Source organism: Pseudarthrobacter sp. BRE9, from assembly GCF_031844305.1.
Classification (GTDB): Bacteria; Actinomycetota; Actinomycetes; order Actinomycetales; family Micrococcaceae; genus Arthrobacter.
Genome location: NZ_JAUZUY010000002.1, coordinates 458,483 through 514,148 on the forward strand (window position 1 = coordinate 458,483; position 55,666 = coordinate 514,148).

Consider the following 55,666-nt stretch of genomic DNA (forward strand, 5'->3'; position numbering starts at 1 on the left):
TGCGTCCGTGCCTTGCCAGACGAACATCCAGCCTACCACGGCGGCTACTTGCCCCGCACAATCTTCCGCAGCCGCTCGAGGCGCTGGGCGATGTCACGTTCCGCGCCGTTGCCGGTGGGCTGGTAATAATCCCGGCCCACGAGGTCGTCCGGCGGGTACTGCTGGGTGGCCACTGCATGCGGGGCATCATGGGCGTACTTGTAGCCCACGCCGTGCCCCAGCTGCTTGGACCCCGGGTAGTGCGCATCCCGTAAATGCGCGGGAATCCCGACGCCGAGTCCTGCGCGCACGTCCGCGACGGCTTTGTTGATGCCCATGTAGGCGGCATTCGATTTCGGCGCCGTGGCCAGGTGGACCACAGCCTCAGCGAGGATGATGCGCCCTTCCGGCATCCCGATCAGCTGCACTGCCTGCGCCGCGGCCACGGCTGTCTGCAGTGCGGTGGGGTCCGCCATTCCAACGTCTTCTGCCGCCGAGATGACGATCCGGCGGGCCACGAAGCGCGGGTCCTCCCCCGCTTCGAGCATCCTGGCCAGATAGTGCAGCGCAGCGTCCACGTCAGAGCCGCGGATGGACTTGATGAAGGCACTGATGACGTCATAGTGCTGGTCACCGGCGCGGTCGTAGCGCACCGCGGCCACGTCCAGGGCGCGCTCGGTGTGGCGGAGTTCGACGGTGACCGGCCCGGCAGCTGCACCGTCCTCTCCCACGGAACGGTCGACGTCGTCCGCGTCACCAAAAGCGACGCCGGCGGCGGCCTCCAGGGCAGTGAGGGCACGGCGTGCGTCCCCGCCGGACAGCCGGACCAGGTGTTCGAGTGCTTCGTCGCTGAGTCGGATCTTGCCGCCCAGCCCCCGCGGGTCCTCCACGGCCCGTACCAGGAGGCCTTCGATGTCCGCGTCGGTGAGCGGCCTGAGCGTCAGGAGCAGGGAGCGGGACAGCAGCGGCGAGACGACCGAGAAGGACGGGTTCTCCGTGGTTGCCGCCACGAGCACCACCCAGCGGTTCTCGACGCCGGGCAGCAGTGCGTCCTGCTGGGCTTTGTTGAAACGGTGGATCTCGTCCAGGAACAGCACGGTGGTGGTCTTGTACAGGTCCCGGGCCGTGAGTGCGTCGTCCATGACACGCCGCACGTCCTTGACGCCGGCGGTGATGGCGGAGAGTTCCACGAACTTCCTGCCAGGGCCGCGGGCGATGACGTGCGCCAGGGTGGTCTTGCCCGTGCCGGGCGGCCCCCAGAGGATGAGGGAGGTGGGACCCGCCGGCCCGGTGGTGTCCGCTCCGGCCCCGGCAGCCAGCTGGCGCAAGGGGGACCCCTGGCCGAGGAGATGCTGCTGGCCAACTACTTCGTCGAGGGTGCGCGGACGCATCCGGACGGCGAGCGGGCCCCGGGGGGAGGCGTTGCCCGCTCCCGATGCAGCCCGGCCGGCGGCAGGTGCCGCCTCATCGGCGTCGTCGTCATTGCCGGGCCCCTGCCCGAAGAGATCATCCACATAGATAGGCTACTTCCAGTCCACCGCTGCATTTCGCCTCCGCCTTCCCGCCGTTCCCTGACACGAAGGACATTCCATGCCTGCCCCAGTCCCAGCCGGCGGCAACCCCTCCGTCCGGAGCGCGTTCGTGTCCGGTGCCCGGCTGACTGGCTGGGCAGAACGCTTCGGCGCGTCGCACGGCGGCTACCGGCTGCAGGATGACGACGACGGGCTCCGCCTTGTGGCGGCTGACGGTACCGTTGCACTCCTGCAGGCGCCGTGGCCGGCCGACGGCCGCCCTGGACGCGGCAGCGGGCCTCTGGCGCGGCTGGCCGCCCTTGCATCCCAGCCACGCCGGCTGGGCCTGCTGCTGGTGCGGCGGGGCGGTTACGGTATCGGGATAGTAAGCGAAGGAACGCTGCTGGCCTCCAAGGCAGGCACCAGGTACGTCCAGTCGCGCACCGCTGCCGGCGGCCAGTCCCAGCAGCGGTTTGCCCGCCGCCGTTCCAACCAGGCGGAGGCGTTGGTGGCAGCCGTGGCAGGGCAGGCTGCAGACGTGTTCGGCAGGGAAGCCTTCGAGTACCTCGTGCCGGGAGGCGACCGGGCCTTGGCCGACCTTGTCCTCCAGGAAGTGGCCCTGCGCGACTATTCGCGCCTGCCACGCCTTGCCTGGCTCGACGTCGCCGAGCCCCGGGCCGCCGTCCTGAAGAAAGCCGCGGCGGACGCGTGTTCGATCCGGGTCACGGTGACGGACGCATCCGTCCAGCGCACCGCTCAGGCCTGATCAGCAGCCGGTCAGCGCCCGGCGGGGACGTTCCTGCCGGTACAGGTAGCGGCCGGCTTCACGGAATCCGGCTTTTGCGTACAACCCCTGCGCTTCATGGTTGGCGGCGGTGACCAGGAGCCAGAAGTCCATCACGCCCCGCTCCGCACCGGCCTGCAGCAGGGACCGCACAATGGCTGTTCCGTAACCACTGCGGCGCACGTCCGGCCGGGTGGCCATGCAGTAGAGCCCGCCACGCGCGCTGCCGGCGGGAAGGGCCAGTCGGCCGACGGCGGCGGGCCTGCCGTCAGCGTCCCTCGCCAGTGCATACACCGACGGGCACCCTTCGAGGATTGCCCGTGCAGTGGCCAGGGCGTCCTCCCCTCCGCGGCCGTCCACGTCCCACCAGACCCGCAGCCAGTCCGGGGATGGCAACGGTGACAATTCGATCAAAGACAGGTCGATTGCCGCGGTTACCGGGGCGGCGGCAGGGAGCGGGACTGCTGCGGCGCTGCGTGTCATGACCAGGGTCTCGGACTGCCGGGTGAAGCGTTCCGTGTCGAGCAGGTCGTGGAGGGCGGCCGTTGCCGGGCTGGTGAACAGCTGAAAGATGACAGGCAGCCGGCGCCGGCGGTACCAGGACCTGGCATCCGCGAGCAGCACCGGGAGTTGGTCACCGGACTGCCCGGCGTCCAGGATGCGGGGCCAGATGGAGTTGGCCCGCTGGGTCACTCCGCCGGCCGCGCGCAGGACCCAACCGCCGGCGTCGTACCGTTCCAGCGCCGGCCAGGCGGCGTCCATGGCGGCTTCGAGGTCCAGGGGTGCCGGTTCGGTGGTTCCCAAGGCGGACAACGGACGGCTCCTTCGTTAAATGCGGGAGGTTCCCCGGCGATGCGGGGAACCTCCATTGGCCGCTGCCTAACGGCAGCATCCGCTGATGCTATTGCTTCTCTTCGGGCTTCTTTTCTTCCGGCTTTTTGGCCTCGGGCTTGAAGTCCACGCCTGCCTCCTTGCGCTGCTGCGGCGTGATGGGGGCCGGGGCATCCGTGAGGGGATCGTGGCCGCCGCCGGACTTCGGGAAGGCGATGACGTCGCGGATGGACTCGACGCCCGCCAGCAACGACACCACGCGGTCCCAGCCGAAGGCAATGCCGCCGTGCGGCGGGGCGCCGTACTTGAAGCCTTCCAGCAGGAAACCGAACTTGGTCTGCGCGTCTTCCTTGTCCAGGCCCATCAGCTCGAAGACGCGCTCCTGCACGTCGCGCTGGTGGATACGGATGGAACCGCCGCCGATTTCGTTGCCGTTGCACACGATGTCGTAGGCGTAGGAGAGCGCCGACTCGGGATCCTTGTCAAAGGTGTCAAGGAACTCCGGCTTGGGCGAGGTGAAGGCGTGGTGGACGGCCGTCCACTGCCCTCCGCCGACGGCGACGTCACCTGAGGCAACAGCGGCTGCGGCGGGCTCGAACATCGGCGCATCCACAACCCAGCAGAAAGCCCAGTCGGTGGGATCGATCAGGCCGGTGCGGTGGCCGATCTCGACGCGCGCAGCACCCAGCAGGGCACGCGACGGCGTCTTCTCACCGGCGGCGAAGAAGATGCAGTCGCCGGGCTTTGCGCCAACGGCGTCAGCCAGGCCGGCGCGCTCGATGTCGGTGAGGTTCTTCGCGACCGGTCCGGCGAGCTCGCCGTCTTCCTTGTAGAGAACGTAGGCCAGGCCCTTCGCTCCGCGCTGCTTGGCCCATTCCTGCCAGGCATCAAGGGCACGGCGTGCCTGCGAGGCGCCGCCCGGCATGACGACGGCCCCAACGTAGGGCGCCTTGAAGACCCCGAAGTTGGTGTCCTTGAAGAAATCGGTGAGCTCGGTCAGTTCCTGGCCGAAGCGCAGGTCGGGCTTGTCCGAGCCGTAGCGCGCCATCGCGTCGGCGTACGTGATCCGCTGGATGGGTGTGGGGATGTCGACGCCGATGAGCCGCCACACCGCTTTGACGATGTTTTCGCCGATCCGGATGATGTCGTCCTGGTCCACGAAGCTGGCCTCGATGTCCAGCTGGGTGAATTCCGGCTGCCGGTCCGCGCGGAAGTCCTCGTCCCGGTAGCAGCGGGCAATCTGGTAGTACTTTTCGAAGCCGCCCACCTGGAGCAGCTGCTTGAACAGCTGCGGGGACTGCGGCAGCGCATACCAGGAACCCGGCGCCAGGCGTGCCGGAACCAGGAAGTCACGGGCGCCCTCCGGCGTCGAACGTGTCAGGGTGGGCGTCTCGATCTCGACGAATCCCTCATCGTGAAGCAGCTCGCGCGCCACCCTGTTCGCTTCGGAACGGAGGCGCAGGTTGCGGCTGGGGCCGGGGCGGCGCAGGTCCAGGTAGCGGTGCTTGAGGCGGGCTTCCTCGCCGACTTCCACGTGCTCGTCGATCTGGAAGGGCAGCGGGTCCGAGGTGTTGAGGACGGTGACATCCTCGGCGATGACCTCGATTTCGCCCGTGGCCAGCGCGGGGTTCTCGTTGCCTTCCGGACGCTTGGACACGGTGCCCTTGATCTGCAGGACGTACTCATTGCGCAGTCCGTGGAACACTTCTTCCTCACGGACCACCACCTGGGCCACGCCTGAAGCGTCGCGCAGGTCCACGAATGCCACACCACCGTGATCACGGCGGCGGCCCACCCAGCCGGCCAGGGTTACGGTTTGTCCAATGTGCTCGGAACGAAGGGATCCGAGGTCATGTGTGCGCAGCACAGCACGCCTTTCTGCGGGAAAACAGTGGGAAGTCAATATGATCGTTGCGGGAACGATCCCGTCCGAGTTTACCCGCTGGAAAGGGGCTGCCGCCGCATGAGCGAACCGCAGCAGCTGCAACGCAGGCTGGGAACCTTCGATGCCACCGCCATCGGCCTTGGTTCCATGCTCGGGGCCGGGGTGTTTGTGGTGTTCGCCCCGGCTGCGGCCCTGGCCGGGAATCTGCTGGTCCTGTCGGTCGCGGTTGCCGGGGCTGTGGCGTACTGCAACGCCGTGGCCTCCGCAGCCCTCGCCGCCAGGTACCCCACCAGCGGCGGGACGTACGTGTACGGCCGGAAGCAGCTCGGCGAATGGCCGGGCTTCCTGGCCGGCTGGGGTTTCGTGACAGGGAAGTCGGCGTCCTGCGCAGCCATGGCGTTGACGTTCGGCAGCTATGTGGCGCGGGACTATGCGGTGCCGGTGGCCGTGGCTGCCGTCGTGGCCCTCACCGGCGTTAACCTGCTGGGCATCACGCGGACGGCTTTGCTGACCCGGATCCTGCTGTGCATAGTGCTGGCGACGCTGGTGTTCGTTGGTGCCGCTGCCGTGCTCGGTCCGCATCCGGCGGCGGAGCCGGCAGGCGTGTACTCCGGGGGCGCGGAGGGTGTCCTCCCCGCTGCCGGGCTGATGTTCTTCGCGTTTGCCGGTTATGCCAGGATCGCCACGCTGGGTGAAGAAGTCAGGGACCCGGCACGGGCCATCCCCCGGGCCATCCTCGCGGCCCTGGCGGCCGCCTTCGCCATCTACCTGCTGCTGGCCCTGCTCCTGCAGGCCCACCTCGGAGAGCGGCTTGGGTCCACCACCACTCCCCTGCTCGACGCGGTGCTGGCCAGCAGGCTGGCGGCGGCAGCACCGCTGGTGCAGGCAGGGGCCGCCGCCGCATGCCTGGGCGCCCTCCTCGCCCTGATCACGGGCGTGGGAAGGACAACGCTTGCCATGGCGAGGGAGCGTGATCTTCCGGGACCGCTGGCGAGGGTGGGCGGTGCGCACACCGTACCGTTCGTGGCCGAACTCGCCGTGGCCGCCGTCGTCATCCTGTTGCTGCTGACCACCAATGTGATGACCGTGGTGGGCTTTTCAAGCTTCGGCGTGCTGGTCTACTACGCCATAGCCAACGCGTCCGCCTTTACCCTTGCCGCCCATCCCGGTTACGCTCCCCGCTGGCTCAACGCGGCGGGTTTCCTGGGGTGCGTGGTACTTGCCTTCACCTTGCCTCCTGCGTCGGTGCTGACCATGTCGGCGGTCCTTGCCGCGGGCGTGGCGGGGCGCTGGCTGGTGCTGCGGTTCCGGCAGCACCAGCCCCGGCAGTAAGGTCCGGCTAGACCGAAGCCGCGGCGGCTGTCGTCTCGACCTGCACTGCGAGGTCCTCCAGCGGCGGCATCCAGGTTTCCGGGGCCGCCAGCACCTGCTCGCCGGTGCGGATGTCCTTGACCTGGTGGGTGCCGTCCCCGTCCGTGAACCACACGAACGGGATTCCCCTGCGGTCGGCGAACTTGATCTGCTTGCCGAACTTCTCGGCCTTGGCCGCCACTTCGGTGGGAATGCCCCGGCTGCGCAGCAGTGCTGCAACGTCCTGGGCATTACCCCAGCTGTCGTCATGGTTCAGGGCCACCAGCACGGCGGTGGGAACAGAGCGGGATGCTTTGGCGAGGTCCTGGCTCAGGATCCGGGACACCAGGCGGGTGACGCCGATGGAGAGTCCAACACCCGGGAACTTACGGTTGCCCTTTGACGCCAGGGCGTCATACCGGCCGCCGGAACAGATGGATCCCAGCTGTTCGTGGCCCACCAGCACGGTTTCCACCACGGTGCCGGTGTAGTAGTCCAGGCCGCGGGCGATGCTCAGGTCTGCCAGCACCTTGCCCGGAGCCCGCTGCACCGCCGCGTCGATGACCTGCTCCAGTTCGTCCAGGCCTTCGTCAAGGAGTTCATTGGTGACGCCCAAGGCACGGACCTGGGCCACAAAAGACGTATCTTCGGTGCGGATCGCTGCAAGCTGCAGGGCTTTGGCAGCCTGGTCTTCGGTTGCGCCAAGCTCGGCCTTGAGCAGCTCGGCCACCTTTGCGGGACCGATCTTTTCAAGCTTGTCGATACTGCGCAGCACGCCTGCGGTGTCATCGAGTCCGATGCCCCGGTAGAAGCCTTCGGCGAGTTTGCGGTTGTTGATCCGGAGACGGAAATCGGGGATGGGAAGGGCAGTAAGTGCTTCGGCGATCACCAACGCGATCTCGACGTCGTAGCGGAACGGCAGCTCGCCGTCGCCCACCACGTCGATGTCCGCCTGGGTGAACTCCCGTGCCCGGCCTTCCTGGGGCCGCTCGCCCCGCCACACCTTCTGGATCTGGTAGCGGCGGAAGGGAAAGGCCAGGTAGCCGGCGTTTTCCACTACATAGCGGGCGAAGGGCACCGTCAGGTCAAAATGCAGGGCAAGCGCATGGGGATCGGCTTTGCTGCCCTTGACGGGATTGTCGCTCTCGTCTTCCTGGAGCCGGCTGAGTCCGTACACTTCCTTGTCGATCTCACCCTTGCGCAGCAGCTGCCCGACCGTTTCCACGGCGCGGGTTTCGATTGAGCCAAACCCATGCAGTTCAAAGACACGGCGCAGGGTATCGAGCACATGCAGCTCCACCAGCCGCTCCTCGGGAAGCCACTCGGGGAATCCGGACAGGGAGGCGGTGCGTGCCATGGGGAAGGTTCTCCTTAGGAATGGAAGGTGCGCCGGACCTGCCGGCCCCGCCCTTATCGGCGGCTTACGGCGGCAGCACAGCGAGCCATGCATAAACTATGTGCGGCAGCCAGTTTATGCGTCATCCGTGTGCTTCTCTAATGCGGGGGATCAGCAAAGCCTGGCCCGTTAACACCTGCGCCCTGCGGCCACCCGCCGGGCACCAGCAGCCCGACGACGAGGAGGACCTTTGGCGGCCAGTTCACGCAGTGCACGCGAAACAAAACGGCGCATCCAGCAGATGGAAGCCAAGCGTGAGCTCCGGCGCGCCCAGGAGAAGCGGCGGAAGCGCGACAACCTCGTGGCTGCCGGCGCCGGAACCGCCGCGGTGCTGCTCGCCGTCGTCCTTCAACTCACTGCATTTGCCGGGAACCCCACCGAGGACGAATATGCCGCCGCGCAGGCGGGCCCGACGGAACCATCAGCCTCCGCAAGCGCCTCCGCAACACCCCCGGCGCCGGCAACCAACGGACCAAACATCCCGTCCGCCGACACGGCAGCGGGCAAGACCTTCACCGGAGAACTGCTGCTGAACGGCAGCCCGCTCGGCGTGGAAGTGGACGGGACCAAGGCTCCGCAGGCGGCCGCCGTTTTCAAGTCCCTCAGCGACGAAGGCTACTTCAACGGCAAGTCATGCCACCGGCTCACCACCGCCGACCAGTTCGGCGTGCTGCAATGCGGCTCCCCGAACGGAGACGGGCAGGGCGACCCGGACTACACCTGGGGTCCGCTGGAGAACACCCCCGCCGACAACACCTACCCTGCCGGCACCATCGCCGTGGCCCGCACGGGGAACAATGCCTACGGGAATGGAACGCAGTTCTTCATTGTGTACAAGGACACCGTCATTCCGGCAGACGCAGCCGGCGGCTATACCGTAGTGGGGATGGTGACGTCCGGGCTGGATATCGTGTCCAACATCGCCGCCGCAGGCATCACGCCAGGCGCCGGCGACACGGACGGCGCGCCAAAACAACCAGTCACGATAGACTCATTCTCTCTGAAGTAGGAAGCCGGGCCGGACAGGCAACGGTGCAGTACGTGAGTATTTCCCTCCAAGCGAAAGACTTTTAGCGGTGACAGACAGTCAGAAATCCGACGAAACAGCAACAGACGTGACCGAAACAGCGGCTCCGGCCGAGGTTGGCGGTCCTGATGCCAATGAGGGGCAGTCCCCCGTAAGCCCTGAAGGCAGCGCGTCCGACGAGGGTGCCGGGCAGGCTGCCGCAGACCAGGGTGCCGAAGGCCAGAGTGCCCGGAACCAGGACGGCGGAACCGCCACTGAAGCGTCCGCGCCTGCCGAGGCACCTGCCCCGGCTCCCGGGCCGCGGCCCTCTGCTCCGTCTCCTGCAGCATTCGCGTCGCGTCCCAAGCCTGCTGCCGCCGCTCCCGCCGCAGCCTCCGTTCCTGCCGCGCCCGGGACGTCTGTTGCCGAAGCCTCGAAATGGGGCCGGGTGGAGGGGGACGGCCACGTCTACCTGACCATCGATGGCGAAGAACACCCCGTGGGCCAGTACCCGGGTGTCAGCGACGACGAAGCGCTGCTCTACTTCGCGCGGAAGTACGACGACGTGGTGGCCCAGATCGTCCTGCTGGAGCAGCGGGTCAGCTCCAAGGCCCCCAGCACCGACATGCAGAAGACCGTAACGCACCTGCGTGAACAGCTTGCCGAGCGCAACATGGTGGGCGACCTCCGTGCAGCAGAGGCCCGCCTGGACAAGCTGTCAAACCAGATCGCCGAACTGGAAAAGGCAGAAAAGGCCGAGCACGACGCGGTGCGCGCTTCCGAGCTGGCAGCCCGTGAAGCCATCGTCACTGAAGCAGAAGAGATCTCCGGCCAGGACCCCGCGCAGACACAGTGGAAGACGTCCAGCGCCCGGATGAACGAGCTTTTCGAGAACTGGAAGACGGCCCAGAAGAGCGGAGTCCGCCTGGGCCGCAGCAATGAAGACGCCCTGTGGAAGCGCTTCCGCGCCGCGCGCACCGTCTTCGACCGGCACCGCCGCGCCTACTTCTCCCAGCTGGACAGCAACAACTCCGCCGCAAAGGCCGCCAAGGAAAAACTGATTGCTGAGGCCGAGGCGCTCTCCACGTCAACCGACTGGGGCTACGCTGCCGGTGAATACCGCCGGCTGATGGACCAGTGGAAGGCCTCGCCGCGGGCAAGCCGCAAGGACGACGACGCGCTCTGGGCGAGGTTCCGCGCCGCGCAGGACGTCTTCTTCACGTCACGGCAGGCCGCCAACGAGGAGATTGACCAGGAATACGCCGCAAACCTCACGGTGAAGGAGGCGCTGCTGGCCGAGGCCAACACCATCCTGCCTGTGAAGGACCTCGCCGCTGCCAAGAAGGCGCTCCAGTCCATCCGTGACCGCTGGGAGGAAGCCGGCAAGGTTCCCCGCGCTGACATGGGCCGGGTCGAGGCGGGGCTGCGAAAGGTTGAAGACGCCGTGCGCCATGCGGAGGAAGAGCAGTGGCAGCGGTCCAACCCCGAGCGCAAGGCACGCACCAACAGCGCGCTCTCGCAGCTGGAATCCGCTATTGCCGGGCTCCAGGAGGACCTTGCCAAGGCTGAAAAGAGCGGCGACCAGCGCAAGATCAAGGCTGCCCAGGAAGCCCTCGACGCACGCCAGGCCTGGCTCGACCAGATCCAGCGTTCCGCCAGCGAGCTTGCCTGACGTTCCTGTCCTGAACTGATGGGCACAGGCCCGGTCCCGGTTATCCACATAACCCGAACCGGGCCTGTGCGCGTTAACGGCATCCGGGCAGGATGGGGGTATGGCCACACCTCCAGCTTCCTCCGCCGCCGGTCAGGGCAGGGAAGCCTCCGCTGCCGCTGTCCGGGCGGGCTGCCAGGCAAACGGTGCGGAGCCGGCGTCGCCGCCGCGCTTTCCCGACCTGTACGCACCCGGCGTGCCTTTCGCCGGTCCTGAACTGCAGTCCCTGGCAGCCGACGGGCTGTTGGCCCGCTTCCATCAGCATGGCTACACCCTCCCAGGGGTACCGGCATCACCCCAGCTGCGGGCCAGGGCGGCAGCCGGAGTCGTCCCGCCGGCCATACGGCAGCGTGTTGTCGCGGGGCGCCTGACGGCAGCATGGATCTACGGCTGCGCCGGGGAACCGGACAGGTTGGCGCTGCTGGTGGACGCAAAGCGGAGGGTGTCCGGCCTCCGCAATACCCGCGGCTGCACCCTGCACGAAGTGAAGCTCGGACCGTTCGACGTGATCAGCCTGGGCGGACTGATGGTGTCCAGCCCGTTGCGGACCGCCCTCGATATCGCCCTGCACGTGGACGCCGAACGCGCCGTCCCCGCCCTGGCGGGCTTACTGGCCCGGCCGCAGCAGGACGTCGGGCTGCGCCTCCTGGTGCGCGCGATCGAGGCGACCCCACGGGTCCCGCACAAGCGGGCTGCTCTGGAAAAGCTTGCCCTGCTAGCTCCGGCGCTTGTTCCCGGTGGTCCGGTACACGTCGAAAACCCCGTCGATCCGCCGGACCGCGCTCAGGACGTGGCTGAGGTACTTGGGGTCGCCCATCTCGAAAGCGAACTTTGAGATGGCCACCCGGTCCGTCGACGTGTGCACACTGGCAGCGAGGATGTTGACGTGGTTGTCCGACAGTACCCGCGTGACATCCGAGAGCAGGGATTTCCGGTCCAGGGCTTCAACCTGGATTTCCACCAGGAAGACGCTCGACTGGGTGGGGGCCCAGTCCACGTCCACGATCCGGTCCGGCTGGTCCTTCAGGTCCGAGATGTTGGTGCAGTCGGTGCGGTGCACGGACACGCCGGACCCGCGGGTCACGAAGCCGAGGATCGGGTCCGGGGGAACGGGCGTGCAGCAGCGCGCCAGCTTCACCCAGACATCGCCAACGCCGCGGACCACAACGCCGGAGTCGGAGAAGCGCGCCTTGGTGACCTGGGTGGGGATGCTGACCTCTTCGACGTCATCATCGGCACTCTCGTTGCCGCCCAGGCTTTCAATGAGCTTCTCCATGACGGACTGGGCGGAAGTGTGCCCGTCGCCCACACCGGCATAGAGCCCGGAGATGTCCGCGTACTTGAATTCCTCGGCCACCGCTGCCAAGGCCTCATGCGTCATCAGCCGCTGCAGCGGAAGGTTCTGTTTCCGCATGGCGCGGGTCAGCAGCTCCTTGCCGCGGTCAATCGCCTCTTCGCGCCGTTCCTTGCTGAACCACTGGCGGATCTTGTTGCGCGCCCTGGCGCTCTTGACGAAGTGCTGCCAATCCTGGCTGGGCCCGGCCCCCTCGGCTTTGGAGGTGAAGATCTCCACCCAGTCACCGTGGTTCAACTCGCTGTTGAGCGGGACCAGCTTGCCGTTGACCCTGGCGCCGATGGTGCGGTGGCCCACCTCGGTGTGCACGGCGTACGCAAAGTCCACCGGCGTCGATCCCGCCGGCAGCGCCATGACTTCGCCCTTGGGCGTAAACACGAACACTTCACGGGCGTTGATTTCAAAGCGCAGCGAGTCCAGGAACTCCCCGGGGTCGGACGTTTCCTGCTGCCAGTCCACCAGGGACCGCAGCCATCCCATGTCCCCGTCGCGTGGGCTGCCGGGACCCACGGCGGTCCGGTTGGGCTGGTCCTTGTACTTCCAGTGCGCCGCAACGCCGTACTCGGCCCGGCGGTGCATTTCATGTGTCCGGATCTGGATTTCCACCGGCTTGCCGCCAGGGCCAATCACGGTGGTGTGCAGCGACTGGTACATGTTGAACTTCGGCATCGCGATGTAGTCCTTGAACCTGCCGGGCAGGGGGTTCCAGCGCGAGTGCATGGTGCCCAGGGCGGCGTAGCAGTCCCGGACGGAGTCCACCAGGACGCGGACGCCCATGAGGTCGTTGATGTCGTCGAAGTCCTTGTCGCGGACGATCATCTTTTGGTAGATGGAGTAGTAGTGCTTGGGCCGGCCGGTGATGGTGGCCTTGATCCGGGCGGCGCGCAGGTCTTCGGTGATCTGGTCCCGAATGACACCCAGGCTCTTTTCCCGCTCCGGCGTCCTGTCCCCCACCATCCGGACGATCTCTTCGTACACCTTGGGGTAAAGCGCAGCGAAGGAGAGGTCCTCAAGTTCCCACTTGATGGTGTTCATGCCCAGGCGGTGGGCCAGCGGCGCGAAGATCTCCAGGGTTTCCCGGGCCTTGCGGGCAGACGATTCGGCCGACACGAAGCGCCAGGTGCGGGCGTTGTGCAGCCGGTCCGCCAGCTTGATCATCAGCACGCGGATGTCCTTGGCCATGGCCACGACCATTTTGCGGACCGTCTCGGACTGTGCGGCCTCGCCGAAGCTGACCTTGTCCAGTTTGGTGACGCCGTCCACCAGCATGGCCACTTCCGGCCCGAAGTCCCGCTTCAGGTCAGCGAGAGTGTAGGAGGTGTCCTCGACTGTGTCGTGCAGCAGGGCGGCAGCCAGCGTGGTGCCGCTGAGGCCCAGTTCCGCGAGGATGGTGGCCACTGCCACCGGGTGCGTGATGTACGGATCCCCGCTCTTGCGCTTTTGCCCGCGGTGGCAGCGCTCAGCGACGTCGAACGCACGCTGGATGAGGTCGAAGTCCTCTTTGGGATTGTTGGCGCGGACGGTCCGCAGCAGCGGCTCAAGGATGGGTGAGTATGTGGCGGTTCCGCGCCCGGTCAGGCGTGCAAGCCGGGAGCGGGTGCGCTCGCGGCGGCCGGGAAACGTGGCGCGTGATCCTGAATTATCGACAGGAACCAAAGAGCCCTGGCGCGCAGAGGATGCCGCACCGGCTTGCATGCCGGCAGGATTTTTTTCCTCCTGTGCCGTTGGCGCTGACGCCGAACGTTCTTCCAATGAAGTACCCCTCACCACCGTCTTAATTACCTCAGTCTATTCCTCCGGGCAGCGACTTTTATAACCGGGGCTGCACAGGAAAAGGCCGGGCGGCGCAAAGTGTGCTCCGCCCGGCCTTTAGGGTGAATCAGGACCGGATGTGGTTGCTGCTCAGGCCTGCGCCGGCGATGCCGGGACGGCCCGTTCCGCTGCTCCGGCGCGGCGCTGCTCAACACGCCGTGCCTGCTTCACGAGGTCCGGTTCACTTTGGCGGAGCCAGGCGTACATTGGCGCGGCCACGAAGATGGTTGCCGCCGTGCCGATGAGGATTCCTACGAACAGGGCCAGGGACAGGTCGCGCAGGGTTCCTGCCCCCAGGAGGCCGGCACCAATGAACAGAATGGCCCCCACGGGAAGGATGGCCACCATCATGGTGTTGATGGAACGCACCAGCGTCTGGTTGACGGCGAGGTTGACTTCCTCGCCGAAGGTCCGGCGCGTGGACGCATCGATTCCGCTCGTGTTTTCGCGGATCTTGTCGAAGACCACCACGGTGTCGTACAGCGAGTAGCTCAGGACGGTGAGGAACCCGATGATGGCCGACGGGGTGACCTCGAAATCACTCAGGGCGTACACCCCGGCAGTGATGAACATGGTCACGGCCATGCCGGCAAGCGCCGAGAGGGACATCTTCCAGGTGCGGAAGTACAGGGCCATCAGCAGGGCCGCGAGCAGGACGAACACCACCAGGCCGATCAGCGCCTGCTTGGTCACGTCTGCGCCCCAGGTGGGACCGACGAACGTGGAGGTCACCTCGTTGTCGGTAACCCCGTAGGCGCTGGTCAGGCCCTGCTTGATCCGGAGGGTCTCGTCATCGGTCAGCTTGTCGGTCTGGATCCGCATGGTGTTGCCGGCCACATTGGCCACGCGCGGAACACTGCCGGACACTACATCGGTCACGGCCTTCTCGCCGATGGTGGCATCGGTGGTCCTGACGTTGGAGACCGTGAATTCAGAGCCGCCACGGAACTCAATGCCGAGGTTGAAGCCGCCCTTCGCCGCCGGGATGATGATGGACAGGGCCACCCCCACCGCGGCGATGATGAACCAGATCTTCTTGGCACCGACGAAGTCGTAGGAGCGCTTTCCGGTATAGAGCTCGTTGCCGAAAGTGGCGAAGCCTGACATTACTTGTTCTCCTTCGCGGAGGTCTTGGACGAGCCGGCCAGCTGTTCCTGCTTCTCTGCCAGGCGCCGTTCGGCGATGGTCATGCGGCGTTCGGCCTCGGCCGCGGCCCCTGAGTTCTTGCTGCGGACCGCGACGGGCCGGTCTTCAGGGGTGCGGATGCGGCCGGCACCGCGGTACAGCGGCACGGCGCCCAGCCGTTCAGGGTCAAGTCCGGAGAACTTGTGGCCTTCACCAAAGAACCGGGTGCGGGCCAGGAGCTGGAGTGTGGGGTGGGTGAACATGAACACCACGATCAGGTCGGCGATGGCTGTCAGGCCCAGGGTGAAGGCGAAGCCGCGGACGTTGCCCACTGCCACGAAGTACAGGACCAGTGCGGCCAGGAGGTTGACCGCTTTGGAGGCAAGGACGGTGCGCTTGGCACGCTTCCAGCCGTTTTCGACGGCGGATACCAGGCCGCGGCCTTCCCGCAGTTCGTCCCTGATGCGCTCGAAGTAGACGATGAAGGAGTCGGCGGTCTGGCCGATGGCCACGATGATGCCGGCCACGCCGGCCAGGGACAGCCGGTAATTCTCCGTCCAGCCGAGGATCGCGATGGCCAGGTACGTCAAGGCTCCAGCCACCACCAGCGATGCGATGGTAACGAAGCCCAGCGCCCGGTACTGGAACAGCGAATAGACCACCACGAGCAGGAGACCGATCAGGCCGGCCAGCAGGCCCATGCGCAGCTGTTCGCCACCAAGCGTGGCGGAAATCTGCTGCTCGCTCTGGATATCGAAGCTGATGGGAAGGGCGCCGAACTTCAGCTGGTCCGACAGTGCCTTTGCGGTCTTCTCGGTGAAACCGCCGGTGATCTGCGGACGTCCGTCGGTGATGACGGCCAGCGAACGCGGGGCGGAGATGACCTGGTCGTCGAGCACAATGGCGAACTGGGACTTGGGGTCGGTGCCCGACTGGCCGCCGGCGGCCACGTAGAACTGGTTCAGCCGTTCGGTGACCTCTTTGAACTTGGCCGTGCCTTCGGCGTCGAACTGGATGTTGACGGCCCACTCATTGGTGACGGCTCCCTGTGCGCCCTGCTGCAGCTGGAAGGACGAGGTGACGATGTTGCTGCCCTTGACCTCCACGGGACCAAGGATGTACTTGATGGCCGGGGACTTGTCCGTGGCCGGCTCGCAGGTCACCAGGGGCTTGGCGGGATCCGACCGCTCGGATTTCTCGGCTGCGGCGCTGTTGCAGTCCAGTGCCTCGAACTGCTTGTAGATCTCCGGCGTGATCCAGTTGGTGTCACTGCTGTTCGCCGGCTCAGCGGTCGGCTTGGGCAGCTGGTCCTCCGGGGCCCGGGACTCGGGAGGAACTGCTGCGCCGTCACCATTGAGCAGGACAGGGCGGAAGTTCATGTCCGCCGAGGCCTGGATCAGGTTGCGGGTTTCGGCAGAGGGTGTGCCGGGAAGGCTGACCACCACGTTCCGACCTGACTGGGTGCTGATTTCGGCTTCGGAGACGCCGGAGCCGTCAACGCGCTGGCGGATGATCGCCACGGCCTGGTTGAGCTGCTGTTCGTTGATGTCCGAACCGCCCTCCACCTTCGGGGCCAGGATCATCTGGGTGCCGCCCTCGAGGTCCAGCGCCAGTTTGGGTGCCCAGCTGGCCTGTCCGGCGATGGTGCCGCCGGCCAGGACGGCGGTCAGCGCTGCCAGGATTACACCAAGCCAGACCAGGACGCGGAGCCCTGGTTTCTTGCGGCCAGTTCGTGCCATTGTCGATCTTTCTCTTATTCGCGGAGAAACCGCCGGAGCGGGCTGTTGCCTGCGCCGGCGGTGATCCGCAGCGGTAGAGGGAGGAAGGGGCCAGCGGGCCTAGCTGTCCTTTTTGCCCTCATCGTTGAGGCGCTTCAGGGTTTCCTCGGGAGTCTCGGTGCCAACTGCGGTGCTCCCGGCTTCCGTGGTGGTGAGGGATGACGCATCGTCGGGGACCACCGGGGAGGCAGCATCGGACGGCTGCCCGGCGGGATCTGCGGCGGGATCTGCGGCAGGTTCGACGACCTTGGTGACGGCCTGGCGGTGCACAGTGGCCAGGTTGCCGGGGGAAAGTTCAAGGGTGACCTTGTTTTCGGCCTCGTCGATGTCCACGATCCGGCCGAAAAGTCCAAAGCTGGTCATGACTTCCACGCCCGGGGCAAACTTCGACTGGAGCTCTGCCTGCTGCTGCTGCGTCTTCTTGTTCCGGCGGAACATCATGAAGATGAATACGCCGAGCATGACGAACAGGAGAATTGACATTGGATCCAAGGGGGGAATTCCGTTCTTTAGCGTGGTGTAGCTGGGTTCTCCAGCGACGTCGGCTTCGCTTCGGCCGGGGTGGGTTTCTGGTGCAGGCAGGACGCCTGACATTTCCCTTCCCCAAGCGACGGGGGCGTCAGGGCCACCCGCGAAACAAAGACCCGAACGTGCCGGGCGTCATACCAGTCTAAAGGGAAAAGCTGAAGGGAGCCTGCTATTGGTTCTCCGGGGCCCAGTCCCCCGCGGTGGAAGCGCCCTCTTCGGGCTCGAAAAGGTCCAGCTGCTCCTGCGCGAAGACGCCGGACGGGATGGCGTAGCCCAGGTGCGTCCACGCCGGTGCCATGGCGATCCTGCCGCGGGGCGTGCGGCCCAGCAGGCCCTCGCGGACCAGGAAGGGCTCGGCAACAGTCTCAACCGTTTCGGTTTCTTCCCCGACGGCGATGGCCAGGGTGGACAGACCGACGGGGCCGCCGCCGAACTTGGTGATGAGGGCATCGAGGACCGCACGGTCCAGCCGGTCCAGTCCCTTTTTGTCCACTTCGTACATGTCCAGGGCAGCGGACGCGGTCCTGGCATCAATTTGTTCGACGCCGTGCACCAGCGCCCAGTCCCGGACCCGCCGCAGGAGCCGGTTGGCAATACGGGGAGTGCCGCGGGAACGGCCGGCGATCTCAGCGAATCCGGCCGAGTTGACCTTCAGGTCCAGCAGCCCCGCAGAGCGGCGGAGGACCAGTTCCAGCTCCGGGACGGAGTAGAACTCGAGGTGGCCGGTGAAGCCGAACCGGTCGCGCAGCGGTCCCGGCAGCAGCCCGGCGCGGGTGGTGGCGCCCACGAGCGTGAACGGCGGCAGCTCCAGCGGGATAGCGGTGGCACCGGCGCCTTTGCCTACCACGATGTCAACGCGGAAGTCCTCCATGGCCATGTAGAGCATTTCCTCGGCCGGCCGGGACATGCGGTGGATCTCGTCGAGGAACAGGACCTCGCCTTCGGAGAGCGAGGACAGGATTGCCGCGAGGTCGCCCGCGTGCTGGATGGCGGGTCCGCTGCTGAGGCGCAGCGGCGCATTCATCTCAGCGGCAACGATCATCGCCAGGGTGGTCTTGCCCAGGCCGGGCGGGCCGGAGAACAGCACATGGTCTGCGGTCCGTCCGCGCATGCGGGAAGCCTGGAGAACCAGCGACAGCTGCTTGCGCACCCGGTGCTGGCCCACGAAGTCGTCCAGGTTCTTGGGCCTGAGGGCCGCCTCAATGGCGCGCTCTTCCGGCTCCTCCCCCGCCGTAACCAGGGACGGTTCAGCCACGGCTGCCTACGCGGTTGCCGGCGCGTGCGCCGTCCTGGCCCAGCCAGCGGAGGGTGGTCCGGAGGATTTCCGCCACGTTGCCGCGGAAGGACACTTCAGGGTCCTCGGCCAGGGCCTTGTCGATGCTGGACGAGGCGTCCTTCTCGGACCAGCCCAAGCTGGTCATGGCGGCCACCACCTGGGGCTTCCACGCAGCTTCTGCAGGGGTGGCGGCGCCAGGGGCAGCTGCCGTTCCCTGCGGGACAAGCTTTCCGGCCAGCTCGAGCACGATCCGGCCGGCCACCTTGGGGCCGATTCCCGGAACCTTGGTGAAGGTCTTGCTGTCCCCTGTATGCGCGGCGACCCTGACGGCTTCGGGATCGTGGACTGCCAGGACCGCAAGGGCAAGCCGGGGACCCACGCCGCTGACACTCAGCAGGACGTCAAACACCTCGCGTTCGTCATCGGAGGCGAAGCCAAAGAGTGTCAGCGAGTCTTCCCGGACAATCAGGGACGTGAACAGCTGGCCCTGTTCGCCCACATGCAGCCGGCTGAGGGTCTGGGGTGTGGCGTTGACGCTCATCCCGGCACCGTTGAGGTCTATCACGGCCGTGGACAGGCCTACATGCGCTACGGTTCCGCGGAGGAAACTGATCAAGGCCGGGCTCCCGTTATACCGCCGGCCTCGCAGTGAGAACCCGGCTATCCGAACATATTTACGAATACCCTAGCAAGCAGCAGGGACAATCAGCGCGCGCGGCGCGCCTTGGCTTCCGCCTCAGCCCATGCCCGCTGGGCAGGTGTCAGGGAAGAACTGCCCGGACCCGTGGTGGCCACGGAGGCGCCGCTTCCCGCCCGCCACGCGTGCGTGATGGCCAGCGCCAGGGCGTCGGCCGCGTCGGCCGGACGCGGCGGTGCGTCAAGACGGAGGATCTTGGTGACCAGCTTGGTCACGGCGTCCTTGTTGGAGGACCCGCTTCCGGTCACCGCGGCTTTGACTTCCGACGGCGTATGCAGCGCGACCGGGATTCCGCGGCGCGCGGCGGCGGCGATCACTACGCCGGACGCCTGGGCCACGCCCATCACCGTGCTGACGTTGAGCTGGGAAAAGACGCGTTCGACGGCGAGCACCTGGGGTTCGTAGCGGTCCAGCCATTCGTCGATGGCCAGCGCGATCACGAGGAGGCGCTGGTCCAGCGTCTCCTCGGGTGAGGTGCCCACCACCCCCACCGCCACCATGGTTGCCCGCCTGTTCCGTTCAACGTCCACCACGCCGATGCCGCAACGGGTCAGTCCCGGGTCAACGCCGAGTACACGCAGCGTCACGGGCGCGGGGGTTCAGCAGGCACCGCGGGACGTCACTCTGATTCCAGGGCAGCCTGGACTTCGTCGCTGAGGTCGGCATTGCTGTAAACGTTCTGGACGTCGTCGAGGTCCTCGAGGGCGTCGGCAAGCTTGAGGAACTTGCGGGCGCCGTCGACGTCGAGCTCCACCTGCATCGAGGGGACGAACTCCACCTCGTCGGTGTCGTACTCGATGCCGGCTTCCTTGAGGGCGTCGCGGATGGCCTGCAGGTCACCGGGTTCGGAGTGGATCTCGAAGGTCTCGCCATTGTCCTTGACTTCCTCGGCGCCGGCGTCCAGCACCGCCATCAGGACGTCGTCCTCGCTGAGGCCGTTCTTCGGCAGCGTTACAACACCCTTGCGGGCGAAGAGGTAGCTCACGGAACCGGGATCGGCGATGGTGCCGCCGTTGCGGGAAATGGCCAAGCGGACCTCGGAGGCTGCCCGGTTCTTGTTGTCGGTGAGGCACTCGATCAGCAGCGCCGAGCCCTGGGGACCGCGGGCTTCGTACATGATCTCGGTGTAGTCCACCACTTCACCGGTGAGGCCGGCGCCGCGCTTGATGGCGCGGTCGATGTTGTCGTTGGGAACCGAGGTCTTCTTGGCCTTGGTCACGGCGAGTTCCAGGCCGGGGTTGCCCGCGAGGTCGGGGCCGCCCATGCGGGCGGCAACTTCGATGTTCTTGATCAGCTTGGCGAACGACTTTGCGCGGCGGCTGTCAATGATCGCCTTTTTGTGCTTGGTCGTTGCCCATTTGGAGTGGCCTGACATGCTTTACGCTTCTCCTCTGATCATGCGGATAAAAAGTTCGTGTACGCGTTTCTCGCCGGTCACTTCCGGATGGAAGGAGGTGGCCAGCAGCTGGCCGGAACGCACTGCCACAATTCTAGCCGTCCCGGGCAGCGATGCCGCGTGGGACGCCTGGTCAGGGTCTGCCGGTTCCACCTGGGCCAGGACCTCCACGTCCGCACCCACGCGTTCCACCCAGGGCCCGCGGATGAACACGGCGTGCACCGGTTCAACACCCGATTCGGTGGCGCTGAAATCCAGCCCCTTGAAGTCCAGGTCGGTTTCAAAGGACTCGCGCTGCCGGCCGAAGGCATTGCGGCGGACGGTGATATCCAGGCCGCCGAAGGTCTGCTGGGGGGCGCCCGAAAGATCGGTTGCGGGATCGGCGATATCAGAGGCAAGCAGGATCATCCCTGCACAGGAGCCATAGACGGGAAGGCCCTCGGCGATGTACTTCCGGAGCGGATCGGCAAGGTCGAAGGCCCGGGCCAGCTTATCAATCGTGGTGGACTCGCCACCGGGAATGATGAGGCCGTCCAGGCCGTCCAGCTCCTCGGGGCGGCGGACAGCCACGCCCTGGGCGCCCGTGGCTTCGGCGGCGCGCAGGTGCTCCCGGAAGTCTCCCTGGAGGGCCAGGACACCAATCCTCAAGTCCGAGCCCACGCCCACAGGAGCAGCAGAAAGGGGGTTTATCATCCCTCCAGCATACGGGCCCACGCCCCATTGCTGCTGCCGTGGGAAGGCGGCAGGCAAAGGTTGCATGCCGCTGCTGGGATATATTCAAAACATGGTCTTCTTCAGTGTTCCGCTCGGCAAGCTGGTCCGCAGGGTGTCCCGGCTGCGGGGCGGCGGGTCCGCCCTTCCTGGACTGGTGGTCGAGAAAATCGACCCCGGCTTCATGCGGCGGACGCTCACCACACTGCCTCATGGCGTGGCAGTGGTCAGCGGCACCAACGGTAAAACCACCACCACCAAAATGGTGGTTGAACTGCTGGAAAGCCAGGGCCTGAAGGTCTTCACCAACCGGACCGGCAGCAACTTCACCCGCGGCGTGGCAGCGGCCCTTCTTGGCGAGGTGGACTGGCGCGGCCGGCTGGACGCTGACATCGCCGTACTGGAACTGGACGAAGCCCATGCCGTCCATTTCGTGAACAGTGTCCCGCCCCGCTACTGCCTGCTCCTCAACGTGCTGCGCGACCAGTTGGACCGCTTTGGTGAAATCGACAAAACGGCGCAGCTCCTGCAGCACATCGCTTCCAAGACCACCGGAACGGTTGTCCTGAACCGCGAGGACCCCCGGGTTGCCAGGATCGCGGACACCCTCACCGGACAGGAGGTCAAGTATTTCGGCCTTGACGACTCCCTCCTGGCCACCTTTCCCAATGACGACGACATGCGCGCCGCTCCAGGCAGCCCCGCGCCGGCGGGCCTGCCGGAAAAGCCGGCAGCCGACGTCGTGCTCCGTAAAGTGGGCGCGGACAGCGCCGAGTTTGAGTACGACGGCGGGACGGTCACCACCGCGATGAAGCTGCGCGGTGTCTACAACATCTTCAACGCGGCGGCCGCGCTGACACTGGCCCGCAGCATCTGCGGCGAAGGCGCCGCCACCGCAGACCATGCCACCTTGCTGGAGGCCCTGTCCCGGGTGGCGCCGGCCTTCGGCCGCGGCGAAAGCCTCACCGTCGACGGCCAGCCGCTGGACCTGGTGCTGGTGAAGAACCCCAGCGGTTTCCGGCTGGGACTGAAATCCTTTCCCGCCGCGGGGTACGCCACCATGATCGCCATCAACGACAACTACGCGGACGGACGGGACATGTCCTGGCTCTGGGACGTGGAATTCGATTCCCTGCGCGAGGGCGGTGTGGACGTGCTGACCGGATCCCGCGCCTACGACATGGCGCTGCGGCTCCAATACGACGACGTCCATGTCGGAGCGGTGCAGACCGACATCCAGGCCGCCCTGGCAGCCTTCATCCGCGAAGGCCGTGACAGGCCCAAACGGATCTTCTGCACCTACACCGCCATGCTGGCCATCCGCCGCGAGCTGGCCAAAATCACCACCGTGGAGGTTGTCTCGTGAATCCCTCAGAAGCAGTGGCCGCCGGCGGCCAGTCCAAGGGAACCATCCGCGTGGTCCAGCTGTACCCGCGCGACATGAACATTTACGGCGACTGGGGCAATGCCCTGGTCCTGAAGCGCCGGATCGATTGGCACGGGTACACGCCTGAACTTCTTGAGTACAACGTGGGCGATCCCTTCCCCGGGGGCGTCGACATCATTGTCGGTGGCGGCGGCCAGGACAGCGGGCAGCTGGTGATCCAGGACGACCTGCAGTCACGGGCCGGCCAGCTTAAGGAGCTGGCTGAGGACGGCGCGCCGATGCTGGTCATCTGCGGCCTCTACCAGCTCTTCGGCCGGTACTTCAAGACCCGCACCGGCGCCGTCATTCCGGGCATCGGCGTCCTGGATGTGGAAACCCACGGCACCGACGAACGCCTGATCGGCAATGTCAAAGTCTCAACCACCGAGTTCGGCGAAGTCCTCGGCTACGAAAACCACAGCGGCCAAACCACCTTGGGCAGCGGTGTGCGGCCCCTCGGCACCGTGCCCAAGGGCACTGGCAACAACAGCAATGATGGCCATGAAGGAGCCCGGTACCGCAACATCGTTGCCAGCTACCTGCACGGCTCACTTCTGCCCAAGAATCCCGCCATCGCCGACTTCCTCATCCGCACCGCAGCAGAGCGAAAGTTCGGCAGTTTCTCCCCCGGCAGCCCGGACGACACCTACGCCGTCCTTGCCCGGGAGCACGCTGCCCGCCGGCCCCGCTGAGCTGAAAGACGCCTGAGTTCGCCCGCCGGCTAAACACACCGCTGGACCACTGCTCAATTGAGAAGCATGTCCCGCTGTGAAAGGTTTAGCCCATGACGAACCCGCTCCTTGCCGTTAGTCCCCTGCCCTACGGGCTTCCACCTTTCGAAGCCCTCACCGTGGAGCAGTACCGCGAAGCCATAGACGCAGGATTGTCTGCGCACCTGGACGAGATCAGGGCGATCACCGGCAACACCGAACCAGCCTCATTCGACAACACGGCCCTGGCCATGGAACGCTCCGGGCAGCTTCTGAACCGGGCAGCCGCGGCGTTCTTCACCCTGGTTTCAGCCGACGCAACAGAGCAGATCCGGGAGCTCGAAACGGAACTCTCCCCGCGTTTTTCAGCCCACCAGGACGAGGTCTTCCTCAACCGGGCACTGTTCGAGCGCTTCACCGCCATCGATACGGAACCGTGCGATCCCGAGTCCGCCCGCCTGGTAGAGGAATACCTCAAGGAGTTCCGCCAGTCGGGCATCCAGCTGGACGCACCGGGGCAGGAACGGCTGCGCGCCATCAACGCCGAACTGGCACGCCTGGGCACCGAGTTCGGCCAGCGGGTCAAGGAAGGGATGAAGTCCGCCGCATTGCTGCTGGACGACGCCGGCGACCTGGCGGGCCTGCCCGCCGACGACGTCGCCAGCGCTGCCGAAGCAGCCCGCGCCGCCGGACATGACGGCAAATACCTGCTCACCCTGATCCAACCCGCCAACCAGCCCGCCCTGGCCGCGCTCGAGAACCGGGACGTCCGGCGTCGTCTGTTCGAAGCATCAGTGGCCAGGGGCAGTGGCGGCGGCAGCCTGGATGTCCTGGACCTGGCCAGGGAGATGGCCCGGCTGCGGGCGGAGAAGGCCCGGCTGCTGGACTTCGCCAATTATGCCGAACTTGTGGCGGACCGCCAGACGGCGCCGGACTTTGAAGCAGTCCGGACCATGCTGAACCGGATGGCGCCGGCCGCCGTCCGCAACGCCGACGCCGAGGCGGCAGCGCTGGCCGATGTAGCCGGCCACCCGCTCGCACCGTGGGACTGGGCCTACTACTCGGCCAAGGTGCGGCGCGACAAATACGACGTCGACGAACAGGCGCTCCGGCCGTACTTTGAACTAAACCAAGCCATCACCGGCGGTGTGTTCTTTGCAGCCACGTCGCTGTACGGGATCACCTTCCATGAGCGGACGGACCTTCACGCCTACCATCCGGACGTGCGTATCTGGGAAGTCCGCAACGAGGACGGTTCCGCGTTGGGGCTGTTCCTGGGCGACTATTACGCTCGTGAATCAAAACGGGGCGGCGCCTGGATGAACTCGCTCGTGGAGCAGTCGGCCCTGCTGTGCACCCAGCCCGTGGTGGTCAACACGCTCAACATCTCCAAGCCGCCCGCGGGCGAACCGACCCTCCTCAGCCTGGACGAACTGCGCACCCTCTTCCACGAGTTCGGCCACGCGCTGCACGGCCTCTTCTCGAACGTCACGTATCCACGCTTTTCCGGGACGGCGGTGCCGCGGGACTTCGTGGAGTACCCGTCCCAGGTGAACGAAATGTGGATCATGTGGCCGGAGGTGCTCTCCAACTATGCACGACACCACATCACCGGGGAGCCCCTTCCCCAGGACATCGTGAACCGGCTGGAGGAATCCCGGCTGTGGGGTGAGGGTTTTGCCACCACCGAGTACCTGGGAGCTGCCCTTCTTGACCTGGCCTGGCATGTACTGGAGCCGGGCGGGGTTCCCGACGTCGCGTTGGAGTTTGAGGCCAAGGCCCTGGCGTCCGCCGGAATTGCCCATCCCTTGATTCCGCCTCGGTACCGGACCGGGTTCTTCCAGCACATTTTCGCCGGGGCCGGGTATGCGGCGGGCTACTACTCCTATATCTGGAGCGAGGTACTGGACGCCGAGACCGTGGACTGGTTCAAGGAGAACGGGGGCCTGACCCGTGCCAACGGCGAACGCTTCCGGCAGGAGCTGCTCTCCCGCGGCAACAGCCGCGACCCCCTGGAATCCTTCCGGATCCTGCGGGGCCGCGAAGCCAGGCTGGAGCCCCTGCTAAAGCGCCGCGGCCTGGACTAACCCCATCGAGCGCTCCGTACTTGTCGTTTTCAGCCCCGAAAACGACAAGTACGGAGCAATCGATATAAAAGGACGACGCCGGTCCCCACCAAGAAAAGGTGAGGAACCGGCGTCGTACTTCTTTAGCCAACGCACCCTGGCGAGGGACCGTGTCATCCGGCAGCGCGCGTAAAAGGGCCCCCGCGCCGGAAGCAGCTACTCAGCTGCCAACAACGCGCGGGGAATAGCGCGCAGAGGATGGCGCGGTCCGGCGCCCCCAGCCCCGCCAAGGCCAGAAAAGAGAGTTACCAGCCGCGCTCGGCGAGGCGGTGTGGCTGGGGGATCTCGTCGACGTTGATGCCTACCATCGCTTCGCCCAACCCGCGGGAGGCCTTGGCGATGACGTCGGGGTCGTCGAAGAAAGTGGTGGCCTTGACGACGGCGGCGGCGCGCTGGGCGGGGTTGCCGGACTTGAAGATGCCGGAGCCGACGAAGACGCCGTCGGCGCCGAGCTGCATCATCATGGCCGCGTCAGCGGGAGTGGCGATGCCGCCGGCGGTGAACAGGACGACGGGAAGCTTGCCGGCGGCGGCGACTTCCTTGACCAGTTCGTAGGGGGCCTGCAGTTCCTTGGCCGCGACGTAGAGCTCGTCCTCGGGCAGGGCAGCGAGCTTGGCGATCTCGGAGCGGATCTGGCGCATGTGTCCGGTGGCGTTGGAGACGTCGCCGGTGCCGGCCTCGCCCTTGGACCGGATCATTGCAGCGCCCTCGTTGATACGGCGCAGGGCCTCGCCGAGGTTGGTGGCGCCGCAGACGAAGGGAACCTTGAAGTTCCACTTGTCTATGTGGTTGACGTAGTCGGCCGGGGTCAGCACCTCGGACTCATCGATGTAGTCGACACCGAGGGACTGCAGGACCTGGGCCTCGACGAAGTGGCCGATGCGGGCCTTGGCCATGACTGGGATGGAGACGGCGTCAATGATCTGGTCGATCATGTCCGGATCGGACATCCGGGACACGCCGCCTTGGGCGCGGATATCGGCCGGAACACGTTCCAGCGCCATGACTGCCACGGCACCGGCGTCTTCGGCGATGCGGGCCTGCTCGACGTTGACGACGTCCATGATGACGCCGCCCTTGAGCATCTCGGCCATGCCACGCTTCACGCGGCTGCTGCCCGTGACGCTGTTCGCGGACGAACCGGCCTCGTTGCTTACATCAGGTGTAGACACAAAAACCCCTATGGGTAGCTAGATGATCTTCGCCGGGCATGCGGCGGCAGCTGCCGGACGTGCACGCACGGATTGCCGGGTCCATTGACCGGGCAGTCTTTATACTAGTCCCCTGCCGCCCGGCCGGCTTAATCATGTCTAATCAGCCGGCGTAGGTTCCGCCAATGCCTGCCGGCGCACCGACATGACGCGCTGGACCACGGTGATGAGGCTGGCCGCCGCCAAAAGGCCCAGTGTGACCAGGAGCACCACCGGCGGGAGCCCAAGGCCGGTCAAACCGGTGATTACCAGGACGGATACCAGGCGTTCGGCCCGCTCCGCGATCCCGACGTTGGCCGTGAAGCCCAGTGACTCCGCTTTGGCCCGGGCATAGGAGACCACCATGCCCAGGACAAGGCAGAGCAGGGCTGATACGGCGATTGCTGTGTTGTTGCCACCGGTGAAGAACCAGACGGACACGCCGGTGAACAGGGCACCGTCGGCAACCCTGTCCAGTGTGGAGTCGAGGAAATTCCCCCAGCGGCTCTTCACACCCTGCATCCGGGCCATGATGCCGTCCAGGACGTCGGAAAAGATGAACGCCGTGATGAAAAGGGTGCCCCAAAAGAGCTGGCCCAGCGGGTAGAAGACCAGGGCCCCGGCCGCAACCCCTGCGGTACCGAGGATGGTTACCGCGTCCGGGGAGACACCAATCTTCAGGAGCCAGCGGGCCAGCGGGGTAAACAGCGCGGTGAAGAATCCGCGGGCGTGCCTATTCAGCATCCGACTCCCCGGGCCAGGCTTCGGCCACCTGCCGCCGCACCTCATCAAGGGTCTGGGTGATGGCCTTGGTCTGGGCGATGATGGGGAAGAAGTTGCCGTCGCCGCCCCACCGCGGAACGATGTGCTGGTGCAGGTGTGCCGAGATCCCGGCGCCTCCCACAACCCCCTGGTTCATGCCCAGGTTGAAGCCGCCGGGATTGGATACCTTGCGCAGGACCCGCATGGCCGTCTGGGTCAGGTCGGCAAACTCGGCTGTTTCCTCGATCGTAAGGTCCGTGTAGTCCGGGATGTGCCGGTACGGGCAGACCAGAAGGTGGCCGGGGTTGTAGGGGAAAAGGTTCAGCACCACGTAGCAGGTCTTTCCGCGGTGGACGATGAGTGCTTCCTCGTCGGTGCGGCCCGGGCCCACGCAGAACGGGCAGTCGTTCTCATTCTTGAACTGGTGCTGCCCGCCCTTGATGTACGCCATGCGGTGCGGAGTCCACAGGCGCTGGAAGGCGTCCGGGACACCGGCGAGGGCAAAGTCGTCGGTAACGCCGGCATCACCCGGATATCCTGCGCCTGTGTTCTCCTGCACTGTGCTGTTCCGTTCGGCTAGCTGGTCCGGTTGCGGACGGCGTCGGTGATCCGCTTGACTGCTTCCGAAACGGGCACGCCATTGTCCTGGCTGCCGTCGCGGAAACGGAACGAAACGGCGCCGGCCTCCGCGTCGTCGCCCCCGGCGATCAGCACAAACGGGATCTTGTCCTTGCTGGCGGTGCGGATTTTCTTGGGGAACCGGTCCGAGGAAGTGTCCACCTCGGCACGGATACCCTCCGCCTTAAGCTGATCGACGACGTCGAACATGTACTCGTTGAACGCCTCCGCCACGGGAATGCCCACCACCTGGACCGGGGCCAGCCACGCGGGGAACGCTCCGGCGTAGTGCTCAGTGAGGACGCCCATGAACCGCTCCACCGAGCCGAAGAGTGCACGGTGGATCATCACCGGACGCTGGCGGCTGCCGTCGGCGGCCTGGAATTCCAGCTCGAAGCGTTCAGGCAGGTTGAAGTCCAGCTGGATGGTGGACATCTGCCAGGTGCGGCCCAGCGCATCCTTCGCCTGCACCGAAATCTTGGGACCGTAGAACGCGGCTCCCCCGGGATCCGGCACCAACTCCAGCCCGGACTCCTGCGCCACCTCGGAAAGGGTCCTGGTGGCTTCCTCCCAGGTGGCGTCGTCGCCAACGTACTTCTCCGGGTCCTTGGTGGACAGCTCCAGGTAGAAGTCGTTCAGCCCGTAGTCCTTGAGCAGGTCCAGGACAAAGTTCAGGGTCTTGGTGAGCTCGTCCTTCATCTGCTCGCGGGTGCAGTAGATGTGGGCGTCGTCCTGTGTCATGCCGCGGACACGGGTGAGGCCGTGCACCACACCGGACTTCTCGTAGCGGTAGACCGAACCGAACTCGAACAACCGCAGCGGCAGTTCACGGTAGGACCGGCCGCGGGAGCGGAAGATGAGGTTGTGCATGGGGCAGTTCATCGGCTTCAGGTAGTAGTCCTGCGCCGGCTTGCGGATGCTGCCATCGGCGTTGAATTCCTCATCCACCCGCATCGCGGGGAACATGCCGTCCTTGTACCAGTCCAGGTGCCCGGACACCTCGTACAGGTGGCCCTTGGTGATGTGCGGCGTGTACACGAACTCGTAGCCGGCCTCGACGTGGCGCTGGCGCGAGTAGTCCTCCATCTCCTTGCGGATGATTCCGCCCTTGGGGTGGAAGACCGGCAGGCCGGAACCCAGCTCGTCCGGGAAGGAGAACAAGTCAAGCTCTGAGCCGAGCTTGCGGTGGTCGCGGCGCTCGGCCTCGGCAATCCGCTCCTGGTATGCCTTCAGTGCTTCCTTGGTGGGCCAGGCGGTGCCGTAGATGCGCTGCAGCTGCTGGTTCTTCTGGTTTCCCAGCCAATAGGCCGACGACGAACGGGTCAATGCGAAGGCGTTGGAGATCATCTTGGTATTGGGCAGGTGCGGGCCGCGGCAGAGGTCACACCAGACGGTGGTCCCCTCTTTGCGCTCCACGTTGTCGTAGATGGTGATGTCGCCGGCGCCGACCTCCACGTTGACGCCTTCGCCGGCCTCGGCGGCGTCGTTCTTCTTACCCAGCAGTTCCAGCTTGTAGGGCTCGTTCTTCATGGCTTCGCGGGCCTCGTCCTCGCTGACCACGCGGCGGACGAACTTCTGGTTCTGGTTGACGATCTTGAGCATCATCTTCTCGAGGGTCTTGAGGTCCTCGGGGGTGAAGGGCTCGGCAACGTCGAAGTCAAAGTAGAAGCCGTCGGTGATGTAGGGGCCGATGCCGAGCTTGGCGTCGGGACGCAGCTGCTGCACGGCCTGGGCCATCACATGGGCTGTTGAGTGGCGCAGGACGTTCAGGCCGTCGGGTGAATCGATGGTGACGCCTTCCACCTCGGCGCCTTCGGGAAGTTCCTGGTCAAGGTCCTTCAGTTCGCCGTTGACGCGGGCTACAACAACGTCACGGCGCTCAAAGAAGAGTTCCGCACCGGTTGTCCCGGTAGTCACCTTGGTCTCTTCGCCATCGACGAGAAGGGTGATCTGCTGGGCATCTGACACGGGTGTCTCCTATTCAAAGTTAAGGCTTCATAGCTTGTGGCATACGGGGACCACAGCCAGCCACCGTCAATGCTATCGGTTCCGGTATGGGCCGACCAACGCGGCACACAGCACCGTCACCCGTTAAATCCGGTGATGGCCAGCGTCCTGCTGATGCCGTCCAGGGGATGCGGGCCGTCCTGGGCAGCAGCCGTTGTTGCTTCCGGGAAGGGCAAAGTCTCTGTCCGGCTCAAGTCCCATGCCATGCTCGCACTCAGGCTGATCCCCCGGGGGCCGGTCCGTCGGGTGGTGCCGCGGATCAACAACAGGCGGGTACCGAACAGCAGCGGCCCCGCGCTTTCCTGCGCTTCGTGGAAGAAGACCGAATCCACGCAGCCGGTGCCGTCGTCGATGCTGATGAACACCACCCTCCTGCCGCCGCGCATTGGCGGAGTCTGGGTGGCCACCCGCACTCCTGCCACCAGCACTTCAGTCCCGTTGCGCAGGCTGAGGAGTTTATCCGCGGTGGTGACACCCAGCCTTTCCAGCAGGGGCCGGTGGCTGTCCATCAGGTGGGTGCTGACATCAACGGCCATGAGGTCGAGTTCTGCCCGGACGGTTTCCACCAGCGTGGGGGCGGGAAGCCCGGGTTTGATATTGCGCAGTTCAATATCGCCCAGGGGAAGTGACAGTTGCCCTTCCAGCACTTCCACGCCCTTGCGTGCACCACTGGCTGACTGGAGCTGCTGCAGGTGGTGCACCAGGTCCGCCCGGTTTGCTGCTCCCCCGGCTTCCCGGTGCAGGGCATCAAAGGCTCCCAGCTGTGCGAGCCGCCTGATGCTTGGCTTGCTGAGGCGCGAGCGCGCACGCAGGTCTGCCAGGGAGTCATACGGCTGGCCGGCCACGATCCGCTTCAACTCTGCAGCGGATAGCCCGTAGATCCCGTTCAGGCTGAGCCGGATCCCCAGACTGCCGGCGTTCCTGCCGGCTTCGATCCGCTCCACCTGGTATTCGGCTTTGCTCCGGTTGATGTCCAGGGGAAGGATGGGTATGCCCAGTCGGCGGGCTTCTGCCACCAGCAGCCGTTTGGGATACATCCCGGGATCGTGTTCCCACAAGCCGGCAAGGAAGGCTTCAGGGTGGTGTGTTTTGAGCCATGCGGACTGGTAAGTAGGGACGGCGAAGGCTGCCCCGTGGGCTTTACAGAAGCCGAAACTGGCAAAGGACTTCAAGGTTCCCCACACCTTGTCCACCACCTCCGGGGTGTATCCCCTGGCCCTGGCGTTCCGCCGGAAGTACTCTTCAACCTGCGCTTCACCAGTCTCGTTGCTCAATGCCCTGCGGAACTCGTCGGCCTTGGCCAGCCCGCAGCCGGTCATGATGTCGAGGGTCTTCAGGATCTGTTCGTGGAACACCGTGACCCCATGGGTTTCCTGCAGCACGGGTTTGAGGTCCGGGTGGGGATAGACCTCAGGAGCGAACCCGTGCCGGTGTTCCAGGAAGGGCCGCACCATGTCGGATTTCATGGGTCCGGGACGGAACAGTGAAATGTCGATGATGAGGTCGTTGAACTCCCGGGGTGCCATCTTTCCAATCAGTTCCCGCTGCCCCGGGGATTCAATCTGGAAGCAGCCAAGGGTGTGCGTGCTTCTGATCAGTTCGTAGGTGGCTTCGTCGTCGAGGGGGACGGCGTTGAGGTCGATCCGGCCGTCCCCGGCAATGTAGTCAGGCCCTGTTCCATCAGGTCCTGCCGGGTGTCCGCCTGCTGCCACCACTTCCTTTTTGCTGGTGTGGATGCGGATGATCTCCCGGACTGCGAAGGCCATGGCGCTTTGCATGCGCACACCCAGGACGTCGAGTTTGAGCATGCCCATGGGGTCCATGTCGTGCTTATCGAACTGGCTCATGGGCAGCCCGAGGCCGCTGGGCTGGACCGGGGTGCGGTCCAGCAGGGTGGCATCGCCCAGGATCACTCCGCACGGGTGCATGGAGATGTGGCGGGGCAGCCGGTCCAGGCGTTCGGTCAGGTCCACCAGCAGGTCAAGCTGCTGGTTCCCGTCAGTGTCGCGCTGCTCCACCCGGCCGGCGAACTCCCGGAGTTCTGGTTTTTCCTGCAGGGCTTCACGGAACTTCCGGGCGGAAAAGCGCCACAACTGTTTGGCGATCTCCCCTACCTCGCCGTCGTCCATGCCCAGAGCCAGCCCGGCGTCGCGGACCGCCCCACGCGCCCGGTACCCGTTTTGCATGCTCATCAGGGTGACCCGTTCAGAGCCAAAACGGTCAAAAATCCTGCGGTACACGTTGTGGCGTTCGGCGCTCTCAACATCGATGTCGATGTCCGGCAGGGTGGCGCGGTCGTTGGAGAGGAAACGTTCGAAAATCAGGTCATGCTCGAGGGGATTCACATGGCTGACCTCGATCAGGTAGTTGACCAGGCTTGAGGCACCGGATCCCCTGGCGGCCGCCCTGACTCCCATGTCCTGGATCATCCGGGAAACTTCAGCAACCGTCAGGAAGTAGGAGGAGAAACCGAGGTTGTGGATGATGTTCAGCTCATGCTCAAGCCGGGACAGCATCTCCTGTTCAGGCCTGCCGGTGATTCCTGGGAACCGCCTGCCGATCCCTGCATGGCAGCGCTGGATCAATTCGGCCTGGGGGTCCTGGCTGATGCCAATGACTGAGGCCTCAGGAACCACGGGCTGCTTCCACCCCATATCGGTGGCGGGGTCGATCCGGCACAGATCGGCGAGCGCCTCTGTTTGCGCCATCAGCTGCTTGAGGTCTGCTGCCCCATAACCGGCAGCGGAAATGATTTCCTTTCCCAGCCCCAGCATCTGTTCCGGGGTTTTCAGCCATCCCTGCCCGGTGGGCTGCAGGAGCGGCTCGCCTGCCAGTTCCGGAAGGGACTTCAGGGTCCGGGCAGAATCCAGGACATCGGCGGTTGGTGCGCCGTCGGCTGCGCAGTACCTGACGGCGTTGGTGAGGATTGCGGGTACATGGTGTTCCTCTGCGAGCCTGAGCATGCGGACTGCATGTGCGGTGCTGAACGGAGTCCCAGGAGCGCTGAGCTGGGAGACGATTTCCGCCACTACCGTTCCTGCGGGCATGGCGTCCAGCCACTGTTTGAAGAGGGTGCGGGGCCGCAGGTAACGCCGTCCGCCCATGGCACGTCCGACGTCCGAATCCGGTCCGATCAGGACGGTCAGCACTGGTTTAAGGGTTTGCGGGTCAAGGGTGCGGGAGGCGAGTTCGGCGCGGGTAACGGCGGCCGGCACGGCTCCCCCGGCTTTGCCTGAGGTCCTGGCGTGGGCATCGGACACCAGCCGGCACAGCGCACGGTACCCGGCACCATGGTTGTTGCCGCGGGCCAGCACCACCACCCTGCCGGCTACCTGCGTGCGGTGATCGCCGTCGTCGTCAAATACTGCAAGGTCTACCCCAACGATGGGGTCGATGCCCGCCGCCATGCATGCCTTGAGGTGCTTGATGGTCCCGTACAGGCCGTCGCGGTCGGTGCAGGCCAAGGCTGTTGCGCCGTCGGCTGCGGCCGCCATTGCCAGCTCTTCAGGCCAGGAAACGCCGTAGTGGGCGCTGAATGCCGTTGAAACGTGGAGGTGGGTGAAGCTCATGCTGTTCGGGGTTCAGGCTGTTCTGTAGTCATGCTGTTTTAGGGCGAAGGGCGTCATGGATCCGCAGCAGCCGCCACCGGCCGCTGCGGATATGGCGGGTCAGGTCAAGGGTGAGCGGCTCCTCACCGGCAGCTTCTCCATGCCCTACGGGGTGGGACGCCACGCGGGCAGGCAGTACCTGGACCCGCCAGATTTCGTGGTCCACTACACCTGGCCCGCTTCCCAGTGGCGCCCTGGTGTCTTCCGCCCACCATTGCCGGCGTTCATACCAGCGGACGGGTTCAGCGCAGACGGTGTACGACTTTCCAGCCCAGGTCAGGGATACCGGTTGCCCTGCAGCGGAACACACAACGTCAACGGACTCGCTGAACATGCCCATGCGCGCCTCCCGGACGGTACTTCCTGACAGGGATTCGAATATGTATTCGAATAAATCCAGTCTACGCCGGGCGGTCGGCAAAACATAGGCGGGGGTGGACGGAGCGTGCGGCAGGTAGCAGGATGATGGCATGAGTACCGATGACGCACTCCTGAAGCAGGCAAGCATCAAGACCCAGGACTCCACCCTCGTTGCACGGTTCGACATCGACGGCGCTATCCCGGATTCCGGCGCTTTCGTGGTGGGCCTGATGGGAGCCTCGCCGGACTATTCACTGCAACGGCGGCTGTGTATTGAGTTCATGAACGGGGAGGCAATCGCCTGCTACTCGTTCAACCGGGACCAGGGAATCGAGGAAGACTACGACCTGTCCAGAGTGTCGCACTCGGAAAACAGCATTACCGGAAGCTTTCCCCTCACTGCCTTGAACGGTCTGGGGCAGGGGCATGTCCTGTCAGCCTTCAGCGAGGCGGACGGACGGGAGTTCCAGCACGGGGTGCCGGTGGAGGAAACCCTCTAGGGCTCCTCCTCCAACTGTAAAACGTCAGCTGTTTTTGTTGTGGATCCGCAGTTCAAGTTCAATGAACGCGGAGATCATCGCACGGTAGGTCGATTCCACGATGTCCGGATCGATGTCCTTCTTTTCCGCGGCGGAACGGACGTGCTCAATGATCCGCTCCACGCGGCCAGGGGCACGCACCTCGGCGTCATCACCCTTGAGCGTCCCTGCGATCCTGATCAGCCGTTCCCGGCGGGCGATGAGGGTGACGATCTGTTCATCCACCTCGTCAACGGCAACCCGAACGGCAGCCAGCTGTTCCTTGTCGGCACGGGCGTCCCTATCGTTTCCTTGAATTGTCGCCATCATCTGACAGTATCGAAGCATGGAGCCCAGAGTCGACTTTATCTCCCTCGGAGTCCGCAATGTTCCGGAATCACGCGCCTTCTACGCTGACGGCCTCGGCTGGCCCGTCCATCGGGAGGTTGCCGGGGAAGTGCTGTTCATCCAGGTGAACCACGGCCTGGTGCTTTCTCTCTGGGACGTGCGCCAGATGCAGGCCGAAGCAGGCACCAGCCCGCCGGCGGCCATCCCCTCCATCACCCTGAGCCACAACGTCGGAAGCCCTGCGGAGGTGGACAGGGTCATGGCGGAGGCCGCGGCGGCAGGCGCGGCCATCATTGCCGAACCGGTCACCAAGCCATGGGGCGGCTACACGGGTTATTTCGCCGACCCCGACGGGTTCCGCTGGGAAGTGGCGTACAACCCCACCTGGGGAGTGGACGACGCCGGCAGGGTCACCGTCTGACACAGCCGCACCATTGGCGGGGGCTGCTAGAACAGGGCTTCCACCGGGCGGATCAGCTCGGGGCCGTTGTTGCGGACATTGCCCACTTCCTTGCCCACGGAATCCACCTGCCAGTCGGCGGCGGCATTCTTGACGCCGGACCGCACCAGGTCCACGAGCCCGGCGGCGTCATCCGCCTCCGGGTCCAGCCATGCTTCCATGGTGTCCCTGTCCATGGGCAGGGGGACGCGGTCGTGCAGCTCCGTCAGCTTTCCGAAGATGGTGGACTCGGAGCCCGGCGGAGGCGTGTCTGCCGTGAGGATGGACGTTGAGAGCAGCCAGCGGCCCGGATCCCCTTCGGGAACGGAAGGGTCCTTCCACCACTCGTAGAGGCCTGCGAAGACCAGCCCGCGGTCCTGGCCCGGGTGCACATAGTACGGCTGCTTCGACTTTCCCGGACCCTGCTTCCACTCGTAGTAGCCGTCGGCCGGGACGGCGCAGCGCCGGGACTGGACGGCCTTCCGGAACGCCGGCTTCTCGAGGACCGATTCGCTCCGGGCGTTGATCATGCGGGAGCCGATTCCGGGGTCCTTGGCCCAGGACGGGACCAGGCCCCAGCGTGCCACGTGCAGCTGGCGCACCTGCCGGGGCGCGGCGGTGTCATCAACCAGGCGCTCCAGCACGATGGGGACGGCATCAGTCGGTGCCACATTCCACGACGGCGGGATGTCCACCTCGTTCTCCAGCTCGGCATCGAATTCAGCCAGGAGGTCCCCCACGGCACGTGCCATTACGTAGCGTCCACACATGGCACCAGCTTGCCACCGCCCGCCACATACTGTCATCCGGCGCCGGTCATGGCCTTTGACACCGGGGAATACCGGCAGCCACGCTACGGTTGATGGTAAGGAAACCTTTCAAGCGACGTATAGGAGATCCCTGTGGACTTCACTCCCGAATCCGGCACCATCACCATGTTCTCCACCACCTGGTGCGGCTACTGCAACCGGCTGAAGAAGCAGCTGGATGCGCAGGGCATCGGGTACACCGAAATCAACATTGAAGAGGTGGACGGCACTGCCGAACTCGTTGAGCAGCTGAACGGCGGCAACCGCACGGTTCCCACGGTGCTCTTCCCGGACGGTTCCGCAGCAACCAACCCGTCGGCCGCCGAGGTCAAGAGCCGCCTGGCTGCCTGACCAGGCCACTGGATGCGGCATCGCCGCAACTCGACCGCGGGTCATGCCCCCAGGCTGCTGAAGGAAGCAGTTTCCAGGGCGGCATGGCCCGCATACGTTTCCAGGAGGGCCTGCTCCACGGCTGCCACGTCCAGGCCGGGCACGAGGTCATTGGCGGCGCCGGCGGTGGCAGGATCCCAGTCCAGGCCGAGCGCAGCATAGCTGTCGGTGAGGACCCTGCGGATCGGGTCGGAATGCTCCACCACAATGACGGAGCTGAAGAGCCAGCCGCCCGAGACCACCCGCTGGGCGGTACCCACGAGTTTCACCCGCCGGGACTTGTCCGCCGGATCCGTTCCATGCACGCTGAATTCACCGGGACAGTACTCCCCCGGGATTTCTCCCACCGCCGCCTGCACCCCGACGCTGCGCAGGGCCTGCGCAAAGAGCTCACCAAAGTAGCCGAACCGGCTTTTTGAGCCGGCGACGGCGTCCGCGTCCGGTTCGATATGGTCCACCACCAGGGTGCCCTGATGGTATGCGGCCGCACGTCCCCCTGCCCGCCGGACCAAAGGTTCAAAACCGTTGTCCCGGCAGGCCTGGGCGGCCGCGTCAAAGCCGGGCAGGCGGGTGTCCCGCTGCCCGAACGCAACGGTGGGAGCGGGGCGGTAGAGCCGCAGTGTGGGGCCGATGCCGCCGCCCCTGGCCCTGGCCAGCAGCTCCAGGCCGAATTCGAGGTCGCGGCCCGCCCCAAGGGACACGTCCTGCCGCACCACGGTGAGCGTGCGGAGTCCAGTACCGGTGTGGTGCATTGTTGCGAAGCTCCTGGGTTGGGGGCGTACGGGCCATCCTTAGGTTACGCCCGACGGCGGCAGCGGCCTTAACGCCCCCGGCGCCCCGCCCACAGGGCGTGCAGGAGGGGAAGGGATGACGCGGCCATCAGCACGTTGCCGAACACGAGGTCGTCGGTGCGGACGATGGCGCCGGCCACCAGCAGGGCGCCGAATACCACGGCGGAACCTGCGCGCCTACCTGCCCGTTCCAGCCGTGCTGCCTGCCGTTCCAGCCGCGGAACGGTCACCTGCAGCGATCCCTCCTCAAGCCGGCCGGCCAGGGCGTCCAGCCTGCCGGGCAGGCGGAGGGCAATACCGGCGGCGTCCACCGCCTGCCGCGCCACGTCCTGCACCACATTGCCGCGCTCGTTGCGCAGCAACTGCGCCGCATAGGGTTCCACCGAGTCCCAGAGGTTGAAGCGTTCATCCAGTGCGCTGCACACCCCGGACGTCAGGGACATGGCGCGGATGATCAGCAGGAAATTCTCCGGCAGCTGAAACGGCAGGGAGCGGACCACATCACCGAATTCCACTGCGAAATCGCGAAACTCCCGCGGGTCAACTTCGCGGAGCTCGGCAAAGCCCATGCCGCCGAAGCGGGCAAAAAGCTGGGTCATGGCGCGCTCCAGGCTTACGCTGTCCGCTGAGGGCATCAGGACGCCCACGTCGTTGATCGCCACCACCAGTCCCTCGCCGTCGCGGGCGGCTGCTGCAATCAGGAGCTTCCGCAGGCCGCTGCGCGTGGAGGCAGTCACCTCGCCCATCATGCCGAAGTCGATGAACGTCAGTTTCCAGGGAAGTTCCCCTGCGCCCGCACGGATGGGGGTGACGAAAATGTTCCCCGGGTGCGGGTCGGCATGGAAGAAGCCGTTGGTGAACAGCTGGTCGAACATGACGGATGCAAACACCGGGGCAACCGCGGCGGGATCGATGCCGGCGGCCTGGAGCGCGCGGGCATCGGTGATCTTGATGGCTGTGACATCCTCGAGCGTCAGCACGCGCCGGGTTGTCCGCTCCCAGACAACTTCCGGTACCGCCACCCGGTCATCACCGGCAAAATCGGCCGCGAAGCGCTCGGCGTTGACTGCCTCGTGCAGGTAGTCAATCTCCTGCAGGCTGATTTGCGCGAATTCCTCCAGCAGGGCGGGCATGTCGGCGCGCCGGGAGACGAGCCGGACGTGGCTGAGCCAGCCGGCCACCTTCCGCAACGCGGCCAGGTCGACGTCGACAATGGCACCGATGCCCGGACGCTGCACCTTCAGGACCACGGCGTCCAGGCCCGTGTCCCCGGCGTCCAGGCGGTCCAGGCGTGCGCGGTGGGCCTGGCCCAGTGAGGCGGCCGCAATGGGAGACTCGTCCACCGAGGCGAACACCCGGCGCAGGGGCGCACCCAGTTCCTGTGCCGCCAGGGCGGCGATTCCCGGGAAGGCTACCGGCGGCACTTCATCCTGCAGCCCTTCGAGCTCTTTGGTGATCTCGGGAGGGAGGACGTCGAGCCGGGAGGACAGGAACTGGCCCACCTTGATCATCAGGCCGCCGAGTTCCACGGCCAGGTCATGGAACCGCCGGGCAAAGCGCTGCATCCGCCGGGAACGCGTCCGGGCAGCGACCCCACCAAGACCTACCCGCGGCAGGAACAGCTCGAACCACCACGTGGCGGCAAGATTCGCAGCGGCGAAACGCAGAATCCGCCGGTAGCGTCCGCGGTGCTCCCGAACCGCGGACGATGGGTCAGCCCTGGCGTGGACGATGGATGACACCCCGTTCAGTCCTGGGCGAGGATGGCATAGAGCCGGCGGCGGGCCTCGTCCAGGACCGCCACTGCCTGCTTCACCTGTTCCGGTGAACCGGTCCGGCCTACCTGCGCAGCAGCCTGGGCCAGTTCGATCCCGGCCTTGGGCAGCGAAACAATTCCGCCGCCACCCACGGTGGCTGCGGGATCCCATGGCGCGGGCCCCTGCTGGGCCGCCACCTCCTGGCGGCCCGCTTCAGTCAAAGAATGGATTTTCCGCCCGTTGGATTCCTCGGCGCTGATGGATCCTTCATCGGCCAACAGCTGCAGCGTCGGATAGACGGAACCCGCGCTCGGCTTCCAGCTGCCGCCGCTGCGCTCCTCGATCTCCCGGATGATCTGGTAGCCATGCATCGGCCGTTCCGCAAGGAGGGCCAGCACCGCTGCCCGCACCTCGCCTTTCCCGGCACGGGTTCCAGTCCGCTTTTCGAACCGCGAGCGCAGCTCGTCGACGGCCTGCCACATGCCGTCCAGGTTGTTCCCGCCGAATCCCCCCGCAGGGTGTGAAGCACGCATGATGAACTCCTTTGTCGATCGCGAACGATATACAACGATACTCAGCGATATAGGCCACGCACCATAGGCGGCGGCGACGGGACAGGCCGGGGGCTGCCATTTCCAGAAGTGACTGCAGAAGGAAGAAGACCGTGCTGGTCTGTACAACGAATGCCGGCTCACGGGAGACTGACGCCATGCGTACCCTGGCCTTCGGCATGAACGTGAGCCTGGACGGCTACATCGCCGCTCCCGGCGACGACCTCGGCTGGAGCGTACCGAGCGACGAGCTGTTCCAATGGTGGTCCGACCGGGTGGGGGCGACGGACCTGGCGCTGTACGGCCGGAAACTGTGGGAGACGATGAGCCCCCACTGGCCGACGGCCGACCAGCAGCCCGGCGCCACACCCGCCCAGATCGAGTACGCCCGCCGCTGGCGGGACATGCCCAAAGTGGTGTTCTCCTCAACGATCCGCACAGTCGACTGGAACACCCGCCTGGTCACCGGCGACGCGGTCACCGAGATCACCCGGCTCAAGGCCGACGACGGCGGCCCCATGGACATCGGCGGTGCCACACTCGCAGCGGCGGCCATGCGGGCCGGGCTGATCGACGAGTACTTGATCGTTACCCATCCGGTCCTGGTGGGCGGCGGGACGCCGTTCTTCACGGCCCTGGACCACTGGGTGAACCTGAGCCTGGTGGAGACCCGGACGTTTCCCGCCGGTGTGGTCCTGACCAGGTACGGGACCAGGCTCTGACTGCCCGGGCCGGACCAGCGGCCAAGTCAGGATCTGCGCAGCTTCAGGATCTGCGCAGCTTCAGGATCTGCAGTGTCAGGACCTGCGCAGGGTCAGGATCTGCTCAGCCCGGCCGAACGGGCCCTGCCGGTCGTGCAGCACCGTGGACGTGAGGCCGATCCCGTCGCGGCCGAACGACACCGCGTTGTCCAGTCCCAGCCACTCCCCCTCCGGCCTTCGGTACATGTGGATCTGCAGGTCCAGGTTGGGGAACGCGTAGCTTTCCTTGCCTGGCGGCACGCGGGCGGCGATGCCGTTGGCGGTGTCCACGAGCCCCATGAGCCGCGCGAAGTCCCCGCTGTCCGCCCGGTCGGTCAGGGGGTGGTCGGTGCGGAGCCACACTTTTCCTGCCCCGGGCCGGTGCCCTTCGGCAACCCTCATTTCCAGGGACCGGATGTAGCCGCCGGGCCAGACGGCGGAGCCGTCATACGGCTTGCATTCGTCAGGGCCGGGTATCGCCGCGTCCTCGACGGCGGCCACCTCCGTGGTGTCACTGGTCTGCATGCGCCACCCGGTGGCACGGATCGCGGTCCGGTCCCCGGCCACCAGCTCGGCCTGCACCAGCTCGATGGTCCTGCCGGGCCGGAGCGTGGTGGTGTCGATGCGGAACTCACCGCCAGGGATCAGTCCAAGGATTTCGAAGCTGAGCCGGGCCATCCGCATGTCCTCCCGCGGCTGGTGCCGTTCCAGGACATCTGCCATGAGCCCCGAGGCGGGAGCCATGTGCTGTTCGTGGGCGTTCCAGGCGCCCTGGGCGTGGATGGTGGACCGGAACCGGCCGCCGCCGAGTTCCTGGTAGTAGTAGTTGCCCCGTGCGAGCTCGGGCAGGTCTGCGGTCAAGGCTGGCCCCTTACGGAAATTCAGTGAATTGGCACTAACTCTATCCCCCTGCCCGCGGAGGACGCGCTGCGGCCGGCAACGAAATGTTGGAGGGCGCGGGGGGCAATCGGACTAGACTCAGGAACTGGTCCTGTCAGCAACCCTCAAAAGAGGTTCCATGCGCGTTATCAGCTACAACCTCCGCAAGCACAAGGCCAGCGGCGAGCTTCTCGCCCTGGCACGGAACCATGACATCGATGCGCTGTGCCTCCAGGAAGTGGATTCCAGCGACCTTCCGGAGACCCTTGGGCCCCTGCATTTGGCCGATGTCACCAAGGGCAACCGGCTGGGGCTGGCCATCTATTACCGCACCAGCCGGTTCACGGCACTGGATACGCAATCCTTTGCCTTGAAGAAATCGATGCACGACCGGGTCCTGGCCCCGGCCCATGAGCGGCTCATCGGAACCCGGGTCATGGACAACGAAACCCAGCATGAACTGGTGATCGGATCGTTCCACGCTGCCCCGCTGACCGCATCGAACTCGCTGCGCAGGAAGCAGATCCATGCAGCGCACGCCGAACTGCTGAGCATGGGCAAGGGCCTGATGACGCTGATGGTGGGCGACTTCAACTACCCGTTCTTCACCAAGAACCTGGATATGCACATGAAGAACTCGGGGTACGCCCTCTCGCTGAGCAACAGGCGCACGTACACCCGGTACAAGGTGTTCAAGGGCCATTTCGACTTTGCCACGTCCCTGGGCCTGGACATCGCAAGCGTGGAAACGCTGCCGCGCGGAAACTCGGACCACCTCCCCATCCTGGTGACCGCTGAGTACGGCGAAGGCTACTAGCCCGAAGGCAGCCGGTAGATGCGGGCGTCGGTGTTGCTGAATACCAGCTCGACGCCCGCTTGGGCCTTTAGCCAGTCTTCCAGTTCCGTGGAGTTGCGTTCGGTGCTCTGGCCTTGGAGCTCAAGACTTGCCTCTGTTGATCGCATGAGCAGCACGAAGGCACCGGCGGGGTTGTGCCGGCCGTAGTTGTAGAAGACCGGCCCGCAGGTCGCTGCCGACAAGTCCCGTCGGCACAACTCGTCCATGGTCCGGTAGCGGTGTTCCAGGTAGGCGTCGCTTCGCCACGGTGTGGGGTGGGCAGCGGAAATGATTGCCGCCCCGTGGGGTGCCAGACGCTCGACTTCGGCGACGGCGGCCGTTTCACTGTCGGTGAATATGTCGAATTTTGTGTTCCCGAACTTGCTGGTTTCGATCAGCAGGGACAGCAGCAGGAACGTGGGCACGAGGCCCACCACGGCCAGGAACGGAAGGCGCGTGCTGCTGTCCTTTGTCAGCAGGAGCGAGGACGCCTGCAGGGCAACGAAGGGCAGCGCGAACAATGAGACGCGGATGAGCATTTCTCCGCCGTAAGACTGCATTGGGAAGAGCAACAGCGGGCTGACTGCAAGGAGGATCACACGGATGTCGAGGCGCTTCCTGCGCCAGTCGCGCACCGCCCCTGCCGCGGCCAGGGCCCACAGCACGAGGGTCAGGATCATTCGGACCTTCACCACCAGCGAGTGGCCAGGGGTCCCAGTCACGCGGTCAACGACATTGGCCGCAAGCGCACCCTGGAATCCTGCGTCCTCGAGGGGCGGGTGTCCAATGAGATATGCACTTGCCGGGTAAACAAGCCAGAGCGCAAGCACCACCGCGGTGATCAGGGGCAGCCGGCTGGCCCAGACACGCCCGCTCAGGCTGAGAACAGTCATGGCAATGAGCATCATGAACGGCGTCAGTTGATGGCTTGCGCAGATGACTGTGACAAGCAGGAGGGCAACCACGAACGCGCTCACCCGAAGCCGTGGCCGCTGCTCCAAGGGCGACCGTCCCCGCCACCAAGCCACGAGATCGGCGCGCCGGAAGCCGCGGAAGGTACCGGGGTGCGCAGCCAACGGGCCGACGAGCAGGGCGATCACAACGAGGTACAGGAAGAACGCGAAGGCCTGGGGAGACAGATAGTCCTGGTCCTGCCAGTTACCGAGGCAGAAAAGCCAGAGCACAAGCCAGCGCCGCCGCGGATCAGCCGTAAAGGATCGCGTCAGCACCCCGAGAGCGGCGAGCCACAACCCTACGTTAAGCACCGGAGCCCACAGTGCTATGCTCACCGGTTCGAGGCCGGTTGCCTTGATTACCGTGGCCAGGAGGGCAAAAAAGCCCGGCCAGTTGAAGTACGCGTCAATGTCCGGATCTACCACCTGTGTGCTCGACATTGCATCGGCGATTCCCAGGTGCCGGAACGCTACTTCGCCCCGGGGTATGTCGGTGACAAACGCTGCGGTCCCAAACAGCTCCACCACGAGCACCGCGAGGAGCCACAGCATGACTGCGCGGCTCGTCCGGCCCCCGGCGTCCCCCCGGAGCGCCACGACGAAGGTGATATTAAGAAGCACGAGCCCTATCCAGTACGGGTAGGGCAGTACGGCGACGAGGCCGAGATCGCTGTTGACCGGGACGGCCACGGTGGAGGCCGCCCCTGCGGCGAGCACCAGCGATACGGCGCCTGCCAATGCAAACCCCACCTCGCGGGGCCTCACGCGTCCCTTGTTGCGGCGGCTGGGGGCATCGACCACGCCGACGATGGTCCCGCCTGCTTGCGGCGCGGCCGGAACATCCCGGCCATCCTGAGGCCGGCTGCCCCGGAGCCGGGCAAAGGGACTACCGGCGGCGGAGCGCGGCATCTTGGTCCTCACGCTGCCCGTGTACCAGGACGCCTGGTCTTGTAGTGGCACCCGGTGACAGGAGGGGAATAGACAACTGGCTCACCAACCTTGCTTCGTTGCACGGATTATGTTCAGCCACAGGGGCATGGCCCCAAAAAAATGCGACACGTCAGAGCTATTACGGTGTCGTTTTGCGGTCACCTGCCCAGCAATTCAGCAGCCTCAACTTCGCCGTAGCTTGGAGCATACGGCCTGCACAAGCCGGAAGCACCCGTAGTGTGTACCTAATTTCGTCCCCCCGACACGAACGGGGGTTCGAGCGCACTGGCCAGCAAAGCGGCCGCTTCCTCGAACAAGGCTGCCGGTCTACCAGGATTCGTCGATATCCAGCCGCGCCAGCAGGTCCGGCCAGGACGCGCCGAATCCGGGGTGCAGTTCCAGGGAGTCCACCTCGGCCACCGGAATCCAGAGCAGCGCGATGCTTTCAGGGTCGCTGATGACGGGCTCGAAGGATTCCCGCACCCGCACGACTACGGTGGTGTAGGACCAGTAGCCGTGGTCCAGCACGGAGGTGAACAGCACTTCCACGCTCCCGGGCGGGACGGCAGCCTCCTCGTAGGCTTCGCGGAGGGCACCGTCCACCGGCTCCTCGCCCTCATGCAGCGCCCCGCCGGGAAGGCCCCAGGTTCCGCCGTTGTGGCTCCACACGGCGCGGTGCTGCAGCAGCACCCCCTTGGCGGGGTCGTAGGCCAGGACGCCGGCCGCGCCGAACCTTCCCCAGTACCGGCCGTGTTCCCCTTCCACCCAGGCGTCGCCCGGGTCCCGGGGACCGGTGCGCGGCGGCGGAGTGGAGGACGTACTGGCGGACGGAATGAAATCCATTGCTCCAGTCTGACAGGTGAAGCGCGGGCAGGTGAAGCGCGGGCAGGCCGGAGGACCGGCAAAGTCCCGCCGGGCCGTCAGGTCTTGTTTCCGTGGTCGACGGCGAAATCGCCGCCGGGGTACATGACCGTTTCGTGCCCGTCGTCGAAGCGGACAACGTACGGTGGGCTGCCGCCGTCGCCACGTACTTCCAGAATCACCCCGTGCCGGTCCGAGGACCCGACGGTCCTTCCGTGCACCACGATGCGGTCGCCTTGGGCTGCCTCCATGGCAATCACCTCCCAGCCCCCAGATTACGACTCATGGCCGCAGGCGAACAGGGCACCATGGCAGGATTCCGGTATGGCGTTGAACCTGGTCCTGATTGCCGACACCCACGTGCCCAAACGCGCCCGGGACCTGCCAGGGCAGGTCTGGGACGCCGTCGAAAATGCCGATGTGGTGTTCCACGCAGGCGACTGGGTGGAGGCGGCACTGCTGGACGAATTTGAACGCCGCAGCAAGCGGCTGCTGGGCGTTCACGGCAACAATGATGGTCCGGAACTGCGCCGGCGCCTGCCCGAAACTGTCACCGCCACGCTCGGCGGTGTTCGGTTTGCGATGGTCCATGAGACCGGACCAGCCAAGGGCCGCGAACTGCGGTGCGAGGCGCTCTACCCCGACGCCGATGTCCTGGTGTTCGGCCACAGCCATATTCCGTGGGACACCGTGTCCCCGAACGGGCTGCGGCTGCTGAACCCCGGGTCGCCCACGGACCGCCGCCGCCAGCCTGCGTGCACCTTCATGGAAGCCACGGTCGATGCCGGGCAGTTGGCGCAGGTCCGGCTGGTGGAAGTCCACCGCGCCTGACGCGCCAGGACCCTTGGCAGGACACGGAGTCTTTGCCTAGGCTAGGAACCGTAAGCATGCTTAGCTTTTGGCTCCCGCGCCGGTGCAACCGCAGGCTGCTTCAGCATCCGGGGCGACGAACCAGCCCGTGTCCGTACGAAGAGGAGGACCACCATGACTGACCAGTACACCTTCCGCAATCCCGTGACCGCCTACGAAAAGATCTCCCCGCCGAAGCAGCACCAGCCCGAGCCGGGGCTTGATGCTGAACTGGAGCCCAAGGCCGACCTGGGCGAAGAAACCTACCGGGGCACCGGCCGCCTGGAAGGCCGCCGGGCCATCGTGACCGGCGCGGACTCCGGCATCGGGGCCGCGACGGCGATCGCCTTCGCGAGGGAAGGCGCCGACGTCGTGCTGTCCTATCTGCCGCAGGAAGAGGAGGACGCCTCGCGCATCGCGGGGATCATCGAAGCGGCCGGCCGCAAGGCCGTCAAGGTGCCGGGTGACCTCAAGGACTCCGCGGCGTGCCGGGACCTCGTGGACACGGCGCTGGCCGTGCTGGGCGGAGTGGACATCCTGGTCAACAACGCAGGGAAACAGGTGGCCCAGGAGGACCTGCAGGACATTACCGACGAGCAGTTCGACCACACCCTGAAGACCAACGTCTACGCCATGTTCTGGGTGACAAAGGCCGCCGTGCCGCATATGCCCGCCGGCTCAACCATCATCAACACCACATCCATCCAGGCGTACAACCCGTCCCCCACCCTGGTGGACTACGCCACGACAAAGGCAAGCATCAACAACTTCACCAAAGGCCTGGCCCAGCAGCTGGCACCCAAGGGCATCCGGGTGAATGCAGTGGCTCCCGGCCCCATCTGGACTCCCCTGCAGGTCAGCAGCGGCCAGCCCAAGGAGCAGCTGCCCGAGTTCGGCCAGTCCACGCCGCTGGGCCGCGCCGGCCAGCCCGCCGAGCTGGCCCCCGCCTACGTCTTCCTGGCGTCCCCGGAATCCAGCTATGTGGTAGGCGAAACATTGAACGTCAACGGCGGCAGCCCCACGCCCTAGCAGCCGCCGCCGCTGTCCCAACGCGGCAGCATGGGTGTCCGGCAGCTCCGGCCGCCGGTCAGCCGGCCGCGTCCCGGTCCGCCAGAAGCTCATCGGTGGCAGGGTCCGGTTCACCGTTGAAGAACTGGGCCAGGACGGTCTTGAACACTGTTTCTCCGGGCGCCGCCCGGAGAAACAGTGTCATCGAGGAGCGGAGTTTCCTGGCATCGATGCCGCCGAAAATGTCCTCGGCCGACTGGTCGGCGTGGTTCGCCAGGACCAGGGCGCACTCCAGCAGCCGCGGGCCCAGTACCTCGTGGTCCAGGTAGGCCCGGGCTTCAGCCAGTGAGGAGATGGCGTATTTGCGCGACATGGCACTCTGCCCCAGCCCGGCAACCTGCGGGAAGATGAACCACATCCAGTGCCCGGACTTCCTGCCGACCCGCAGTTCCCCCAACGCCTGCTCATAAGTCCCGCCAGTGTTTTGGGCGGCAACAAAACGCTCAAGGTCAAACGGCTCATTCATGTGGATCTCCTTGTTTGGCCCGTTCAGGGATCAATTTACGGGGTCAATTCTTTCGCCAGGGCAGCGGCGGCTGCCCGCAGCTGCGGGTCCCCGTCCTCCCGCCACCGTTCCAGCACAACGCCGGCCCGCTGCCGTTCGCGCTCCCCCAGACCTGCCAGCAGCGGCACCAGGACATCGGAGAGCAGAGGCTCCGTGAGGTCCGCTGCCTGGGCTGACCGGAGGAAGCCTTCCAGGCGGGTCAGGTCCGAATGGTTCAGCAGCCGCACCTTTGACTGCAGCAGCACCACGGCGGCAAGCCGCCGCTCGAAAACCGGGCGGGAGCCGGGCCTTGGCTGTCCCCAGAGGGCGGAGGCCAGCATCACGGTTCCGTCGTGGTCGAGGTCCTTGAACTTGCGCAGGGCGTCGCGGACGGTTCCGCGGACGGCCCCGACAGAGGACCCATAGGAGGCCAGCACGCCGCCCAGCCGGCTTCCGACGTCGTCCGCCCGGTACCAGGCACCCTCATTCTGCAGTGTCCGGTCAACGAAATCCGCCGCAGCCGACACCACGTCCGTCGTGCCCGTCACCGTCCGCGCCCCGAAGAAGCGTGTTGGATGCAAAACGGGGTCCATGGCCGCGCTTCCAGCCTGCCTTCAGCAATGGGTTGCCCGCAGATGGCGCAGATTCCATAGGTTCCCGCGGCCAGCCGTGCCAGGGCCGCTTCAATCTGGTCCAGTCCGGCCGAGCTTTGTTTCAGGAGCGCCGATGCCTGCGAGAGTTCGAAGGCGATCGTGGCGCCCTCCGGATCGTGTTCGTCGTCCACGTTGGAGTCCTGGCGGGCCGAATTCGCGGCGTCGATGTCCGCCCGCAGCGCCGGCAGCAGCGCCCCCCGCCGCGCCCGCTCCTCTTCGAGCAGCGTACGGAACCGTTCGAAATCTGGCATGGGGAAAGCCTAGCGCGTTACCCCGTACCGGCTCAGGGACACGGGCATGTGCGGGCATGCCTGGGTTGGTCACGAACAGGGGTATAATCCCGGGATCCAACGTGGTGATTGGAAGGCAATTGCAAGCCTCCGTCGCCGGATTGTTACCGTTTTTGACCCAGACTCCCAGGAATCGGCATCAGCCGAGGTCGCTCCCGCAATCCGGTGTACATCAAGACGTTTGCGGAATTGAGAGGGAAACCTCGTATGTTATCCAAATGTGACAATCAGGGTTAGCGCGGGTTATGGTCTTCTGGTGTCCCTCTCAGACGGGACATTCCCGTCAGCATGCCGAGCCCTGCCGCTGATCATGGGATTCAATCGCTTTCCTGTTGGCAGGGACGGGGGAACCAAGTTTCCACGGCCACTTGTGGCCTTGGGGTTAAGTCGTTAGCGCTCCGCCCGCGGAGTCCGCTAACGGCCGGGTATCTCCAACCCGAACCCGACAGCTCACCCCGCAGGCATGGGAGAGGCGATCAACCGTGTCAAAAATTTCCACTACTGCCCGTCACCGCGCGACTCCGGCCCGCTCCATTGTGCTCGAGGGCCTCGCCGTAACCGCCAAGACCCAGGCCCGCTCGCTGGGCCGTCCGGCGCTCGCAGTTGCTGCAGCGTCCGGCATTGCATTCGGCGTCGGAGCCCCGGCCCATGCAGGTGTCACCGGTCCGGACACCACTGAGAACACCAGCGTCCAGGCATACTCGGCACCTGCAGCCCCGGCAGCAGCCCCCGCCGCGGCAGCAGGAACCGTCCACACCGTGGTTTCCGGCGACACCATTGGGGCCATCGCGGCCGCCTACGGCGTCAGCCTCAACGACGTCCTGTCCGCCAACGGACTGGGACTCTCTTCGGTCATCTACCCCGGTGACCAGATCCAGATCCCCGGCGCGGGCTACACCGCAGCACCGGCTCCGGCCCCCGCCGCAGCAGCTCCGGTCCAGCCGGCAGCCGCAACCGCACCGGCAAACACCGGCATGAACATGTCCTACGCCTCCGCCACCCCGGTGGCCTCCACCGGCACGGGAACCGGCGCTGCGATCCTGGCCTCCGCCTACAGCCAGGTCGGCGTGAACCAGGACTGCACCGCAATGGTGGAGAAGGCCCTGCGCTCCGTCGGCAAGTCCGTCGGCGATCTGGCCCCCACCCAGTTCTTCCAGTACGGAAGCGTTGTCGGCGCTCCCGCCCCCGGCGACCTGATCATCACCTCCGGCCACGTGGGCGTTTACGCCGGCGACGGCCAGGTTGTGAGCGGCGGCGTCAACGGCTACAGCACCGAAGTCCACTCCATCAGCTGGCTCGGCGGCTACTCGGCAGTCCGCGTAGCCTAGTCTTCGCGGCGCTTCGAAATACCGAAGCTGGTTTCAACCAGGAGGGCGGCAGCCGGGTACTCCCCCGGCCGCCGCCCTCCTGTCGTTTTCCCATCGGCCCTTGCGGACCGTCAGGTCCCGCAGAAGGTCATGTAGTTGCCGAAATCGTCAGGGGCACCTTCCGCGTAGCGTTCCAGCCCCGGCCGCTCGGCAAAGGGCCTGCCGACGGCCTCGAGCAGCTGCTGCAGGGGTGCCAGGTTTCCTTCGGTGGCAGCGGACAGCGCCTCCTCCACCAGGTGGTTCCGGGGGATATAGACAGGGTTCACGCTGTCCATCAGTTCCGCGTCGGGTTTCAGGGCCTGCCAGCGCTCTGCCCAGGCGTCGAATGCGGCCAGGTCAAGGACCATGCCCCGCACGGGCCGGAGGTCGCCCCGCGCGGCCTTGCCAAGGTTCCGGAAGAACAGGGTGTAATCCACCGGGCCGTCCTTCAGGATGGCGATGACGTCGTCCACCACGGCTGAGGCGTCGTCGCTGTCCCCGTCGCCTGCCAGGCCCAGCTTGCGTTTCATGCCGCTGGACCACGCCTTGCTGTACTGTCCGCGGTAGCCGCCGAGCACCTCCACTGCGGGGGCAACCGCCTTCTCCTGGTCCTCGTCGATGAGCGGCAGCATCGCCTCGGCGAGCCGGGCAAGATTCCATTCGGCAAGTACCGGCTGGTTGGCGTAGGCGTAGCGTCCACTGACGTCGATGGAACTGTAGACGGCGGCGGGATTGAACGCGTCCATGAACGCGCACGGGCCGTAGTCGATGGTTTCCCCTGAAATCGTCATGTTGTCCGTATTCATGACCCCGTGCACAAATCCCACCAGCATCCACCGGGCCACCAGCTCCGCCTGGGCCGAGACGACGCATCCGAACAACGCCAGGTAGGGGTTGGGGGCGTCGGCAGCCTGCGGGTAGTGCCTGCTGATGGCATGGTCCGCCAGCCGCTTCAGGAGGTCCAGGTTTTCGGTAGCCCGGGCGTATTGAAAGCTGCCGACGCGCAGGTGGCTGCTTGCCACCCGCGCCAGGACGGCACCGGGCAGCATGGTATCGCGCCGGACCTGCCGTCCAGTTGCCACGACGGCGAGCGAACGGGTGGTGGGAATGTGCAGGGCGTGCATGGCCTCACTGACCACGTACTCACGGAGCATGGGGCCGACGACGGCACGGCCGTCCCCGGCGCGGGCGAAAGGCGTGCGCCCCGAGCCTTTGAGATGGATGTCCAGGAGCCGGCCGCTTTGGTCCGTGACCTCACCCAGCAGCAGGGCGCGCCCGTCACCAAGCAGGGGCGAGTAGCCGCCGAACTGATGGCCTGCATATGCCTGTGCCACCGGCGTGGCCGCAGCGGGGACGTGGTTGCCGACCAGGAGCCGCACCCCTTCGGGACTGCGGAGGTACTGCGGATCGAGGCCCAGGCCTTGCGCCAGCTTGTCGTTCAGGACCAGGAGCTCGGGGCAAGGTGCTTCCTCGGCCTGCCAGGGAACGGCAAGTTCCGCCAGTTCCCGGGCGAAGCGCCCGTCAAAGGTGACTGTCGATTCAGCTGCTGCCGTCATGGTTCAACCCTATCGCCGTAGTTTCGCCTGATACTTCCCGCTCCGGTTGCCGCCGACGTGGAACGGCAACGCGCTGCAGGTCCTTAGCGGCGATGACCGTGGTTTCCGGAGCCCGGGCCTGCGCCTGCTCCGCGAGGTGGGAAACGTCGTCGCCGTACCTGGCGGAGAAGTGGGTGAGCACCAGCATCCGGGATCTCCCGGACGCCGCCAGCTCACCGGCCTGCCCCGCGGTCAGGTGCAGGTATTGCCGCGCCAGCCCGGCGTCGTCGTCACTGAACGTTGACTCGGTGACCAGCAGGTCAGTCCCGTCTGCGAGCTCTTCGGCACCGGGGCACGGTGCGGTGTCCATGATGAAGGCAAACCGCTGGCCCGGCTGGGAAATGCTCATCTCCTCGAGCCTGGCTGCCCCGAGGGCCCCTTCGCGCTGCAGCCGGCCGATGTCAGGCCCTTCGATGCCCGCTGCCCGCAGCCGCTCCGGCAGGAAGGTCCGGCTGTCGGGCTCCGTGAGCAGGTAGCCGTACGTCTCGACGCGGTGCTTCAGCGGCCGGATCTCCAGTCCTTCGGCTACGGATCCGGAGCCGGCATGTGGGTGGAGCCTGAGGTCAATGCCGGGCGGGCTGACACTTAGCAGAGCCCGGACCACCTGGTCACCGGATGCTGGATAATGCAGGTGGACCGGGTGCTCCACCCCGTCAAGGACCATCCGCGAGAGGACTCCGGGCAGGCCAAAGCAGTGGTCCCCGTGCAGATGCGTGAGGCAGATCCTGGTGATGCGGCTGGCTGCGACTCCGGCATGGATCATTTGGCGCTGCGTGCCCTCGCCGGGATCGAAAAGGAGCCCTTCGCCATCCCAGCGGAGGAAGTAGCCGTTGTGGTTCCGGGTCCGGGTGGGAACCTGGGACGCGGTGCCCAGCACCACGAGTTCACGCACCGTTGGTGCCTGCCGGCGCTGTCGGTAGCCCCTTGGCGTAAGCGGCCTGGCCCACATGCTGGAGGCAGTCCCCCAGGATGCTGACCAGCCGCACGCCGAGGGTGACGGGCGGATCCCAGCGCCTGTCGACCACCCGGTCCAGGTCGGGATCCCCGAGACCTTCCAGGACTCTCGCCGTCTGCCGGTGGACGGCTTCGTAGTACTGCCGCAGGAGTTCCGGGGACGCGCGGACGGCGTCCACCTGCTTGCTTGAGTGGCCGTAGCCGGTATCACTGTCCGCCAGCGGGAGCCCAAAACGGGAGACGAATCCCTCCACCGTCCAGATCTGTTCCAATCCGGCAGCGGGGGCAACCTGGGCGTCCTCCGCCCGGCCCATGTGCCACACCAGCCAGGCGATGGAATTGCCGCGACCGCCGGGACGGCGCTGCAACTGCCCCTCATCCAGCCCGTCCAGTACCTGCGCAACCAGGCCGGGGAGGCGACCAAAGGCCTCCAGCAGCAGTTCCTTGGATTGCATGAAACTCCTCCCCTGTCATCAGGGCCCGGCGGGTCCGGCCGCCGGGCCTGCTAGCGGTCCAGGTCGTCAGGCTCAAACTCGCTGAGAGGTGAGCCGCCGAAGTTCTCCTCGTCGTCACTGGCGTCTGCTTCCAGGCCGGTGGGGGCTTCGCCAAAGTCGACGTCGGCTGCTGCTTCGCCCAGGGTGGGGGTGTCCGGCGGCACCTGTTCATCGCCGGCGCGGTACCGCGCCTGCGCGCTTTCGTCCCGCAGGGTCTGGTCGCTCAGGAAGTCCTGCTCTTCGCCTGAGACTGCCTCGTCCTGCAGCAGCGGGTCCTCCTGCCAGCGGTCCGGATTGTTCTCGGCAGCCCCCGGGTAGCTGTCCGGTTCCCCCATGACGGGGTCGAGCTCCAGGGATGACGCCGCGCCGGGAGTTTCGTCGAGAAGTACGTCGTCGTCCTGCACAACTTCCAGCTCATCGTCAGGGAGGTTCTGCTCAGTCATGATGATGCCTTTCTCTTTAATCTCGGCGGACAATAGTAAGCATACTGAGGAACTGTATTGCCTGTGAACCGTCAACACATTTTCGCGCCGCTGCAGGTCCCCTGAACAGCGCTTGCGTGACTTTTGGCCCTAGAGCGCCGGTGGCGGCGGGGCCAGTCTTGGTAAGCAGGAGGACCGGTTCAAGACGACGCGGACTGACGCCGCACACTGCACCATTTAGGCCGGGATGGCCTGCCGGTCCCTTCTTCCATTCCCCGTATCCCGCTACAGCGATAGGTTCCCCGCCATGAAGAAGCCCGCCGCCATCATCATGCTGGTCCTCGGGATCCTGATCACCCTTCCGGGCCTGGCTGCGCTGGCGGGCGGAGCCGTAGCGTCGGCGGTGGGATCAATCCAGGGGGACGGCTTCCTGACCTCCGGCACATCCCGTTTTTCCGTCAATTCCTTTGCCCTCACCTCTCCGCGGGCTGATGCCATTGGCGAGGATGTTCCCGGCAGGCTTCCCTTCGACGTCGGCACCTTGCGCCTGCGGGTAAATTCCGTGAGCCCCGACAAACCGGTGTTCATCGGCATCGGCCCGCAGGCCGACGTCGAACAGTATCTGTCAGGCGTCCACCGCTCAGAGCTGCTGAACATCCGCCAGCGGCCCTTCCGCGCCGAATACCGCGACGTACCGGGCGGAAGTCCTGCAGCGCCGCCGGCGGGCCAGCGTTTTTGGACCACCTCCGTTTCAGGCGCGGGAGAGCAGGAGCTCACCTGGAACATCACCCCCGGCACATGGGAAGTGGTGGTGATGAATGCCGATGCCTCCTCCGGCGTCGATGTCCAGGCGCAGGCCGGCTTCCGCTCCGACTTGATCCGGCCGGCAGCCACGGGCCTGCTGGTGGGCGGGCTCATCGCCCTGGTGATCGGTATTCCCCTCATTATCTTTGGCGCCATGGGATTGGGGCGGCACACCGGGCCGGCATCCGGGGGGCCGGCATCCGCCGGGCCGGGGATGGCCGGAGCAGGGATGGCCGGGGCTGGGATGGCCGGGGCAGGCCAAGTGCCGGGCGGCCAGGTGCCTGCACCGCCTCCGCAGCCGCTCACCACGGCACCCGAAGACCGCCGCGGCTACCCCGCACGGCTTTTCGGTGACATAGATCCAGGACTGTCGCGGTGGATGTGGCTGGTTAAGTGGTTCCTGGCCATACCGCATTTCGTCCTTCTCTTCTTCCTCTGGTTTGCGTTCGTCATCACCACCATCGTGGCCGGCTTCGCCATCCTGTTCACCGGCCGGTACCCCCGGGCGCTGTTTGACTTCAATGTGGGCGTTATGCGGTGGAACTGGCGGGTCGCCTTTTACGCCTACGCCGCCGTCGGCACGGACCTCTACCCGCCGTTCACGCTCAAGCGCACCAATTACCCCGCTGACTTCGAGGTGGACTACCCCGAACGGCTGTCCCGCGGGCTGGTCCTGGTGAAATGGTGGCTCCTGTCGATCCCGCACCTGCTCGTGGTGGCCGCGTTGACCAACACGGCGTGGCGGTGGCGCGCAGACGACAACTTCATTGGGACAACTTATGGACAGGGCGCTGGCCCGTCCCTGCTGGGGCTGCTGGTCCTGATCGCGGCAGTGATCCTGCTGTTCACCGGCCGTTACCAGCGGCCGCTGTTTGACCTCATCCTCGGTGTCGATCGCTGGGTTTACCGGGTCCTGGCATACACCGCGTTGATGCGGGACGAATATCCGCCATTCCGGCTGGACCAGGGCGCCACCGAACCTGAGTGGCCGGGAGAAGGGACGCTGCCGGCCGGAGTACGGCCCACCGGTGCGCCATGACCTTCGGCCCTAGCCCCGCCGCACCGCTGAGGTCATGATGGGCGTGACAGCGGGGGTCCGACGAGGGGGCAAGACATGAACATTGCCGGGGCACCAATAGCCAGGATTGTGGTAGGCGTCGATGGGTCGGAGGCGTCCCTGGAGGCACTCCGCCAGGCCCAACGGCTTGCCACCCCCCTCGGCGCCAAGGTCCAGGGCATCGCCTGCTGGGAGTACCCGCAGGTATATTCCGGCTACGTCATGATGGGCATTGAGGGCTTCGAGGAGGGCGCCAGGAGGATTCTTGACGAGGCAATGGAACAGGTTTTCGGTGCCGACATGCCGGCCAACGTCACCTCAACCCTTGTCCGGGGCCATCCCCGGGAAGCGCTGATCGACGCCAGCCGCGAGGCCGACATGATCGTGGTGGGGCGCCGCGGACACGGCGGGTTCGGCGGGCTGCTCCTGGGCTCGGTCAGTTCCGCCATCGTGGCCCATGCCCACTGCCCTGTCCTGGTGGTCCACACGCCCGAAGGCGCGGCACACGCGCCCAAGGGTTCCTGAACGTGACGCGGCCGGGGGAAAAGATACTGTCCTAGGCGGGTGATGGTGTTGCCGCCAAGTGAAGCACGACGGCGGATGCCCGCCATAGCGCTCGCCGCCGCCCTGGTAGTCCTCGCCATCGCCCTGGCCCTGTTGCTGCCGGCGCTCACGGGCCGTCCGCCGTCCGCAGCACCAGCTTCGCCCTCCGAACTTCCCAGCCAGTCCAGCCTGCCCAACCAGTCCAGCCTGCCCAGCCAGTCCAGCCCTGCGGTGCCAGGCGTTTCCCCCTCCGGGCCGCAGGGACCACAGGAAACGGAGACGCCGGAAGCGGGCCAGATACTGGTGGAGCCGCCTATTGTTGTGCCTCCGGTTCCCGGGCCGAGGCCCACGGACGCGCCTGCCGGGCCA

54 protein-coding genes and 1 riboswitch (1 of these 55 only partly in view) are annotated in these 55,666 nt (G+C 66.0%); of the genes, 19 read left to right on the forward strand and 35 right to left on the reverse strand.

The annotated features are described in order from the left end of the window. Positions 1–44: 44 nt before the first annotated feature. Entirely contained in the window at positions 45–1,493 is a 1,449-nt protein-coding gene (locus Q9R31_RS06995; RefSeq protein WP_311262005.1) for a replication-associated recombination protein A, read from the reverse strand. 76 nt (positions 1,494–1,569) lie between these two features. Here Q9R31_RS06995 and Q9R31_RS07000 point away from each other — a divergent pair, with 76 nt between their 5' ends. Next, positions 1,570–2,256, forward strand: coding sequence for an acVLRF1 family peptidyl-tRNA hydrolase (locus Q9R31_RS07000; RefSeq protein ID WP_311262006.1), 687 nt, complete (start codon positions 1,570–1,572; stop codon positions 2,254–2,256). On the opposite strand, the gene Q9R31_RS07005 is transcribed toward Q9R31_RS07000, so the two are convergent. Both Q9R31_RS07005 and aspS read right to left on the reverse strand, forming a co-directional pair. Next, a complete protein-coding gene (locus Q9R31_RS07005; RefSeq protein ID WP_311262007.1) occupies positions 2,257–3,087 on the reverse strand; it encodes a GNAT family N-acetyltransferase in 831 nt (276 codons plus the stop codon). It lies immediately after the preceding gene. Positions 3,088–3,175: 88 nt separating this feature from the next. Continuing rightward, on the reverse strand, positions 3,176–4,972 hold the full coding sequence (gene aspS / locus Q9R31_RS07010) for an aspartate--tRNA ligase (RefSeq protein ID WP_311262008.1): 1,797 nt from the start codon (positions 4,970–4,972) through the stop codon (positions 3,176–3,178). Between the two features lie 96 nt (positions 4,973–5,068). Between aspS and Q9R31_RS07015 the strand changes: the two genes are divergently transcribed. Beyond that, positions 5,069–6,322: an APC family permease gene (locus Q9R31_RS07015; protein WP_311262009.1), complete on the forward strand. Its 1,254-nt coding sequence runs from the start codon at positions 5,069–5,071 to the stop codon at positions 6,320–6,322. Positions 6,323–6,329: 7 nt separating this feature from the next. Here Q9R31_RS07015 and hisS read toward each other — a convergent pair whose 3' ends face one another. Then, positions 6,330–7,697 carry a histidine--tRNA ligase gene (gene hisS, locus Q9R31_RS07020; RefSeq protein WP_311262010.1) on the reverse strand — a complete coding sequence of 456 codons (1,368 nt, stop codon included), beginning with the start codon at positions 7,695–7,697 and terminating at the stop codon, positions 6,330–6,332. 229 nt (positions 7,698–7,926) lie between these two features. Here hisS and Q9R31_RS07025 point away from each other — a divergent pair, with 229 nt between their 5' ends. The 3 genes from Q9R31_RS07025 (at position 7,927) to Q9R31_RS07035 (ending at position 11,288) form a co-directional block, all read left to right on the forward strand. After that, complete coding sequence (locus tag Q9R31_RS07025; protein ID WP_311262011.1) at positions 7,927–8,745, forward strand: peptidylprolyl isomerase; 819 nt, start codon at positions 7,927–7,929, stop codon at positions 8,743–8,745. Between the two features lie 67 nt (positions 8,746–8,812). Then, entirely contained in the window at positions 8,813–10,414 is a 1,602-nt protein-coding gene (locus Q9R31_RS07030) for a DUF349 domain-containing protein (protein WP_311262012.1), read from the forward strand. A 100-nt stretch (positions 10,415–10,514) separates the two neighbouring features. Beyond that, complete coding sequence (locus tag Q9R31_RS07035; protein ID WP_311262013.1) at positions 10,515–11,288, forward strand: type IV toxin-antitoxin system AbiEi family antitoxin; 774 nt, start codon at positions 10,515–10,517, stop codon at positions 11,286–11,288. Here Q9R31_RS07035 and Q9R31_RS07040 read toward each other — a convergent pair. The 9 genes from Q9R31_RS07040 to pdxT all read right to left on the reverse strand — a co-directional run bounded on the left by Q9R31_RS07040 (position 11,169) and on the right by pdxT (position 21,112). Further along, positions 11,169–13,502 carry a bifunctional (p)ppGpp synthetase/guanosine-3',5'-bis(diphosphate) 3'-pyrophosphohydrolase gene (locus Q9R31_RS07040; protein WP_311262014.1) on the reverse strand — a complete coding sequence of 778 codons (2,334 nt, stop codon included), beginning with the start codon at positions 13,500–13,502 and terminating at the stop codon, positions 11,169–11,171. The genes Q9R31_RS07035 and Q9R31_RS07040 overlap by 120 nt on opposite strands. Positions 13,503–13,709: 207 nt before the next feature. Then, positions 13,710–14,726 (reverse strand): protein translocase subunit SecF, encoded by a 1,017-nt coding sequence (gene secF / locus Q9R31_RS07045; protein WP_311262015.1) that lies wholly within the window; start codon positions 14,724–14,726, stop codon positions 13,710–13,712. Continuing rightward, positions 14,726–16,483, reverse strand: a complete 1,758-nt coding sequence (secD, locus tag Q9R31_RS07050; RefSeq protein ID WP_311262016.1) for a protein translocase subunit SecD — start codon at positions 16,481–16,483, stop codon at positions 14,726–14,728. The genes secF and secD overlap by 1 nt, the downstream gene beginning before the upstream one ends. 99 nt (positions 16,484–16,582) lie before the next feature. Further along, positions 16,583–17,005 carry a preprotein translocase subunit YajC gene (gene yajC / locus Q9R31_RS07055; protein ID WP_311262017.1) on the reverse strand — a complete coding sequence of 141 codons (423 nt, stop codon included), beginning with the start codon at positions 17,003–17,005 and terminating at the stop codon, positions 16,583–16,585. Positions 17,006–17,219: 214 nt separating this feature from the next. Further along, positions 17,220–18,305: a Holliday junction branch migration DNA helicase RuvB gene (gene ruvB, locus Q9R31_RS07060; RefSeq protein ID WP_311262018.1), complete on the reverse strand. Its 1,086-nt coding sequence runs from the start codon at positions 18,303–18,305 to the stop codon at positions 17,220–17,222. Next, complete coding sequence (ruvA, locus tag Q9R31_RS07065) at positions 18,298–18,942, reverse strand: Holliday junction branch migration protein RuvA (protein WP_311262019.1); 645 nt, start codon at positions 18,940–18,942, stop codon at positions 18,298–18,300. The genes ruvB and ruvA overlap by 8 nt, the downstream gene beginning before the upstream one ends. An 89-nt stretch (positions 18,943–19,031) precedes the next feature. Continuing rightward, on the reverse strand, positions 19,032–19,610 hold the full coding sequence (gene ruvC / locus Q9R31_RS07070) for a crossover junction endodeoxyribonuclease RuvC (RefSeq protein ID WP_079596229.1): 579 nt from the start codon (positions 19,608–19,610) through the stop codon (positions 19,032–19,034). Positions 19,611–19,642: 32 nt separating this feature from the next. After that, complete coding sequence (locus Q9R31_RS07075) at positions 19,643–20,398, reverse strand: YebC/PmpR family DNA-binding transcriptional regulator (RefSeq protein ID WP_311262020.1); 756 nt, start codon at positions 20,396–20,398, stop codon at positions 19,643–19,645. A 3-nt stretch (positions 20,399–20,401) separates the two neighbouring features. Further along, entirely contained in the window at positions 20,402–21,112 is a 711-nt protein-coding gene (pdxT, locus tag Q9R31_RS07080) for a pyridoxal 5'-phosphate synthase glutaminase subunit PdxT (RefSeq protein WP_311262021.1), read from the reverse strand. 91 nt (positions 21,113–21,203) lie between these two features. Between pdxT and Q9R31_RS07085 the strand changes: the two genes are divergently transcribed. The 3 genes from Q9R31_RS07085 to Q9R31_RS07095 all read left to right on the forward strand — a co-directional run bounded on the left by Q9R31_RS07085 (position 21,204) and on the right by Q9R31_RS07095 (position 25,353). Further along, positions 21,204–22,496 carry a MurT ligase domain-containing protein gene (locus tag Q9R31_RS07085; RefSeq protein ID WP_311262022.1) on the forward strand — a complete coding sequence of 431 codons (1,293 nt, stop codon included), beginning with the start codon at positions 21,204–21,206 and terminating at the stop codon, positions 22,494–22,496. Then, positions 22,493–23,248, forward strand: a complete 756-nt coding sequence (locus Q9R31_RS07090) for a glutamine amidotransferase (protein WP_311262023.1) — start codon at positions 22,493–22,495, stop codon at positions 23,246–23,248. Before Q9R31_RS07085 ends, Q9R31_RS07090 begins: the two co-directional genes overlap by 4 nt. A 92-nt stretch (positions 23,249–23,340) precedes the next feature. Then, the gene (locus Q9R31_RS07095) at positions 23,341–25,353 is read left to right on the forward strand and encodes a M3 family metallopeptidase (RefSeq protein WP_311262024.1); all 2,013 of its coding nucleotides are present in this window, start codon (positions 23,341–23,343) and stop codon (positions 25,351–25,353) included. 284 nt (positions 25,354–25,637) lie between these two features. Here Q9R31_RS07095 and pdxS read toward each other — a convergent pair whose 3' ends face one another. From pdxS to Q9R31_RS07125, 6 genes are all read right to left on the reverse strand, one after another. Next, a complete protein-coding gene (pdxS, locus tag Q9R31_RS07100) occupies positions 25,638–26,564 on the reverse strand; it encodes a pyridoxal 5'-phosphate synthase lyase subunit PdxS (RefSeq protein WP_311262025.1) in 927 nt (308 codons plus the stop codon). Between the two features lie 138 nt (positions 26,565–26,702). After that, positions 26,703–27,326 carry a phosphatidylinositol phosphate synthase gene (gene pgsA / locus Q9R31_RS07105; protein WP_311262026.1) on the reverse strand — a complete coding sequence of 208 codons (624 nt, stop codon included), beginning with the start codon at positions 27,324–27,326 and terminating at the stop codon, positions 26,703–26,705. Further along, positions 27,316–27,903: an HIT domain-containing protein gene (locus Q9R31_RS07110; protein WP_311262027.1), complete on the reverse strand. Its 588-nt coding sequence runs from the start codon at positions 27,901–27,903 to the stop codon at positions 27,316–27,318. The genes pgsA and Q9R31_RS07110 overlap by 11 nt, the downstream gene beginning before the upstream one ends. 17 nt (positions 27,904–27,920) lie before the next feature. Then, a complete protein-coding gene (gene thrS / locus Q9R31_RS07115; RefSeq protein WP_311262028.1) occupies positions 27,921–29,930 on the reverse strand; it encodes a threonine--tRNA ligase in 2,010 nt (669 codons plus the stop codon). Positions 29,931–30,046: 116 nt separating this feature from the next. Further along, the gene (locus Q9R31_RS07120; RefSeq protein WP_311262029.1) at positions 30,047–33,538 is read right to left on the reverse strand and encodes a DNA polymerase III subunit alpha; all 3,492 of its coding nucleotides are present in this window, start codon (positions 33,536–33,538) and stop codon (positions 30,047–30,049) included. 28 nt (positions 33,539–33,566) lie between these two features. Continuing rightward, positions 33,567–33,917 (reverse strand): hypothetical protein, encoded by a 351-nt coding sequence (locus tag Q9R31_RS07125; protein WP_311262030.1) that lies wholly within the window; start codon positions 33,915–33,917, stop codon positions 33,567–33,569. A 130-nt stretch (positions 33,918–34,047) separates the two neighbouring features. On the opposite strand from Q9R31_RS07125, the gene Q9R31_RS07130 reads away from it, so the two are divergent. Further along, positions 34,048–34,437 (forward strand): hypothetical protein, encoded by a 390-nt coding sequence (locus Q9R31_RS07130; protein WP_311262031.1) that lies wholly within the window; start codon positions 34,048–34,050, stop codon positions 34,435–34,437. A gap of 24 nt (positions 34,438–34,461) precedes the next feature. Here Q9R31_RS07130 and Q9R31_RS07135 read toward each other — a convergent pair whose 3' ends face one another. Beyond that, complete coding sequence (locus Q9R31_RS07135) at positions 34,462–34,785, reverse strand: chorismate mutase (RefSeq protein ID WP_082566821.1); 324 nt, start codon at positions 34,783–34,785, stop codon at positions 34,462–34,464. A 16-nt stretch (positions 34,786–34,801) separates the two neighbouring features. Here Q9R31_RS07135 and Q9R31_RS07140 point away from each other — a divergent pair, with 16 nt between their 5' ends. Continuing rightward, positions 34,802–35,224, forward strand: coding sequence for a VOC family protein (locus Q9R31_RS07140; protein ID WP_311262032.1), 423 nt, complete (start codon positions 34,802–34,804; stop codon positions 35,222–35,224). Positions 35,225–35,250: 26 nt separating this feature from the next. Here Q9R31_RS07140 and Q9R31_RS07145 read toward each other — a convergent pair whose 3' ends face one another. Then, entirely contained in the window at positions 35,251–36,012 is a 762-nt protein-coding gene (locus Q9R31_RS07145) for an SOS response-associated peptidase (RefSeq protein ID WP_311262033.1), read from the reverse strand. Positions 36,013–36,144: 132 nt separating this feature from the next. Here Q9R31_RS07145 and Q9R31_RS07150 point away from each other — a divergent pair, with 132 nt between their 5' ends. After that, positions 36,145–36,402 (forward strand): mycoredoxin, encoded by a 258-nt coding sequence (locus tag Q9R31_RS07150; RefSeq protein WP_043454512.1) that lies wholly within the window; start codon positions 36,145–36,147, stop codon positions 36,400–36,402. A 41-nt stretch (positions 36,403–36,443) separates the two neighbouring features. Here the strand turns inward: Q9R31_RS07150 and Q9R31_RS07155 are convergent, their stop codons facing one another. From Q9R31_RS07155 to Q9R31_RS07165, 3 genes are all read right to left on the reverse strand, one after another. Then, positions 36,444–37,193, reverse strand: coding sequence for a lipoyl protein ligase domain-containing protein (locus Q9R31_RS07155; protein WP_311262034.1), 750 nt, complete (start codon positions 37,191–37,193; stop codon positions 36,444–36,446). Positions 37,194–37,261: 68 nt separating this feature from the next. Continuing rightward, entirely contained in the window at positions 37,262–38,974 is a 1,713-nt protein-coding gene (locus Q9R31_RS07160; protein WP_311262035.1) for an AarF/UbiB family protein, read from the reverse strand. Positions 38,975–38,979: 5 nt separating this feature from the next. Further along, positions 38,980–39,522: a PadR family transcriptional regulator gene (locus tag Q9R31_RS07165; RefSeq protein ID WP_311262036.1), complete on the reverse strand. Its 543-nt coding sequence runs from the start codon at positions 39,520–39,522 to the stop codon at positions 38,980–38,982. A gap of 176 nt (positions 39,523–39,698) precedes the next feature. On the opposite strand from Q9R31_RS07165, the gene Q9R31_RS07170 reads away from it, so the two are divergent. Beyond that, the gene (locus tag Q9R31_RS07170) at positions 39,699–40,262 is read left to right on the forward strand and encodes a dihydrofolate reductase family protein (protein ID WP_311262037.1); all 564 of its coding nucleotides are present in this window, start codon (positions 39,699–39,701) and stop codon (positions 40,260–40,262) included. Positions 40,263–40,337: 75 nt separating this feature from the next. Here the strand turns inward: Q9R31_RS07170 and Q9R31_RS07175 are convergent, their stop codons facing one another. Beyond that, positions 40,338–41,141 carry a thioesterase family protein gene (locus Q9R31_RS07175; RefSeq protein ID WP_311262038.1) on the reverse strand — a complete coding sequence of 268 codons (804 nt, stop codon included), beginning with the start codon at positions 41,139–41,141 and terminating at the stop codon, positions 40,338–40,340. 157 nt (positions 41,142–41,298) lie between these two features. Here Q9R31_RS07175 and Q9R31_RS07180 point away from each other — a divergent pair, with 157 nt between their 5' ends. Next, positions 41,299–41,976: an endonuclease/exonuclease/phosphatase family protein gene (locus Q9R31_RS07180; RefSeq protein ID WP_056336513.1), complete on the forward strand. Its 678-nt coding sequence runs from the start codon at positions 41,299–41,301 to the stop codon at positions 41,974–41,976. Here the strand turns inward: Q9R31_RS07180 and Q9R31_RS07185 are convergent. From Q9R31_RS07185 to Q9R31_RS07195, 3 genes are all read right to left on the reverse strand, one after another. Beyond that, the gene (locus tag Q9R31_RS07185) at positions 41,973–43,868 is read right to left on the reverse strand and encodes a glycosyltransferase (protein WP_311262039.1); all 1,896 of its coding nucleotides are present in this window, start codon (positions 43,866–43,868) and stop codon (positions 41,973–41,975) included. The genes Q9R31_RS07180 and Q9R31_RS07185 overlap by 4 nt on opposite strands. Positions 43,869–44,204: 336 nt before the next feature. Beyond that, on the reverse strand, positions 44,205–44,720 hold the full coding sequence (locus Q9R31_RS07190) for an NUDIX hydrolase (protein WP_311262040.1): 516 nt from the start codon (positions 44,718–44,720) through the stop codon (positions 44,205–44,207). 77 nt (positions 44,721–44,797) lie between these two features. Next, entirely contained in the window at positions 44,798–44,989 is a 192-nt protein-coding gene (locus tag Q9R31_RS07195) for a DUF1918 domain-containing protein (RefSeq protein ID WP_311262041.1), read from the reverse strand. Between the two features lie 73 nt (positions 44,990–45,062). On the opposite strand from Q9R31_RS07195, the gene Q9R31_RS07200 reads away from it, so the two are divergent. Then, on the forward strand, positions 45,063–45,569 hold the full coding sequence (locus tag Q9R31_RS07200) for a metallophosphoesterase (protein WP_311262042.1): 507 nt from the start codon (positions 45,063–45,065) through the stop codon (positions 45,567–45,569). A 153-nt stretch (positions 45,570–45,722) separates the two neighbouring features. Continuing rightward, entirely contained in the window at positions 45,723–46,616 is an 894-nt protein-coding gene (locus tag Q9R31_RS07205) for a glucose 1-dehydrogenase (protein ID WP_311262043.1), read from the forward strand. A gap of 58 nt (positions 46,617–46,674) precedes the next feature. On the opposite strand, the gene Q9R31_RS07210 is transcribed toward Q9R31_RS07205, so the two are convergent. Genes Q9R31_RS07210 through Q9R31_RS07220 form a run of 3 tightly spaced genes read right to left on the reverse strand, consistent with a single transcriptional unit; the run spans position 46,675 to position 48,043 of the window. After that, positions 46,675–47,121 (reverse strand): DUF1810 domain-containing protein, encoded by a 447-nt coding sequence (locus Q9R31_RS07210; RefSeq protein WP_311262044.1) that lies wholly within the window; start codon positions 47,119–47,121, stop codon positions 46,675–46,677. Positions 47,122–47,156: 35 nt separating this feature from the next. After that, positions 47,157–47,720, reverse strand: a complete 564-nt coding sequence (locus Q9R31_RS07215) for a DNA alkylation repair protein (protein WP_397428212.1) — start codon at positions 47,718–47,720, stop codon at positions 47,157–47,159. Then, entirely contained in the window at positions 47,684–48,043 is a 360-nt protein-coding gene (locus tag Q9R31_RS07220; RefSeq protein WP_311262045.1) for a TraR/DksA C4-type zinc finger protein, read from the reverse strand. Before Q9R31_RS07220 ends, Q9R31_RS07215 begins: the two co-directional genes overlap by 37 nt. Before the next feature lie 351 nt (positions 48,044–48,394). Next, positions 48,395–48,561: riboswitch (cyclic di-AMP (ydaO/yuaA leader) on the forward strand. A gap of 3 nt (positions 48,562–48,564) precedes the next feature. Between Q9R31_RS07220 and Q9R31_RS07225 the strand changes: the two genes are divergently transcribed. After that, positions 48,565–49,410, forward strand: coding sequence for a LysM peptidoglycan-binding domain-containing protein (locus Q9R31_RS07225; protein ID WP_311262046.1), 846 nt, complete (start codon positions 48,565–48,567; stop codon positions 49,408–49,410). A 110-nt stretch (positions 49,411–49,520) separates the two neighbouring features. On the opposite strand, the gene Q9R31_RS07230 is transcribed toward Q9R31_RS07225, so the two are convergent. Genes Q9R31_RS07230 through Q9R31_RS07245 form a run of 4 tightly spaced genes read right to left on the reverse strand, consistent with a single transcriptional unit; the run spans position 49,521 to position 52,914 of the window. Continuing rightward, the gene (locus Q9R31_RS07230) at positions 49,521–50,984 is read right to left on the reverse strand and encodes a protein adenylyltransferase SelO family protein (RefSeq protein ID WP_311262047.1); all 1,464 of its coding nucleotides are present in this window, start codon (positions 50,982–50,984) and stop codon (positions 49,521–49,523) included. Then, positions 50,968–51,915, reverse strand: coding sequence for a ribonuclease Z (locus Q9R31_RS07235; RefSeq protein ID WP_311262048.1), 948 nt, complete (start codon positions 51,913–51,915; stop codon positions 50,968–50,970). The genes Q9R31_RS07230 and Q9R31_RS07235 overlap by 17 nt, the downstream gene beginning before the upstream one ends. After that, complete coding sequence (locus Q9R31_RS07240) at positions 51,908–52,432, reverse strand: mycothiol transferase (RefSeq protein ID WP_311262049.1); 525 nt, start codon at positions 52,430–52,432, stop codon at positions 51,908–51,910. Before Q9R31_RS07240 ends, Q9R31_RS07235 begins: the two co-directional genes overlap by 8 nt. A 50-nt stretch (positions 52,433–52,482) precedes the next feature. After that, complete coding sequence (locus Q9R31_RS07245) at positions 52,483–52,914, reverse strand: hypothetical protein (protein ID WP_311262050.1); 432 nt, start codon at positions 52,912–52,914, stop codon at positions 52,483–52,485. Between the two features lie 286 nt (positions 52,915–53,200). On the opposite strand from Q9R31_RS07245, the gene Q9R31_RS07250 reads away from it, so the two are divergent. The 3 genes from Q9R31_RS07250 to Q9R31_RS07260 form a co-directional block, all read left to right on the forward strand. Next, positions 53,201–54,736, forward strand: coding sequence for a DUF4389 domain-containing protein (locus Q9R31_RS07250; protein WP_311262051.1), 1,536 nt, complete (start codon positions 53,201–53,203; stop codon positions 54,734–54,736). 75 nt (positions 54,737–54,811) lie between these two features. Next, positions 54,812–55,279, forward strand: a complete 468-nt coding sequence (locus Q9R31_RS07255) for a universal stress protein (protein ID WP_311262052.1) — start codon at positions 54,812–54,814, stop codon at positions 55,277–55,279. 75 nt (positions 55,280–55,354) lie between these two features. Further along, positions 55,355–55,666, forward strand: partial view of a polysaccharide deacetylase family protein gene (locus tag Q9R31_RS07260; protein WP_311262053.1) — the 5' end (the start) only. The gene runs 684 nt beyond the window's last position; the window shows 312 of its 996 coding nt (coding positions 1–312); the start codon lies at positions 55,355–55,357; its stop codon lies off the right edge, out of view.

What these genes read in the sequence shown, in the direction of transcription:
- Q9R31_RS07000 (WP_311262006.1), top strand. Translation starts at nt 1,570, where the DNA reads ATGCCTGCCCCAGTCCCAGCCGGCGGCAACCCCTCCGTCCGGAGCGCG.
- Q9R31_RS07015 (WP_311262009.1), top strand. Translation starts at nt 5,069, where the DNA reads ATGAGCGAACCGCAGCAGCTGCAACGCAGGCTGGGAACCTTCGATGCC.
- hisS (WP_311262010.1), bottom strand. Translation starts at nt 7,697, where the DNA reads ATGGCACGCACCGCCTCCCTGTCCGGATTCCCCGAGTGGCTTCCCGAG.
- Q9R31_RS07035 (WP_311262013.1), top strand. Translation starts at nt 10,515, where the DNA reads ATGGCCACACCTCCAGCTTCCTCCGCCGCCGGTCAGGGCAGGGAAGCC.
- Q9R31_RS07040 (WP_311262014.1), bottom strand. Translation starts at nt 13,502, where the DNA reads ATGCAAGCCGGTGCGGCATCCTCTGCGCGCCAGGGCTCTTTGGTTCCT.
- secF (WP_311262015.1), bottom strand. Translation starts at nt 14,726, where the DNA reads ATGTCAGGCTTCGCCACTTTCGGCAACGAGCTCTATACCGGAAAGCGC.
- secD (WP_311262016.1), bottom strand. Translation starts at nt 16,483, where the DNA reads ATGGCACGAACTGGCCGCAAGAAACCAGGGCTCCGCGTCCTGGTCTGG.
- yajC (WP_311262017.1), bottom strand. Translation starts at nt 17,005, where the DNA reads ATGTCAATTCTCCTGTTCGTCATGCTCGGCGTATTCATCTTCATGATG.
- Q9R31_RS07075 (WP_311262020.1), bottom strand. Translation starts at nt 20,398, where the DNA reads ATGTCAGGCCACTCCAAATGGGCAACGACCAAGCACAAAAAGGCGATC.
- pdxT (WP_311262021.1), bottom strand. Translation starts at nt 21,112, where the DNA reads ATGATAAACCCCCTTTCTGCTGCTCCTGTGGGCGTGGGCTCGGACTTG.
- Q9R31_RS07085 (WP_311262022.1), top strand. Translation starts at nt 21,204, where the DNA reads ATGGTCTTCTTCAGTGTTCCGCTCGGCAAGCTGGTCCGCAGGGTGTCC.
- Q9R31_RS07095 (WP_311262024.1), top strand. Translation starts at nt 23,341, where the DNA reads ATGACGAACCCGCTCCTTGCCGTTAGTCCCCTGCCCTACGGGCTTCCA.
- pgsA (WP_311262026.1), bottom strand. Translation starts at nt 27,326, where the DNA reads ATGCTGAATAGGCACGCCCGCGGATTCTTCACCGCGCTGTTTACCCCG.
- Q9R31_RS07120 (WP_311262029.1), bottom strand. Translation starts at nt 33,538, where the DNA reads ATGAGCTTCACCCACCTCCACGTTTCAACGGCATTCAGCGCCCACTAC.
- Q9R31_RS07125 (WP_311262030.1), bottom strand. Translation starts at nt 33,917, where the DNA reads ATGGGCATGTTCAGCGAGTCCGTTGACGTTGTGTGTTCCGCTGCAGGG.
- Q9R31_RS07130 (WP_311262031.1), top strand. Translation starts at nt 34,048, where the DNA reads ATGAGTACCGATGACGCACTCCTGAAGCAGGCAAGCATCAAGACCCAG.
- Q9R31_RS07135 (WP_082566821.1), bottom strand. Translation starts at nt 34,785, where the DNA reads ATGATGGCGACAATTCAAGGAAACGATAGGGACGCCCGTGCCGACAAG.
- Q9R31_RS07140 (WP_311262032.1), top strand. Translation starts at nt 34,802, where the DNA reads ATGGAGCCCAGAGTCGACTTTATCTCCCTCGGAGTCCGCAATGTTCCG.
- Q9R31_RS07145 (WP_311262033.1), bottom strand. Translation starts at nt 36,012, where the DNA reads ATGTGTGGACGCTACGTAATGGCACGTGCCGTGGGGGACCTCCTGGCT.
- Q9R31_RS07155 (WP_311262034.1), bottom strand. Translation starts at nt 37,193, where the DNA reads ATGCACCACACCGGTACTGGACTCCGCACGCTCACCGTGGTGCGGCAG.
- Q9R31_RS07165 (WP_311262036.1), bottom strand. Translation starts at nt 39,522, where the DNA reads ATGCGTGCTTCACACCCTGCGGGGGGATTCGGCGGGAACAACCTGGAC.
- Q9R31_RS07170 (WP_311262037.1), top strand. Translation starts at nt 39,699, where the DNA reads ATGCGTACCCTGGCCTTCGGCATGAACGTGAGCCTGGACGGCTACATC.
- Q9R31_RS07180 (WP_056336513.1), top strand. Translation starts at nt 41,299, where the DNA reads ATGCGCGTTATCAGCTACAACCTCCGCAAGCACAAGGCCAGCGGCGAG.
- Q9R31_RS07190 (WP_311262040.1), bottom strand. Translation starts at nt 44,720, where the DNA reads ATGGATTTCATTCCGTCCGCCAGTACGTCCTCCACTCCGCCGCCGCGC.
- Q9R31_RS07195 (WP_311262041.1), bottom strand. Translation starts at nt 44,989, where the DNA reads ATGGAGGCAGCCCAAGGCGACCGCATCGTGGTGCACGGAAGGACCGTC.
- Q9R31_RS07200 (WP_311262042.1), top strand. Translation starts at nt 45,063, where the DNA reads ATGGCGTTGAACCTGGTCCTGATTGCCGACACCCACGTGCCCAAACGC.
- Q9R31_RS07205 (WP_311262043.1), top strand. Translation starts at nt 45,723, where the DNA reads ATGACTGACCAGTACACCTTCCGCAATCCCGTGACCGCCTACGAAAAG.
- Q9R31_RS07210 (WP_311262044.1), bottom strand. Translation starts at nt 47,121, where the DNA reads ATGAATGAGCCGTTTGACCTTGAGCGTTTTGTTGCCGCCCAAAACACT.
- Q9R31_RS07220 (WP_311262045.1), bottom strand. Translation starts at nt 48,043, where the DNA reads ATGCCAGATTTCGAACGGTTCCGTACGCTGCTCGAAGAGGAGCGGGCG.
- Q9R31_RS07230 (WP_311262047.1), bottom strand. Translation starts at nt 50,984, where the DNA reads ATGACGGCAGCAGCTGAATCGACAGTCACCTTTGACGGGCGCTTCGCC.
- Q9R31_RS07240 (WP_311262049.1), bottom strand. Translation starts at nt 52,432, where the DNA reads ATGCAATCCAAGGAACTGCTGCTGGAGGCCTTTGGTCGCCTCCCCGGC.
- Q9R31_RS07245 (WP_311262050.1), bottom strand. Translation starts at nt 52,914, where the DNA reads ATGACTGAGCAGAACCTCCCTGACGATGAGCTGGAAGTTGTGCAGGAC.
- Q9R31_RS07250 (WP_311262051.1), top strand. Translation starts at nt 53,201, where the DNA reads ATGAAGAAGCCCGCCGCCATCATCATGCTGGTCCTCGGGATCCTGATC.
- Q9R31_RS07255 (WP_311262052.1), top strand. Translation starts at nt 54,812, where the DNA reads ATGAACATTGCCGGGGCACCAATAGCCAGGATTGTGGTAGGCGTCGAT.